The 57,671-nt window shown below is 49.5% G+C and carries 31 protein-coding genes (2 of these 31 only partly in view); 5 read left to right on the plus strand and 26 right to left on the minus strand.

The features are described from left to right. From ABH897_RS15050 to ABH897_RS15100, 11 genes are all read right to left on the minus strand, one after another. Nucleotides 1-21,696, minus strand: the 5' portion of a protein-coding gene (locus ABH897_RS15050; RefSeq protein ID WP_404592334.1) for a non-ribosomal peptide synthase/polyketide synthase. The gene continues 20,409 nt to the left of window position 1, outside the view; only the first 21,696 of its 42,105 coding nucleotides appear in the window; its start codon is at nucleotides 21,694-21,696; its stop codon lies beyond the left edge, outside the window. A 50-nt stretch (nucleotides 21,697-21,746) separates the two neighbouring features. After that, entirely contained in the window at nucleotides 21,747-23,612 is a 1,866-nt protein-coding gene (locus ABH897_RS15055; protein ID WP_283655874.1) for an ABC transporter ATP-binding protein, read from the minus strand. Next, complete coding sequence (locus ABH897_RS15060) at nucleotides 23,587-25,491, minus strand: ABC transporter ATP-binding protein (RefSeq protein WP_283655873.1); 1,905 nt, start codon at nucleotides 25,489-25,491, stop codon at nucleotides 23,587-23,589. Before ABH897_RS15060 ends, ABH897_RS15055 begins: the two co-directional genes overlap by 26 nt. Nucleotides 25,492-25,741: 250 nt before the next feature. Next, entirely contained in the window at nucleotides 25,742-26,566 is an 825-nt protein-coding gene (locus tag ABH897_RS15065; protein WP_283655872.1) for a thioesterase II family protein, read from the minus strand. Between the two features lie 808 nt (nucleotides 26,567-27,374). Then, on the minus strand, nucleotides 27,375-28,352 hold the full coding sequence (glpX, locus tag ABH897_RS15070; protein WP_044649521.1) for a class II fructose-bisphosphatase: 978 nt from the start codon (nucleotides 28,350-28,352) through the stop codon (nucleotides 27,375-27,377). Between the two features lie 143 nt (nucleotides 28,353-28,495). Beyond that, a complete protein-coding gene (locus tag ABH897_RS15075; RefSeq protein WP_283655871.1) occupies nucleotides 28,496-29,299 on the minus strand; it encodes a pyruvate, water dikinase regulatory protein in 804 nt (267 codons plus the stop codon). Nucleotides 29,300-29,312: 13 nt separating this feature from the next. Then, a complete protein-coding gene (locus tag ABH897_RS15080) occupies nucleotides 29,313-29,933 on the minus strand; it encodes a helix-turn-helix transcriptional regulator (RefSeq protein ID WP_014281403.1) in 621 nt (206 codons plus the stop codon). 236 nt (nucleotides 29,934-30,169) lie between these two features. After that, on the minus strand, nucleotides 30,170-31,381 hold the full coding sequence (locus ABH897_RS15085) for an ABC transporter permease (protein ID WP_404592336.1): 1,212 nt from the start codon (nucleotides 31,379-31,381) through the stop codon (nucleotides 30,170-30,172). Beyond that, the gene (locus ABH897_RS15090) at nucleotides 31,378-32,097 is read right to left on the minus strand and encodes an ABC transporter ATP-binding protein (protein ID WP_283655869.1); all 720 of its coding nucleotides are present in this window, start codon (nucleotides 32,095-32,097) and stop codon (nucleotides 31,378-31,380) included. The genes ABH897_RS15085 and ABH897_RS15090 overlap by 4 nt, the downstream gene beginning before the upstream one ends. Nucleotides 32,098-32,103: 6 nt before the next feature. Beyond that, nucleotides 32,104-33,561 (minus strand): efflux RND transporter periplasmic adaptor subunit, encoded by a 1,458-nt coding sequence (locus tag ABH897_RS15095; protein ID WP_283655868.1) that lies wholly within the window; start codon nucleotides 33,559-33,561, stop codon nucleotides 32,104-32,106. Between the two features lie 13 nt (nucleotides 33,562-33,574). Continuing rightward, a complete protein-coding gene (locus tag ABH897_RS15100) occupies nucleotides 33,575-34,750 on the minus strand; it encodes a TolC family protein (RefSeq protein WP_404519069.1) in 1,176 nt (391 codons plus the stop codon). 319 nt (nucleotides 34,751-35,069) lie between these two features. On the opposite strand from ABH897_RS15100, the gene ABH897_RS15105 reads away from it, so the two are divergent. Beyond that, nucleotides 35,070-35,258, plus strand: a complete 189-nt coding sequence (locus tag ABH897_RS15105; protein ID WP_283655866.1) for a hypothetical protein — start codon at nucleotides 35,070-35,072, stop codon at nucleotides 35,256-35,258. Between the two features lie 97 nt (nucleotides 35,259-35,355). On the opposite strand, the gene ABH897_RS15110 is transcribed toward ABH897_RS15105, so the two are convergent. The 3 genes from ABH897_RS15110 to ABH897_RS15120 form a co-directional block, all read right to left on the minus strand. Continuing rightward, nucleotides 35,356-35,682: an MGMT family protein gene (locus ABH897_RS15110; protein ID WP_283657868.1), complete on the minus strand. Its 327-nt coding sequence runs from the start codon at nucleotides 35,680-35,682 to the stop codon at nucleotides 35,356-35,358. Nucleotides 35,683-35,825: 143 nt separating this feature from the next. Further along, nucleotides 35,826-36,986, minus strand: a complete 1,161-nt coding sequence (locus tag ABH897_RS15115) for a rhamnogalacturonan acetylesterase (RefSeq protein WP_283655865.1) — start codon at nucleotides 36,984-36,986, stop codon at nucleotides 35,826-35,828. A 305-nt stretch (nucleotides 36,987-37,291) separates the two neighbouring features. Beyond that, nucleotides 37,292-37,714 carry a hypothetical protein gene (locus ABH897_RS15120; RefSeq protein ID WP_192512965.1) on the minus strand — a complete coding sequence of 141 codons (423 nt, stop codon included), beginning with the start codon at nucleotides 37,712-37,714 and terminating at the stop codon, nucleotides 37,292-37,294. Between the two features lie 169 nt (nucleotides 37,715-37,883). Here ABH897_RS15120 and ABH897_RS15125 point away from each other — a divergent pair, with 169 nt between their 5' ends. After that, a complete protein-coding gene (locus tag ABH897_RS15125; RefSeq protein ID WP_404592338.1) occupies nucleotides 37,884-38,291 on the plus strand; it encodes a CHRD domain-containing protein in 408 nt (135 codons plus the stop codon). A gap of 224 nt (nucleotides 38,292-38,515) precedes the next feature. Continuing rightward, complete coding sequence (locus tag ABH897_RS15130) at nucleotides 38,516-38,713, plus strand: hypothetical protein (protein ID WP_283655863.1); 198 nt, start codon at nucleotides 38,516-38,518, stop codon at nucleotides 38,711-38,713. Between the two features lie 82 nt (nucleotides 38,714-38,795). Here ABH897_RS15130 and ABH897_RS15135 read toward each other — a convergent pair whose 3' ends face one another. From ABH897_RS15135 to ABH897_RS15155, 5 genes are all read right to left on the minus strand, one after another. Next, nucleotides 38,796-40,226 (minus strand): glycoside hydrolase family 1 protein, encoded by a 1,431-nt coding sequence (locus ABH897_RS15135; protein ID WP_283655862.1) that lies wholly within the window; start codon nucleotides 40,224-40,226, stop codon nucleotides 38,796-38,798. A 19-nt stretch (nucleotides 40,227-40,245) separates the two neighbouring features. Continuing rightward, complete coding sequence (locus tag ABH897_RS15140) at nucleotides 40,246-42,135, minus strand: beta-glucoside-specific PTS transporter subunit IIABC (RefSeq protein ID WP_404592339.1); 1,890 nt, start codon at nucleotides 42,133-42,135, stop codon at nucleotides 40,246-40,248. Nucleotides 42,136-42,252: 117 nt separating this feature from the next. Then, nucleotides 42,253-43,095 carry a BglG family transcription antiterminator LicT gene (gene licT, locus ABH897_RS15145; RefSeq protein WP_404592341.1) on the minus strand — a complete coding sequence of 281 codons (843 nt, stop codon included), beginning with the start codon at nucleotides 43,093-43,095 and terminating at the stop codon, nucleotides 42,253-42,255. 258 nt (nucleotides 43,096-43,353) lie between these two features. Further along, nucleotides 43,354-44,208 carry a DMT family transporter gene (locus tag ABH897_RS15150; protein ID WP_404592342.1) on the minus strand — a complete coding sequence of 285 codons (855 nt, stop codon included), beginning with the start codon at nucleotides 44,206-44,208 and terminating at the stop codon, nucleotides 43,354-43,356. A gap of 17 nt (nucleotides 44,209-44,225) precedes the next feature. Further along, nucleotides 44,226-45,689 carry a glycoside hydrolase family 1 protein gene (locus tag ABH897_RS15155; RefSeq protein ID WP_283655858.1) on the minus strand — a complete coding sequence of 488 codons (1,464 nt, stop codon included), beginning with the start codon at nucleotides 45,687-45,689 and terminating at the stop codon, nucleotides 44,226-44,228. Between the two features lie 154 nt (nucleotides 45,690-45,843). Here ABH897_RS15155 and ABH897_RS15160 point away from each other — a divergent pair, with 154 nt between their 5' ends. Beyond that, complete coding sequence (locus ABH897_RS15160; RefSeq protein ID WP_404592344.1) at nucleotides 45,844-46,821, plus strand: LacI family DNA-binding transcriptional regulator; 978 nt, start codon at nucleotides 45,844-45,846, stop codon at nucleotides 46,819-46,821. A gap of 13 nt (nucleotides 46,822-46,834) precedes the next feature. Here ABH897_RS15160 and ABH897_RS15165 read toward each other — a convergent pair whose 3' ends face one another. From ABH897_RS15165 to ABH897_RS15195, 7 genes are all read right to left on the minus strand, one after another. Then, a complete protein-coding gene (locus ABH897_RS15165; protein WP_404592345.1) occupies nucleotides 46,835-47,590 on the minus strand; it encodes a LutC/YkgG family protein in 756 nt (251 codons plus the stop codon). Between the two features lies 1 nt (nucleotide 47,591). Continuing rightward, nucleotides 47,592-49,103: a LutB/LldF family L-lactate oxidation iron-sulfur protein gene (locus ABH897_RS15170; RefSeq protein ID WP_283655855.1), complete on the minus strand. Its 1,512-nt coding sequence runs from the start codon at nucleotides 49,101-49,103 to the stop codon at nucleotides 47,592-47,594. Further along, complete coding sequence (locus tag ABH897_RS15175) at nucleotides 49,100-49,828, minus strand: (Fe-S)-binding protein (RefSeq protein WP_014281384.1); 729 nt, start codon at nucleotides 49,826-49,828, stop codon at nucleotides 49,100-49,102. Before ABH897_RS15175 ends, ABH897_RS15170 begins: the two co-directional genes overlap by 4 nt. A gap of 522 nt (nucleotides 49,829-50,350) precedes the next feature. Further along, entirely contained in the window at nucleotides 50,351-51,109 is a 759-nt protein-coding gene (locus tag ABH897_RS15180) for a DeoR/GlpR family DNA-binding transcription regulator (protein WP_283655854.1), read from the minus strand. A 20-nt stretch (nucleotides 51,110-51,129) separates the two neighbouring features. Beyond that, the gene (gene rhaB / locus ABH897_RS15185; RefSeq protein WP_404592347.1) at nucleotides 51,130-52,605 is read right to left on the minus strand and encodes a rhamnulokinase; all 1,476 of its coding nucleotides are present in this window, start codon (nucleotides 52,603-52,605) and stop codon (nucleotides 51,130-51,132) included. Next, nucleotides 52,602-53,822, minus strand: coding sequence for an L-rhamnose isomerase (gene rhaI, locus ABH897_RS15190; RefSeq protein ID WP_404592348.1), 1,221 nt, complete (start codon nucleotides 53,820-53,822; stop codon nucleotides 52,602-52,604). The genes rhaB and rhaI overlap by 4 nt, the downstream gene beginning before the upstream one ends. Before the next feature lie 302 nt (nucleotides 53,823-54,124). Continuing rightward, complete coding sequence (locus tag ABH897_RS15195) at nucleotides 54,125-56,194, minus strand: bifunctional aldolase/short-chain dehydrogenase (RefSeq protein WP_404592350.1); 2,070 nt, start codon at nucleotides 56,192-56,194, stop codon at nucleotides 54,125-54,127. Between the two features lie 350 nt (nucleotides 56,195-56,544). Here ABH897_RS15195 and ABH897_RS15200 point away from each other — a divergent pair, with 350 nt between their 5' ends. Continuing rightward, nucleotides 56,545-57,671: the 5' portion of a glycoside-pentoside-hexuronide (GPH):cation symporter gene (locus ABH897_RS15200; RefSeq protein WP_404592352.1), read on the plus strand. Its footprint extends 277 nt past the window's final position; the window shows 1,127 of its 1,404 coding nt (coding positions 1-1,127); its start codon is at nucleotides 56,545-56,547; its stop codon lies off the right edge, out of view.

Here is a 57,671-nt window from a genome sequence, read left to right on the forward strand (position 1 = left end):
CTGATCGGCTGTACGGCTGACCTTGTGGACATGACCACTCAGCAGCGATACGGAAGGATATTGGAACAGATCCTTCATTTCCAGCTTGTAGCCAGCTTGCAGCAAACGGGAGGATACCTGGATCGCTTTGATCGAATCTCCACCCAGATCAAAGAAATTATCCAAAATCCCGACTCTCTTTGCCCCTAATACGGCCTGCCAAATGGAAACCAAAGTCTGCTCCAGCGCTGTACGCGGCTCTATATAATCCGCTCCGCTTTGCAGGCTGCCTTCCGGTGCCGGCAGTGCCTTGCGGTCGATCTTACCGTTCGGTGTTAGTGGCATCTGTTCCAACTGGATGAAATACGAAGGCACCATGTAATTTGGAAGCTCCTCGCCCAGTAAGCTGCGAAGCTCTCCTGCGTTCACGTCCCGTTCGGCAACATAGTACGCCACCAGTTGGTTTTGCCCCTGCTCGTCCGCCTGGGCCAGTACGATGACCTCTTGCACATCTTCCACTTTCAGCATTTGGGCCTCAACCTCGCCCAGCTCGATCCGGTAGCCCCGGATTTTCACCTGATGGTCGATCCGGCCTAAATATTCGATATTGCCATCCGGCATCCATCTCGCCAAGTCACCCGTACGATACATCCGTTCATAGCCCGCTTCGCCAGCCGCAAACGGATTCGGTACAAATTTCTCAGCCGTCAGCTCTGGACGATCCAGATAACCACGGGCCAGACCCGGACCGGACACGCACAGCTCACCCGCTACGCCTACCGGAGCCAAATGTCCATGCACATCCAACATGTATACCCGGTGATTCGGCACAGGGCGTCCGATGGAAATCAGTTGGCCTGCTCTCTCATCCTCGGATACTGGCCAGATCGACGTCGCTACCGAGTTTTCCGTTGGACCGTAGCCATTGTAGTACGCCACCTGGTCCTTCCACTTGTATACCAGCTCTGTTGATGATGCTGAACCGGCAGTGAACAGAATACGTAGGTTTGGCATCCGTTCCGGCTCCAGATATACCGCATAGGTCGGCGGTAAGGCTGCCACGGTAATGTGATGATCCGCCATATATTGCTCAAACCGCTCGTAGTTCAAAATCGTCTCTGACGTTGGCACATACAACGTGGCTCCGCAGAACAGCGCCTGGAAGATTTCCCAGCAAGCCGCATCAAACGAATAGCTGGCGAACAATAACGCATGATCCGACGTGCTGATCCGAAGTGTCTGATCAAAATACGTTTTCAGATTGCACAGCCCGTGATGCTCCAGCATAACGCCCTTCGGCTGCCCCGTCGTACCCGACGTATAAATCACATACGCCAGATCGTTTGGACCGGACAACGGCTCCAGATTGGAACCATCCTCGTGATACACCGTTTGATCTCCATCCAGCACCAGCACGTTGCCGTCAAAAGCTGCTTTGTCCACCAGATGGCTTTGCGTCAACAACAGCTCTGCCCCTGAGTCATCCAGCATGTAGCGGATACGCTCCTCTGGATACGTCGGATCAATTGGCACATATGCGCCCCCGGCTTTCAAAATCCCGAAGATGCCCACAATCATGTCTACCGAACGCTCAGTCATCAGACCCACTAGACGATCCTTCGTCACGCCTTGACTGCGCAAGGTACGAGCCAGACGATTCGCGCGTTCATTCAGCTCGCGATAGGTCAACTGCTCTCCTTCAAAGAACAACGCTGCCTGCTCCGGTGTCTGTGCTGTTTGTGTCTCGAACAAGCCATGGATCGTCTGCTCGCTTGGATACTCGGCGGCAGTATCTCCCCATACGCCCAGAATTTGCTCGTACTCCAGCTCGCTTAACATATCCAGCTCTTGCACCCGAATGTCTGGCTTCGCTGTCACTTGCTCCAGCAGCTGCACCAGATGACCTCGAATTTGTTCTACACTTTCACGTTCAAATGCCAGTGCATTATAACCAAAGCTCATGTGAATAGTGTTCCCCGGCAGCACCACCAGGTTAAAGTCATAGTTGGTCTGCTCGACAGACTCAACGCCTGTGATGCTGAAGCTGGACCCATCACCGTTACCTAATTGCTCAATTTGTTCGTCTACCGGATAGTTCTCAAAAATAAGAATATGATTAATCAAATCCTGCTTAAGCTCCGACAACCCCTGAATTTCATACAACGGGTACGTATCATAGGCATGGGAAGCAATCGATTGCTCCTGGGTTTGCTTCATCACGTCTGAGAATAAGCTATCCACATGACTGCTGATGCGTACAGGAATCGTATTGATAAACAAACCAATGATGTGCTCCACATTTGGAATTTCTGCCGGACGTCCAGATACCACGCTGCCAAACACCACATCATCTGTGCCATTATATTTTTGCAGCAAAATACCCCAAACGGTCTGCATCAACGTATTGATGGTTACCTGATAACGATTGGCTATTCGCTGAATGCTTGCCGTTAGATCTGCGCCCAAGTCAAAATCCAGACGCTTCGCCTGATATCCCGTTTTACCCTGGATTTTAGCCTGTGGCAAGCGGGACTGTTCCTCATACCCTTCCAGAACCTTGCTCCAGTAACCTGATGCGGCCTGACGATCCTGCTGCTCCAGCCATTCGATATATTGACTGTACGGCGTTACAGGTGCCAGCTCAGGCTGCTTATGGGCCAGTATCGCAAAATAGCTCGCAAATACTTCATTTGTCACCAGCGACAGGCACCAGCCGTCCATCACGATATGATGGAAACTCCATACAAAACGGTACGAATCCTCACCTGTGCGCAAAACAGCGACACGCATCAAAGCATCTTGCGCCAGATCAAAGCCCCTCTGCTTGTCTTTACGCGTAAATTCAAGGATGTACTCGTTTTGCTTCTCTTCCTCCACATCGCGCAGGTCCTCTACATATAGTTCACTGCGCTTATTGCGGTACACGACCTGAAGCGGTTCATCCTTCCAGCCACTGTAGAAGTTCGTGCGCAATGCCGTATGCCGCTGTACCAATACATCCAGGCTTGCCGCAAAAGCAGCGATATTAAAATGTCCTTGCAGATCAAAGGATGCCTGCTCAAAATAAGCTCCCGATTGCGAATCCATAAGATTGTAAAAGAGCATACCCTTCTGCATAGGCGTCAGTGCGTATACATTTTCCAGCACACCTGTACGTGAAGCCTGTTCCGCAATTTGTTCCAGCTCTCCAGTCGTCAGACCTTTGAAGGACACATCACTCGGAGTCAACTCCGGCTGTTCCTGAGCGACGCAATGCGTAATCACCTCTTGCAAAGCGGCTTGCACCAGTCCCGCCACATGCTCCAGCGTTTCTTTGCGATACTGCTTACGACTGTAAGCGATCGTCAATCGCAACATGCCTTCCGAGATCATCGCGTTCAAATCCAGCGTGTACAGTAACGGTGAATGTGTATCATCTGTCTCACCTGCACCGTGGGACGACAACGTGATTCCGCTGTTTTGCAGATCCTGATCGACCTGACCCAAATAGTTAAAGCTGATTTCCGGTTCTGCTGCAATTGCACGCGCTTCATCCGATGCGGACGCATGGGACAAGTAGCGCCACGTTCCATACGTCAGCCCTTTATGCGGAATCCGGCGCAGGCCTTCCTTCGTGTCTTTAATCCGCTCTGCCAGCGTCAGATTTGCACCCGTGTCCAGCAGCACCGGATACAAGCTCGTAAACCAGCCTACCGTACGTGTAATATCCACCTCTGGCAGGATCGCTTCCCGACCATGTCCCTCCAGATTCACCAGCACATGTCCTGCGCCTGTCCAGTTATGCATCGCCAATCCTAACGCGGTCAGCAGCAAATCATTGACCTCGGTGTTGTAGGCGCGATGTGCCTGCTTCAACAGCTGCTGGGTTTCAGCTTCGGTCCACTCCACCGTCAGCACTTCGCTGTCTGCATTCAAGGAGCCCTCATAGGCAAAATCCTTAGGCAGCGGCGCAGCATCAGCTTTGGCCTGCTCCAACTGCTGCCAGTAGACTTCATCCGATGCAGCTTCAGGACGGTTGGCGTAAGACGACAACTCCCGTGCCCATGTTTGGAAGGAATCCGTTTTATATGGCAAACGTACAGACTCACCCTTCAGCGCTTGCTCGTAGCCTGTAGAGAAATCTTCAAACAGAATCCGCCACGACACCCCGTCCATCACCAAATGGTGAATGGCTATGAGCAAATGATCGCCCTCTACTGTGCGGAACAATCCCAGTTGCACGAGAGGTCCTTCGGACAGATAAATGCTGCTTTGAATTTCAGTTGCCTTCGCTTCCAGCGCTTCCGCATAGGTTGCCTGTTCACGGTAATCCACCGTTTCCAGCGTATACAATGCGCCTTCATCTACACCGCGTGTCCAAGCCGTGTAACCGGATGAAACCTGACGGAAAACCGTACGCAACGCATCATGGTGCTTCACGATATGATCCATTGCCCGGCGAACCGCCGTCTCATCAAAGCCCTCGGCGCTATAGAGCATGACCGCCTGATTAAAGTACTGCGGACGCTCGCGCTCCTGTGCAAAGAACCAGTGCTGGATCGGAAGCAAAGCGGTTTCCCCACTCACTTCTCCTTGATCTGCAATACGGCTCACCTCTTGCATATGCGGTGCCAGTGTTGCGACTGTTGGATACTGGAACAAATACTTCATGTCCAGCTTGTAGCCTGCCTGGAACGAACGGGATGCGATTTGAATTGCCTTGATTGAATCGCCGCCCAGATCAAAGAAATTGTCCAAAATACCGACAGTTTGCACGCCCAGTACTGACTGCCAGACTGCCACGAGTGCCCGTTCCGGTGCGGTGCGCGGCTCTTCATAATCCGCCCCGCTTTGCAGACTACCTTCCGGTGCTGGCAGTGCCTTGCGGTCGATTTTGCCGTTCGGACTCAGCGGCATCTGCTCCAGCTGTACAAAGTACGATGGCACCATATAGCTTGGCAGCTCCCGGCCCAGCTCACTTCTCAGCTCGCTGGCTCCGAGCTCTTGCCCGGCAACGTAGTACGCCACCATTTGTTTTTGGCCTGTTTCATCTGCACGGGCCATGACGACCGCTTCGCGTACCGATTCCACCTTCAACAACTGTGATTCGACCTCGCCCAGCTCGATCCGGTACCCCCGGATTTTCACCTGATGGTCAATCCGGCCCAAATATTCGATGTTGCCGTCCGGCATCCATCTCGCCAAATCGCCCGTGCGGTACATCCGCTCATAGCCTGCTTCGCCATCCGCAAACGGATCGGCAACGAATTTCTCTGCCGTCAGCTCCGGACGGTTCAGATAGCCTCGTGCTACACCTACACCGCCGATGCACAGCTCCCCTGCTACCCCAATCGGCTGCAATTGCTCCGTGCCTTCCTTCACGATGTACAGACGGATGTTCTGAATCGGTTTTCCGATTGGAATAACGGCATATTCCTCCGTCGGCTCGCAATCAAAGTACGATACGTCCACCGTCGCTTCGGTTGGGCCATACAGGTTGATCAGCTTCGCTCCAGCGATTCCTGACACGAGCCGTTGGAACCGCGCCACATGTTGTGGCGGCAACGCTTCTCCGCTGGCAAATACATGGCGCAGCGTTCCCAGCTTCGCTTGCATTACTTCCTGCGGCTGCTGCTCCACATACTCCAGGAATGCATGCAGCATCGCAGGCACAAAGTGCATCGTGCTTACGCTATCACGGGCAATCGTGTCTACGATGTCCTCCGGATTCTTTTCCCCGCCAACCGACAACAGACTCACCTTCGAGCCGACCATCGACCACCAGAACAGTTCCCACACCGACACGTCGAACGTAAAGGCTGTTTTTTGCAGGATCGTACCCTCCGCACTCAAGCCGTAACGGTCATGCATCCACAAAATCCGGTTCAGCACGGAATGGTGTTCAACCATAACGCCCTTCGGTTTTCCAGTCGAGCCGGAGGTGTAGATGACATAGGCTACATGACGCGGACCAGCCAGTGGCTCCAGATTCGAGCCGTCTTCGTGGTACATGTCCTTGCCACCCTGCACCGGACGATCCAGCACCAGCACCTTGCCGTCGAAGCTCAGCGACGCTTGCTCGGCCAAATGCGATTGCGTCAGCACCAGCTTCGCTCCCGAGTCCTCCAGCATAAAGCGAATGCGGTCCGCCGGATATTCCGGGTCAATTGGTACATATGCGCCGCCTGCCTTGAGGATCGCATAGATGCCCACGATCATTTCCAGCGAGCGGTGTACCAGAATGCCCACCGGCTGATCTGGTTCAACGCCTTCCGCACGTAGGGTGCGTGCGAGACGATTGGCTCGTTCGTTCAGTTCACCGTAGGTCAACGTCTCTGCTCCAAACAGCACCGCCACCTGATCCGGTGTTCGTGCCGCCTGTTCCTCGAACAGCGCACTTAACGTCTGACCCTGCGGATAAGCTGCCGCCGTAGCTCCCCAAACCTGAACAATCTGCGCTTGTTCTTCCGGTGTTACCAATTCCAGCTCATTCACACGGATATGCGGATTGTTCACGATTTGCCCGATGACATGGTCGATATGACCTTGGATACGCTCCATAGCAAACCGGTTATACACAAGAGCATTGTATTCAAACAGGATGGAGATATCCTCGTCAGGCACGACAATCAGGTTAAAATCGTAGTTGGTTTGCTCTGCAAGTGCCACATTGGCAATAGAGAAGCCAGTCTGATCGCCTGTCTCGCTGGAACTGCCCACCTGCTTCATTTGCTGCCCGATCGGATAGTTTTCAAAGATCATAATATGATTAATCAGGTCTTGCTTTTGTTCAGTCAGCGCCTGCATGTCATACAACGGGAAGGTGTCATACGCACTGGAGGCCAAAGCCTGCTCCTGTGTCCGTTGCAATATTTCAGCAAACGTAGCATTCTGCTCACTGCTAATGCGAACCGGAATCGTATTGATGAACAGACCGATCATGTCCTCCACACCCGGAATGTCTGCCGGACGTCCAGATACAACACTACCAAACACGACATCCTGATTATTATTGTATTTTTGTAAAATAACGCCCCAAACGCTTTGCAGCAATGTATTAATCGTTACCTGCTGCTGCTTGGCAATGCGGTTTAACGCCGCGCTCCGTTCTTTACCTAGTACAAATGACAGCTTTTCCGAAACATAACCGGAATTTGAAGCCGTACCGCTTCCTTCTTTATCTTCAACCCGTGCCATTAGGGAAACCTGTGCATGCTCGCCAGGCAGCAAGGTCTGCTGCTCGAAGCCAGCCAAATAGTCGCTCCAATAGCGGGTCGCTTCCTGCGTATCCTGCCGTTCCAGCCATTCAATATACTCACTATACGGCTTGACAGGTGCGAGCTCTGGCTGTTTGTGCTTCAGCAGGGCAAAATATGCACCAAACACTTCGTCCGTCACTAGTGACAGGCACCAGCCGTCCATCACCATATGATGGAAGCTCCATACAAAGCGGTATGAGCTATCCCCCGTGCGGAAGACAGTTACGCGCATAAGCGCGTCCTTGCCTAAATCAAAGTTTTGCTCTTTATCCAGGGCCACAAATTCAGCTACAGCGTCTTCACGACCTCTGACATCCTCATAGCGGAAGCCCGGATTTTTATAACGATAGACGACCTGTAACGGTTGACCATACCAGCCGCTGTAGAAATTCGTCCGGAATATAGCATGTCGGCTAACCAGCAGCTTCAGGCTTTCCTCGAATACGGTCGGCTCAAAATGGCCCTCAAGATCAAAGGTCGCCTGTTCAAAATACACTCCTGATTCTGCGTTCATCAGACTATGGAACAGCATACCCTTCTGCATCGGCGTTAACGGATACACATTCTCCAATTCCCCAACCGTCTGTGTCTGCTCAACAATCGTGTCTAATTGCTCCAGCGTCAGACCCTTTAACAGTACATCGCTTGGAGTCAATTCTGACCGCTCCCGTATGACACAATGCTCGATCATTTCAAGCAAGTTGGCTTTCAGCAGGTCAGCCAGCATTTGGATGGTGTCCTTGCGGAAGGCCTTGCCGTTATACCGAATATCCAGCTCCAGTATGCCGTTCGTGACGATCCCGCCCACATCGAGCGCGTATTTCATCTTCGTCTGGTCACTAACAGCCAAACCAATTGGGTAAGGAGACATCCGAATATCGCTGTTTTGCAAATCCTGATCAAACTGTCCGAGATAGTTAAAGCTCACTTGCGGCTCGGCGTAGCCTCCATCTGTTTGACCCGTAGGCAAAGCGTCTTCTTGATGACCATTTGCCTGGCCAGCTTCACTCAGATGTCTCCAAATACCATAGCCAATTCCTTTATTCGGAATCTGACGCAGGCTCTCTTTGACCTGTTTGATGCGTCCCGACAAATCATGATCACGACCGATGTCCAGCAATACCGGATATTGACTCGTAAACCAGCCTACAGTACGTGAAATGTCCGTATCCGGCAAAATGTCCTCACGTCCGTGCCCCTCCAAATTGATCAGGCTGCGTTCATGACCCGTCCATGTGTACAGCATCATGCCCAATGCAGCCAGAAGCAGATCGTTCACTTCCGTGTTATATGCGCGGTGCGCCTGCTTCAATAGCCGTTCTGTCTCTTCTTCCGTAAGCTTGATGACCACTGTATCCGTGTCAGCCAAGGTAAATTGACCAGCCTGCGCTTGATCCTCAGGCAACCGTGCTTGATCCACCAAAGCGGATGTATTCAATTGCTCCCAGTAGGCGCGTTCACTTTCCATTGCCGGGCTATTCGCATAAGTGGACAGTCGTTCAGACCAGGAATGGAAGGAATCCGTTTTGTCAGGTAATTGGAGTGCTTCTCCATTTACTGCCTGTTCATAGGTTGTAGCCAAATCCTCAAACAAAATGCGCCACGATACCCCGTCCACCACCAAATGGTGAATCGCCATCAGCAAATGATCCCCATCTGCACAGTGGAACAAACCAGCTTTAAACAGCAGCCCTTCATGCAGTTGAATACTGCTTTGAATTTCACTGGCTTTCGCCTCAATCGCTGCGCTGAGCACGGCTTCATCCGTCAAATCCCTAAAGTCCAGCACGTCCAGGTGGTACAGCTCGCCTTCCTGCAATCCGCGGTTCCATGCTTCATAGCCTTGCTCTGTCTTGCTGAACACCATCCGTAGTGCATCGTGGTGCTCCGCCAGCTTGATGAGCGCCTGACGCAGAGCGGATTCGTCAAAGCCCTGCTCCCGGTGCAGCATAACCGCCTGATTAAAGTGATGCGCGTCCACCTGCTCCTGTTCCGCAAACCAGTATTGAATCGGCGTCAGCACCACTTTCCCTGTGACTTCGCCTTGCTCGGCCGTTCTCTTGCCCGCTAAACGCAGATGCGGAGCCAGCTCCTTCACGCTTGGATATCTGAACAAGTCCTTCATGTTCAGCTTATAGCCTGCCTGGAACGCACGGGATACGATTTGAATCGCCTTGATCGAATCGCCGCCCAGATCAAAGAAATTGTCCAAAATACCGACGGTTTGCACGCCCAGGACGGACTGCCAGACTGCTACAAGTACCCGTTCCGGCGCGGTGCGCGGCTCTACATAATCCGCTCCGCTTTGCAGGCTGCCTTCTGGTGCCGGCAGTGCCTTGCGGTCGATTTTACCGTTCGGTGTCAGTGGCATCTGCTCCAACTGAATGAAGTATGAAGGCACCATATAGCTTGGCAGCTCCCGCCCCAGTTCACTTCTCAGCTCGCTGGATTCGAGTTCTTGCTCCGCAATATAGTATGCCACCAGTTGGTATTGGCCTGTTTCGTCCGCACGAGCCATGACTATGGCTTCTCGTACCGACTCCACCTTCAGCAATTGCGATTCGACCTCGCCCAGCTCAATCCGGTACCCCCGGATTTTCACCTGATGGTCAATCCGGCCCAAGTATTCGATGTTGCCGTCCGGCATCCATCTCGCCAAATCGCCCGTGCGGTACATCCGATCATAGCCTGCTTTCCCGTCTGTAAACGGATTAATCACAAATTTCTCGGCCGTCAGTTCTTCACGATTCCAATACCCACGCGCCAAGCCTTCTCCTGCAATACATAACTCGCCCGGCACACCGATTGGCTGCAATCCATCATTCGCATTCAGGATATACATTTCCGTATTCGCGATAGGACGTCCAATATTAATTTGATTGGCATGAGTCAGTTCCTGTACTGTCGACCACACCGTCGTTTCTGTAGGACCGTACATGTTATAAATGCGAAGACCGTTTATTTCTTGCAGTGCTGCCAGCAGCTTGGACGGAAGTGCTTCACCCCCGACCATTATTTCCTTCACACTTTGCAGCGCATGGGAGCCTGCTTCATGACCCAGCAGCATTTGCACCCGGGATGGTGTCATTTGCAACATATCAACATGATGATGAACGATCAACTCACCCAGCGCCTGAGGATCAACCTGATGCTGGCTGTCGCCAAGCACCACCGTCATTCCACCCAACAGTGGCAGGATGGTTTCCAATACGAAAATATCGAATGAAATTGTCGTGAGTGACAAAATGGTTTTGCCTGCTTCAAAGTCGATTATTTCGCGCATCCCTGTAATAAAGTTGAGTACCGAGCCATGCTGGAGCATAACTCCTTTCGGATTTCCAGTCGATCCAGAGGTATAAATGACGTAAGCCAAATGCTCTGGGCGGGCAATCGTCTCCAGATTGCCGCTCTCTCCCTGATACAATTCTGTATCCTCAAGGAAGATTGTATTGGCGTTGCAATGGTGCTCTTCCACTAGATCACGACTGGTCAGAAGCACTGTGGCCTTACTGTCTTCCAGCATGTATTCAATACGAGATGACGGAAATTCGGGATCAATCGGCACATAAGCACCGCCTGCTTTTAGAACAGCAAGGAGCCCTGCGATCATTTCCACTGAGCGCTCCACCATCAGGCCAACCAGCTTGTCGGGTCCTACTCCCTGCGCTTGAAGCATTCGTGCCAAGGAGTTGGCCCGTTCATTCAGCTCCCGATAAGTCAGACTCTGATTTTCAAACACCAATGCCACTTGATCCGGCGTACGCTCCACCTGCTCCTCAAACAGCTCATGGATTGTCTGATTGTGTGGATATACCGCAGCGGTGTCATTAAACGCTTCTGTAATCTGTTGTTTTTCCACCGCTGTGACTAATTCCAGCTCTTCAACGCGAACGTTCGGATGGAGTGAAATTTGCTCCAGCAGACGGACAAAATGTCCATGCAGACGCTCAATGCCTATTTGATCAAAGCAGAGTGCGTTATACATAAAACGAATCTTCATACCTTCTCCCGGCATAACGGCTACGTTCAGATCATAGTTGGTTTCCTCTGTAGTCACTACGTTCGAAATCGTAAATTTATCGTGACCACCACTTCCCAACTGCTCTACCTGCTGCTCTACCGGATAATTTTCAAATATCATAATATGGTTGATCAAATCCTGCTTCTGTCCGGTCAGCGCCTGAATCTCATACAACGGAAATGCGTCGTAGCTATTAGAGGCCAGCGCCTGCCGCTGTGTTCGTTTCATCAGTTCGACAAAGGCCTCACCCTTTTCAGACAGAATGCGCACTGGAATCGTATTTATGAACAACCCAATCATGCGCTCCACACCCATGATATCGGCTGGACGGCCGGATACAACACTACCGAATACAACATCCGGACTGTTGTTGTATTTTTGCAGCAGCACGCCCCATACCGTCTGAATCAATGTATTGATGGTCACCTGATTTTGCTTCGCCACCCGTTTGATCTGAGCGACCAGTTCCGGTTGGAATTCGCATTCCAGTTCTCCGCCGACATATTCCCCGGCTTGTGCGGATTTAGGCTGTGTTTTTTGCTGCGGAAGCATAATTTGCTGCTCATAGTCTGCCAGATACCCGCTCCAGTATTGCAGGGCCGCTTCACGATCCTGACGCTCCAGCCATTCAATAAAACGACTGAATGGCGTGACCTGCTCAAGCACCGGCTCCTGACCCGCACGAAATGCCTGATAGCTGCCAAATACCTCCTGTATCATAAAGGACAAGCACCAGCCATCCATCAAAATGTGATGGAAGCTCCAAACAAAGTGGTACGTTTCATCCCCCGTTTGCAAAATGGAAATACGATTGAGTGCATCCTCTGCCAGACGGAATCCTTTGGCTTTATCTGCAAGCACAAAAGCCTCAACCCGAGCTTCACGCTCCTCTTTTTCCAGTCCGCGCAAGTCTTCGTAGTACAATGCTCCGCTGCGGTTGCGGAAGACAACCTGTACAGGCTCATCCTTCCATAAATTGATAAAGTTCGTCCGTAGGGCCTCATGACGTTGTACAAGCAGATCCAGGCTTTTGCCGAAGGTGACCACATCAAAACGTCCGTTCAGCTCAAAGGTGGCCTGCTCAAAATAAGCCGCCGAATCCTCGTCCATCATGCTGAAGAAGAGCATCCCCTTTTGCATTGGCGTTAAGGCATACACATTTTCCAGTTCACCCATATCTCGCGTATCTTCCACCAGTTGCTCCAGCTCGTCCAGCATTACGTTATCTAGCAGGACATCACTTGGTGTCAATACCGTTCTTTCCTGGGCGACGCAATGGCTGATCACCTCACGCAAGCCCGAAGCCAGCAGCTCTCCAAGCCGGGCAATCGTCTCATGACGGAATTGCGTTGTGCCGTAGCGAATAGTAAAGATCAGCTCGCCGTCCTCGATCACTCCATTGATATCGAGCGCAAAATCCATAGCCGCGTTTGTGCTGACAGGCACACCCATAGAATAAGAGGAAGGCTCCAGATCGTTGCCTTTATAATCCTGATCAAACTGGCCCAGATAGTTAAAGTTGATTTCTGGGGTCAACTGGAGCTGTACGCCTGCTCGCGCGAAAGCCTCCGTATTTGACAGGTATCGCAAAATACCATAGCCAATGCCTTTTTGCGGAATATGGTGCAGCCCTTCCTTCACCTGTTTGATCAAACGGGCGATATTTCCACCTTGTCCCATGCTTCCATCCAGTACAACCGGGAATTGGCTCGTAAACCAGCCAACCGTGCGCGTAATATCCACATCAGATAAAATGGATTCCCGTCCATGACCCTCCAGGTTGACCAGCACGCGTTCAGAACCGGACCAGTCATATACGGCTTTACCGAGTGCAGCCAGCAACAGGTCATTCATTTCCGTGCTATACGCGCGGTGAGCCTGCTTGAGCAACAAATCGGTTTCCCGCTTCGTCCAGCGGACGGTGACAACCTCACTGTCTCCAAGCAAGGCATGATCGTTGTCATAATCCTTTGGCAACGGCTTCGCCAGACTTGCTTCTGCTTGTTCAATATGCTGCCAGTAAGCAAGCTCCCGCTCCATCGTCGCACTGTTCGCATAGGCTGACTGGTGCTCGGCCCATGTCTGGAACGAATCTGTTTTAAGCGGCAATCGAATAGCTTTGCCCGTTTTACCTGCAACAGCCTGCTCATAAGCGGCTGCCAAATCCTCCAGCAGAATGCGCCACGATACACCGTCCACAACCAAATGGTGAATGACGATTAACAAATGATCGCCCTGAGCGCATTGGAACAAACCAAGCTTCACAAGCGGTCCCTCGCTCAAATGAATGCCAGCTTGAATTTCATTCGCCTTGGCTTCCACAGCTGTGGATTCGTCTTCAATCCCACTGAAATCTACAATTTCCAGTGTATATAGCTCGCCTTCCTCCACACTGCGGTTCCAGGCTACGTAACCATGCTCCGTCTCGCGGAATACAGTACGCAATGCGTCATGATGCTGGACCATGCGTTCCATTGTATGGCGCAGCGCATCTACGTCAAAGCGCCCAGCTCGATACAGCATCATCGCCTGGTTGCTGTGGTGCAGGTCAACCGGCTGCTGCTCAAAGAACCACCGTTGAATTGGTGTCAACTCTACCTCACCGACTACCTCTTCCTGACTGGCGATTTTGCCATCTGTGCGAAGCAAAGGACTAAGGGACGCTACCGTCGGATTGCTGAACAGGTCTTTCATGTCCAGTCGATAGCCTGCTTGCAGCAATCGGGACGATACCTGCAAGGCCTTGATCGAATCGCCGCCCAGCTCGAAGAAGTTATCCTGCGTGCCTACCGTTTCCACGCCCAGTACCCCGGCCCATACCGAAGCCAATACTTGCTCTACCGTTGTACGCGGTGCCACATAGGCTGCACCTGTATGGATGCTGCCTTCCGGCTCTGGCAAGGCCTTGCGGTCGATTTTGCCGTTGCTCGTCAGCGGTATCGTCTCCAGACGCATCAAGCGTGCTGGCACCATGTGCGCTGGCAGCCCTGCTTCCAGCTGGGCCTGTACCTCCTCGATCCGCAGCTCCGCTTCTCCTGTGATATAGCCGCACAAATACTTGTGCCCACGCTCGTCTGTCCGGTCGATCACGACCGCTTGACGCACACCCGGCACCCGCTGGATCGCCGTTTCGATCTCGCCCAGCTCGATCCGGTAGCCCCGGATTTTGACTTGATAGTCCATCCGGCCGATAAAGTCCACATTCCCGTCCGGCATCCACCGCGCCAGGTCTCCGGTGCGATACAATCGTTCACCCGGCACGTACGGATTCGCCACGAATTTCTCGGCCGTCAGGTCGGCACGGTTCAGGTATCCACGTGCTACCCCGGCCCCGCCAATGCATAGCTCGCCCAGTACGCCGACAGGCACCGGATTCAGCTGACTGTCCACGATATAAAAGCGTGCATTCAGCCACGCCTGACCAATCGGCACACTGCCGCTGCTCGGCAGCTTCGATAGCTCTTCGTCATAGAAGCTGGAGTCAATCGCCGCTTCCGTTACGCCGTAGCTGTTAATAATCCGAGTATCTGCGCCAAATCGTTCTTGCAGCACCCGGTAATCCGTCACGCTGCAGCTATCCGAGCTGGTGATTAGCAGTTCCAGACTGCTCATGTCCAGTCCCTGTTCATACACATGCTGCATGAACGGTACGATCAGGGCTGGTGTCGATTCGAACACCGTAACCTGATAATTGCGAATCCAGCTATACAGACGGCTTGGATCAATCCGGTCATCTTTCGGGCAAATGACCATTGTTCCGCCGTTATAGATCGCCCGTGCGATATCCCCGACGAATACGTCGAAGGAGAAGCTCGCCAATTGCAGCAGCCGTACCGGGAACTGGTTCAGACGGTAATCCCGGCGATACGCCGCAGCCGTATTCACCAAGCTGCGATGCTCGATCATGACTCCCTTCGGACGTCCCGTTGTACCGGAGGTGTAGATCACATACGCCAGGTCCTGCGGCTCGTTGATATGCTCGATATCCGCGATATCCCCGGTGTACAGCGACTCATCGTCCAACGCCAGTACGGTCTGCAAACGCAGTCCTGTTGCTGGTTCGGACGTTGCTTTGTTTTCATCCAGCCATACCTGCGCACGCTCCTGCAAGCCTGTTTGGGTCAACAGTACCGTAGCACCGCTGTCCTCCAGCATGAAACGAATACGTTCTGACGGATAGTCTGCATCCAGTGGCACATATGCGCCTCCAGCCTTCCACACCGCCAGTACGCCGACCAGCATGTCTACCGAGCGTTCGCTCAAGATGCCGACAATCGACTCGCGTCCAATGCCTTCATTTCGCAGTCTGCGAGCCAGCTGGTTCGCACGCTCGTTCAGCTCGCGGTACGTAAGCTGATTCTCCTCGTACACAACCGCCACGTGATCCGGCACAAACTGCGCCTGTTCTTCCACATAGGCGTGGAACAACCATTCGACTTCCTTCGCATCACTCCACGCATACACGCCAACTGAACCAAAACCGTCGATGATCTTCGCTTTTTCCTCAGCAGTCACCAGCTGAAGCTCATCTACCAGCGCATTCGGTCTGTTAATCGCTTCCTCTACGATATGCAGCAAATGCTCGCGGATTTGCTCCATAGCTGCGCGTTCAAACACCAGCGCGTTGTATTCCAAATGAACACCGATTTCTTCACCCGGCACAATGGTAATGTTGAAATCATAGTTCGTTTGCTCCGACACGGAAGCATTCGCAATGGTAAAGCCGTTCGTTTCATGGCTACCCATTTGCTCCATGCTCTGTTCCACCGGATAGTTTTCAAACACCATAATATGGTTTACCAAATCCTGCTTCTGCTCTGTCAGGGCCTGAATTTCATACAACGGATAGGTTTCATAGGCACGGGAAGCAAGCGCCTGCTCCTGTGTCTGCTTCATCAGCCCAGCGAACGTAACATCTTCCCCGCTGTGAATCCGTACAGGAACCGTATTAATGAACAAACCGATCATTTTATCGATGCCCGGAATATCCGCTGATCTACCGGATACAACACTACCAAATACAACATCCCGACTATTGTTATATCGTTGCAGCACAACACCCCATGCCGCTTGCAGCAGCGTATTGACCGTCACCTGCTGCTGCTTGACCAGCTTGTTCATCCGCTCCGTCACTTCACGGCTCAGTGTAAACGAAAGCTTGTCAGCCTCATACCCCTTGGCGCGACCGTCCAGCTGCTTCGCTTGCGGCAACACCGTCTGTTGTTCAAAGCCGGCAAAATAGTCACTCCAGAACCGTTCTGCTTCCGCGTTGTCCTGCCGTTCCAGCCATTCAATATATTCGCTATATGGCGTTACCGGGGCAAGCTCTGGCTTTCGGTTTTCGAGCAATGCAAAATACGTATTGAAGGCTTCCCCGACAACCAGGAACAAGCACCAGCCGTCCATCAAAATATGGTGGAAGCTCCACACAAAGCGGTAAGACTCCTCGCCCGTACGTAATATAGAAACTCTCATCAGCTCGCCTGAGCTGAAATGAAACCCTTCCGCTTTGTCTCGCTCAGCAAAATCAGCAATGTACGCGTCCAGTTCTCCTTGCTCCATCGAACGCACGTCTTCAAAACGGAATCCGGCAGCTTTATGACGATACACCACCTGTAAAGGCTGCTCATTCCAGCCGCTATAAAAATTCGTTCTGAAAATTTGATGGCGATTCACCAGCAGATTCAGGCTTTCGGAAAAAGCATCCACTTGAAAGCTGCCCTGCAGATCAAATGTTGCCTGCTCAAAATACGCCCCGGATTGCGGCTCCATCAAGCCGTGGAACAGGATTCCCTTTTGCATCGGCGTTAGCGAATAAACATTTTCCAGCTCTCCCGCAGCAGCGGTTTGCTCTACAATGTGCTCCAGTTCTCCAGCCGTTAGTCCTTGGAAGGACAGATCGCTTGGTGTCAGCTCTGGCAGCTCTTTGTCCACGCAATGAGCTAATACCTGGCGCAAGCATTCCTGAAGCAAATCAGCTAGCCTTTTGATTGATTTTTTCATGAACGTTTTGCTGCTGTAGCTGATCGTCAGCTCCAGCGCACCATCCGTGATCATGCAGTTGATATCAAGGGAATACCGCTTGGTCAACGTGTCACTAATGGAAGCCCCGAGGGAATAAGGAGACATACGGAATGCATTATTTTTCAAATCCTGATCGAATTGTCCGAGATAGTTAAAGCTAATTTCCGGCTCAACAACAAAAGCTGATTCCCCTTCTTCAGTAGCAGAAAGATATCTCAAAATACCGTATCCAATTCCTTTATGCGGCAAACGGCGCAGCCCTTCCTTGACGTCCTTGACACGTCGTCCCACATTCCGATCCTCGCCCATATCCAGAATAACTGGGAATTGGCTGGTAAACCAACCGACCGTACGTGTAATATCCACGTCTGGCAATATAGCTTCCCGTCCGTGACCCTCCAGATTCACAAGCACCTGACTGATGCCTGCCCACTCGTGAACCGCGGTTCCCAGAGCCGTCAGCAATAGATCATTCGCTTCCGTATTATAGGCACGATGTGCCTGCTTCAAAAATTGCTCTGTTTCTTCGACTGTCCACGCTACCGTGAGTGTGCGGTCATCACGGAGATGAGGCTTGGCCTCGGATTTGCGAGTGTAATCCCTGGGCAAAGCTGCTTGAGTAGCCCCAGCTTGCTCCAGCTCTTGCCAGTACGCACGTTCCTTCTGCAATGCTGTGCTGTTCGCATAAGCTGACAGCTGATCAGCCCACAGGCGGAAGGAATCCGTCTTATTTGGCAAACGGACAGACTCGCCCTGTAAAGCCTGCTCATATCCAGTTGCCAAATCCTCCAGCAAAATACGCCAAGACACACCATCCACCACAAAATGGTGGATCGCCACTAGCAAATGATCTCCATCAGGGCAACGGAACAGACCCAGCTTTACCAGAGGGCCTTCATCCAGGCGGATGCTGCCTTGAATTTCGCTGGCTTTTGCTTCCAGCTCATGTGCAAAATCAGGTTCGTTCGTAAAATCAACCACTTCGAGGATGAAGAGCTCACCTTCTTGTACGCCACGGTTCCATGCTTCGTACTCGCCATCTGCATTCTGGCGGAATACGATACGCAGGGCATCATGATGCTCAACCATGCGTTGCAGTGCCTGACGAAGCGCCGTTTCGTCCATACGATCCTCACGGTGCAGCATCAACGCCTGATTATAGTGTTCTGGCTTGGCTGGCTGCTGCTCAATAAACCAATGCTGAATCGGCGTCAACGCTACCGCACCCGTGACTTCCCCTTGGTCTGAGACGCGGCTCACCTGCTGCACCCGTCCATTCAGCTCAGCAATGGTCGGATATTGGAACAGTTCCCTCATTTCCAGTTTATAGCCGTTTTGCAGTAATCTTGAAGACACCTGAATGGCCTTGATCGAGTCGCCTCCCAGATGGAAAAAGTTATCCAGTACACCGATATGCTCGATGCCTAGTACAGATTGCCATACCGATACCAACGTCCGTTCCACATCGGTTCGCGCTGCTACATAATCCTCGCCAGAATCCACACTTCCCTCCGGCTGTGGCAACGCCCGGCGATCCACCTTGCCGTTGGGTGTCAGTGGCAATTGCTCCAGCTGCACAAAATACGACGGCACCATGTAGCCCGGCAGTTCCTGGCTCAAAGCGCTGCGCAACTCACTTGCCGTTACATCCTCATGGGTCACCACATAAGCGCAGAGCTGCTTTTGCCCCTGCTCATCCTCACGTGCAATCACCACCGCTTCTCGCACCGCTTCCAGCTTCAACAGCTGTGCTTCCACCTCGCCCAGCTCGATCCGATAGCCCCGGACTTTCACCTGGGCGTCGATCCGCCCCTTGTATTCCAGCGTCCCGTCCGCATTCCAGCGCACCAGGTCGCCTGTGCGATAGCAGCGTTCTCCGCTGCGGTATGGGCTGTCGATGAACTTTTCTGCCGTCAGGTCCGGGCGATTCCGGTATCCACGTGCCACCCCATCGCCGCCGACGATCAGCTCTCCCCATGCCCCGACAGGCTGGAGCCGCATCGAACGGTCTACGACATACGCCGTGGAGTTGTGAATCGGACGACCAATCGGTACGGATTCTGATTGCACGCTGGTAATGGCATGCGTCGTGGAGAAGGTTGTATTTTCCGTCGGGCCATAGCCGTTTACAATCCGCAGGGAAGGATGAGCCTCCAGCACCCGGTTAATATGCGGGACGGACAGCACATCACCGCCGACCAGCAGCTCCCGTACCCCCTCAAACAGTTCCAGGTCCTGCTGGGACAGCTGGTTAAAGAGCGGCGCTGTCAGCCACATCGTGGTAATGCCATGGCTGCGAACAGCTTCCTTGAGCTTCGGCGCGTCCAAAATGACATCCTGACTCACCAGCACCAGCTGTCCACCATTCAATAGCGCACCCCAAATTTCGAAGGTGGACGCGTCGAAGACAACAGCCCCGGTCTGCAAAATGCGCGTATCAGTATCCAGTTGCGCATAGTTTGTATTTTTCACCAGACGTACGACATTGCGGTGCTCTACCATAACCCCTTTGGGTTGCCCAGTAGTTCCCGAAGTGTACATCAAATAGGCGAGTCGATCCCCGAATTTACCCGTTTGTGAAATCTCATTTTTCAGATTTGTATAATGGGTATAATTCGCATGATTAACCTCGTTTTGCTCCGATTGTACAGTATTTAAGCCTTGGTCAGCCTCTGCTCCGTATACAGTAGCATCGCTCAGATCCAGCACAATCCCGCTGTAGTCTTCTGGCTGCTGCTCCGCATGCTGCACCAGCAGCAGCTTCGCACCTGAATCCTCCAGCAGGTAGCGTACACGCTCTGCCGGATAATCCGGGTCAATTGGCACATATGCGCCGCCCGCCTTAAGGATTGCCAGCATACCGACGATCATATCTGTGGAACGCTCAGCGACGATGCCTACCGTTCGCTCAACAGTAACACCGTAACCGCGCAGCGTGTGAGCCAGTCGGTTGGCCTGTTCATTCAGCTGCCCATAGGTTAGACGACGGTTTCCAAACACAACGGCAGTCTGATCCTGCATATGCTCTGCCTGTTGCTCGAACAGTTCATGAATCCCTGCATCATGTGGATATGGCACTGCTGTAGCATTGAATACATCCACAATTTGCGTCCGCTCCTCGTCACTAATCAGTGACAGCTCCTGTATACACTTCTGCGGACCCTTCACCATATGCTCAGCCACACTCAGGAATTGTCGGATAATTCGGGCAATCTCCTGTTCGCTGAACAGATCGGTACGATAATCCAAATGCATTATAAACTTATCGTCATCCAGCATTTCTACCATATGAATATCAAAGTCATTCACCGTATCTCCACAGAAATCGGTATCCACCTGCTGAACGGCTTCATCAAAACGGGAAAAGCTCAGCGTACGATACTGAATTGAAACACCAAAGAGGCGCTGAATATCCAGACTGCTTTGCTGTTCACGCAAATCCTGAATAATTTTGTTGTACGGGTAACGCTGATGCCGCAAAATGGACGACTGCTCCTTGCCCACACCTTGCAGGAAGGTCAGCAGCTCGGATTCCGGCTCAACCAGCAGACGCGTAGCCACGGTGCTGACGAACATGCCAACTGTATCCTTCTCCTTCTTCGACGTACGGTTAGCGTACAGGGTACCTACGGTTAAATCCTGTTCCCCTGTCACTTTATGTAAATAAATATACAGGGCGGCCAGGAAGAACGTAAAAATACTGATTTTATGCTCCTCGCAAAAAACCGTGACACCACGATACAATTCAGGCTCCAGTGTATAGCTCTCCCGGCGTGCAGCTGTGCTCAGCGTTAGCGGATTGTATGATTTCAAACCTGTCGTCTCTGGCAAATCGGCAAACTTTTCCGTCCAATATGCCTTGTCCTTCTGGTAACGGTCAGATTGCTCATAGCTTTGCTCCACCTGAATGAAATCCAGATATGGATTCGCTTTGGTCGGTGTAGCCTGACCTGTACCATGGACAATATCCATGTAATGCGTCGTAATTTCATTAATAGCCTGATTCATGGATACACCATCTGAAATAATATGGTGCATTGTGAAATTGTACCAGGTTTCTTCTGCCCCCAGCTGCAAAATTACCAATTGGTAGAGCTGTGAATCCAGCAATAAAAAGGGCTGGGAATTAAGACGGTTTACCAGTTGCTCGGCTTCCTCCAGGCTAACCTGGAGCGTTTCTATGCTTTGTTCAGCAAATGGCTCTACATATTGATACGGAATACCATCCTGAGCAGTGATTTTAATGCGAAAGGAATCATTTTGTGCAATCACCTGATTCATCGCCTGCTGCAATGCATCTATGCGAACAGTTCCCTTGATTTTAACAGTTGTAATAAGCGTGGACGTGTTGCGATTGGGATACAAAAGCTCCGTATACCAAATACGTTGCTGTGGCTGGCTTAATGCAAACAATTGAATATCGTGCTGAGTCATATGTTTCTCTCCTCGCAAAATAGATATTGTTAAAAAGTACCCTCGCATATTTATGCGGTTTGTTCCTCGGGATGCTTTCGAAACTGAAGCTCATACAGCTTCGCGTAATGACCGTCCTTGGCAAGGAGCTGGTCATGGGTACCCTGTTCCTTCAGCTCGCCATCGGCAAGAACACAGATTGTATCCGCCCGCTCAATCGTAGACAATCGGTGGGCAATGACTAATGTCGTACGATCCTTCATCAGCTCATTTAAGCCCTGCTGGACTTCATATTCCGATTCTGAATCCAGCGCCGAGGTCGCTTCATCCAGCAGCAAAATCGGTGCATTTTTGAGCAAAGCGCGGGCAATCGCGAGCCGCTGTCTTTGACCACCGGACAAATTGGCTCCGCGTTCACCGACAATGGTGTCGTAGCCCTCTGGCAGCTCGGCTATAAAGCCGCTCGCATAGGCTGTTTTGGCCGCAGCCTCAACTTCCTCATCCGTGGCATCCGGTGAGCCAAAGCGGATATTATCCGCTACTGTACCGTGGAACAACGTAGCCTCCTGTGGTACATAGGCCATCAAATCCCTGACCTCATCTAACCGAAGCTCTCCTGCCGAGCGACCACGGACCCGCAGCACACCCTCATCCGGTGGATAAAAGCCTAGCAATAGCTTCATGACTGTGCTTTTTCCACCACCACTTGGGCCGACGAGCGCGGTGACCTGCCCTTCCGGCACGATCAGGTTCAGCCTTCGCAGCGTTGGACGGTCCGGTTGATAACCGAAGGTGATGTCATGCAGCTCCAGCGCAGCCGAAACTTGTTCCATGGCGTGGCCTGAGCTCGCAGTTTCGACATCACTATGAGATCCCTCAGGCTCACGAGCTGATAAAGCTGCCGCCTCCGGACCGATCAGCCCAGCCTGCGGTCCCTCCTGTTTCAACGCTGGAAAATGCTCCTCTTCCTTCGACTCATCCAGAATTTCGCGGATACGTGCCAAGCCAGCCAAGGAGTTTTGCAATAGCGATACAGCCGCCCCCAGCTGCAAGAACACCGCGGAAATGCCGCCTTGCAGTTGCACAATCTGTCCCAGGACTCCCAGCTCCATCTGCTTCTGTGAAACCAGAATCAGTCCGGTGACAAGCACACCACCCAGCGTAATAAATTCAATTACAAAATTATACATATCCTGCAAGCCCATATGACGTCCCTGCTGGATGCTAATGCTGTTTATGTCCTCGCTTGTATCGTTACAAAGTCCGCCTACCTTGGTCCGCAATCCAAACAGCTTCACTGTCTGCAAACCAGAAAGCAGATCACTCAATCGTTCTGTGAATCCGCTCATCCGTCCCTGTAATTCCTCACTCGTCTGTCGCATCTTCTTCGCGAAATGAGAATTTACCCAAGCTGAAGCCAGTCCAAGTAAAACCGCCATAACCCCAAACCGCCAATCCAGCGCCAGCATAATGACCAGCGAACCAAAGAAAAGCGAAACTTCAAGTATAATCGAGCGAATATGAACGGTGTAAGCCTGCTCCAACGTCTTTACATCGTTCGTCATGCGGGATACAAGATCACCAGAATGGCGTTTTTCGACCTTTTCATAGGATAGCTTGACGATATGCCCGAATAGTCTCACCCTTACATTGGCAATCGCCAGTTTCACACACCGCTTGTACATGTAGCTGCACAGCGGAGCAATAAGACTTAGTGCCAAAAATGTACCGCTGACCAAATAAATCGCTTGGTAAAGCCCCTCCACTTTCCCATCAACCGCAAAATTCAGCAAATAATGCACCACAAAGGAAAGTAAAATCGTGACGCTCGCATTGGTCAGACTGTTGCCAATCAACCCGATAAAATACCATTTTCGGTGCGGCTTCATCAGGGACATCAACTGCTTAAACTCATAAAACCCCTGCTTGAAGGTCACGTTTCTCACTCCTTTCCTCTGTTATCGGATTGCCGTTTTCCATCGTATGCGGTTCTTCTTCGAAATTTTGCAAATACAGCTTTCGATATTCACCGTTGCGACCCAGTAATTCCTCATGCGTGCCCGATTCCACCACGCTCCCCTGATCAAGCACAATAATCCGGTTCGCCTGACGCACGGTTGACAGTCGATGAGCAATCACCAATACCGTCCGATTATGCATTGCCGCATTCATCGCGATCTGTACCTGAGCCTCCGACTGGCTATCGAGCGCTGAAGTTGGCTCATCCAGTAGAAGCAGCGGAGCATTTTTCAACAATGCTCTTGCGATGGAAATACGCTGCTTTTGTCCACCAGACAATCCGCCTCCCCGCTCGCTCAAAAGGGTTTCATAGCCCTCGGGAAGCTGAACAATAAAATCATGTGCATGCGCCGCTTTCGCCGCCTCGACAATTTCTTCACGGGTCGCCTCCAGACGTCCATATCCGATATTTTCTGCAATCGTGGCCGGAAAAAGCGACGGCTCCTGAGATACCATCGAAATATGGCTGCGCAGGCTTGTTAAATTCCAATCTGTCAAACTCTTTCCAAATAGTTGAACAGTTCCAGCATGCTCACCCGGTTCATTAAATCCGCAAAGCAGCTTAAAAATCGTGCTTTTGCCGCCACCGCTGCCGCCGACAATCGCTACCGTTTCTCCTTGTCCTACCTGGAAGCTGATATCCCTGAGCACGGTGTTCCCTTCATCGTAGCCAAAGGTCAAATGGTCAAGCCTGACCACAGCAGCGTCATCGTCGCCTTCTGCTCTGTCTGGCTCGCTTTTACTAGCATTACTGGCTTGGTCGGCTTTCCTGTCTGCATCGTCCTCAAAATGCAGGCCCTCACCCCCTCGATTCTCATCGACTGAGGTGATTTCACCACCTTGACGTTCATCCCGCCAATCCAATACCTCAAACAAATGCTTGGCCGCTCCCCCCGCTTCCTTCATTTGCGTGATGATCATCGGCAGCATGGAAACAGGCTGCAATATGAACGAAATCAGATATAAAAATAGAACGATGCCTCCAGCATTCAGCTCTCCTTGTTGAATCAGGTATCCTCCGTACGCAATCACCAAAATAATTGGTGTTGCCAGCATCATCACACCTACCGGAGTAATAGACGCATAGCGCTTTTCCAGCCCCAAGCCGCGTCTGACGACCTCCTCCATCATCACCATATACTTCTTCAACAGCACAGCCTGCATATTGAATGCCTTGACGATAGGAATTCCTCCAATTGCATCCTGTCCGACCGCGTTCAAATGAGCCATTTTCTCCTGAAGCTGCTCGGAATATTTTTCAATCGGCCTGCTCATCAGTGTTGTTATGATCATACCTACAGGCAAAAGCGCAAGACTGGCCAAGACCAGCTTCCAGCTTGTCATTAAAAGCAACACTAGTGATGCCGTAAACACAAGCGGTAAATAAAACAGATTGGCAAACTGCTCAATAAAAAAATTCTGTAGCATCGCCGTATTGTTCGTAAGCCGGGATACCAAATCTCCAGTAAACTTCCTCTCCACTCTGGAAACTGGTAAATCGCAAAACTTATGTACGAGGTCGCCTCTCAAATCGCGCAGTGCGCTAACGCTAAATCGCGCCGAAGCGTACCTCATCACAAACTTACAGGGCATTCCAACTAGCGTCATACCAACAACTAAATAGATCATGTTCTGGGTGGAGGAGAAGGTCCCCGCAACCATTTGCTCGATGGCCTTACCCAAAATAATGTCTATGGCTGCCAAACATAAGGAGGCGATCACCGTTATGAAAACCCATAGATTGTACGGTCTTACATAACGCGCGAGTCTTCGAAAAGCAGAATTTGATCGAAACAAGGACATCCCTCTTTTTCGTTGCTCACACTTTCGCAGTGCGAACTTTTTTAGTGAGGATTTTGCAAAATCCTGAAGTTGCAATGGACATGGTGAGATAAACTCTGGCTCTGGATGTATGAGTATTTACATGGAATGAAATCATTCTTGAATTATGCTGGGCATTGCATCATGGTGGTGGGTTGATTGTCGAGTGGTTGCCGAGATGTTAATCATGTTTGTGTATCGTGGTGTATCATGATGTGTGGGACTTTTAACTCTGCCTGAATCGTGGTTGTAGGGTATTGGTGCTGTAAGATGTATGAGCTGCAGCAGCGTGGTTCAGGGCTGAAGATGCGGACAAAATATTCACGACTGTGCTTATAACTTCTTGCTCTTGTTCATGAATGAAAAAGTGATTTCCTTCGAACATTCGCACATCAATGGGCGATGTGGTGTGCTGCTGCCAGGCATGAAGTGAATCAGTGCTCACCTCATGATCCTTCATGCCGCCCAAAATAGTCATCGGACAGGCCAAGGGGCCTCCCTGCTGATAAACATACGTTTCGCACACCTTAAAATCCGCGCGCAGACGAGGCATAATAATTTGCATTAAATCTGCATTTTGCAGTACTTCTTCGGGTGTTCCCTGCATCAAACGAAGCTCTTCGGTGAAAGGTTGATCTGCTAAATCATGGAGTTGTTTTTTTGAATACGGACGATGTGGTGCGGATTTACCGGATACGATGATATGGACAGGCAGTTTTCCGGTTTTGCTATACAATTGCCGTGCTGTTTCAAAAGCAATCAATGCTCCCATACTGTGTCCAAAGAAAGCAAACGGCTTATGTACGTATGGAGCCATAGCAGGAAGCAGCGAGTGCACGATGTCCTGAATGGTATCCATTGGGGCTTCTGTGGAACGGCTTTCACGTCCTGGAAGCTGTACAGGCAACACAGTAATATCAGGCGCAAGTCTAGACTTCCAGGAACTGAATATGGAAGCACCGCCACCAGCATAAGGGAAGCAAAATAGCTGGAGCTTCTCAGCCGGATGAACCGCGGTTCTCGCAAACCAAGATTGTGACCGAGTCGTCATATGAATTCCTCCATCCTCTACACAGTTCAGAATTTTACATTAAATCCTTATATCTCTTTTTTTCTTCCAACACTTTCTAACTATTTTTAAATATACAAACTTTAAAACCGCTTGACATGGGACAAAAGATCTAAATTGATAGAGTTCATAAAAATAAAACAAAATCCATATTATGCTATCTATTCCCAGTCTTTAAAAGCAACAATTTCACTTTATGCATTAATTTCCTGCTGATCATGATCTATTAATTGGATTCAAAACGAGTTTTCAGATTTTCATGAATTTTGTAAAATCAAATTATTATGATTTGCAATAAAGCTAGAAAGCTTTGTACTACAACAATTTTACCTTTACATGCCATTAACATAAATGTAACAAATTCGTCCTGATATCATCCGACAATTTCCGCCTTTTTCCGCAACAGCCTTCGACCTCCTATTTTATGGAATCAAATTTCATCAAGCTCAGATCAACCAAAATTAATAACTCTTTAATTTTTTAATAGATCATGCCATTTTGTAGTTCTATAGAACCAATTTTCGCAGATTTTTTTTCGACTCTCTGTCAAAAAATTTTAGTTCAGATTGAATTTTTCTCCCCTAGAGCTAAGAATTTTCTTTTCAAACCTTTATAGAAACGTTTTTATCTTCCTTCAAAAGTGTCAATTTTCAGGAATTTATATCTTTGGTTCTGGCCCTTCTGCAATCGACAAACGAACCTGAAACACCAAACAGCAAGTCTCTATGTGGTAAGAGACTTGCTGTTTTCAAGCTTATTATGACTTGGTCTTTGATGTAGCTGTGAAGACTTAAGAGGATGCGGCTGCAGCGAGCGTACCGGAAGCGTCTGTTGTGTGGTGAATACTACGCACGAAGCGAATCGTTTTTGTTTCCGAGTGCATCACGACCGAATGGGTTTCCGCTCTATGACCAGGGAGAGAACGAACCCCCTGCAACCACTCGCCAGGTGTCACACCCGTAGCCACAAACATCACGCCTTGGCGTCCGACCATATCATCCATTGACAATAAAGCCCCCGGATCAGCAATGCCCATACGTTTGCACCGTTCGATCTCTTCTTCACCATGAGGCAACAGACGACCTTGAATCTCTCCACCCATGCATTTCAGCGCCGCAGCAGCCAACACACCTTCAGGCGCTCCACCGGAGCCGATATGCAGATCAACACCGCTATCCAGGCATGTTTCAATTGCACCCATTACGTCTCCATGCCCAAGCAGCTTGATCCGAACGCCGCTCTCCCGCAGAAGCTTGATAATTCCGGCGTGACGTGTACGATCCAGAATGGACACGGTAAGTTCGGACAAGGATTTACCCAGTATCCGTGCGGCCTTTGACAGGGTAGCCGGAATCGGATCATCCAGCGATAGCTTTCCAGCCAGTGCCGGGCCTACGGCCATTTTTTGCATATACATATCCGGAGCATGGAGCAGACCTCCGCGGGGGGCAGCAGCAATGACCGATAGGGCGTTGTTCAATCCGTTCGCCACCGTTTCGGTTCCCTCCAGCGGGTCGACGGCGATGTCTATGGCCGGCCCTCTGCGATTGCCTACTCTTTCCCCGATATACAGCATGGGAGCCTCATCCATTTCTCCTTCGCCAATGACGACCGTACCGTCCATAGATACCGCGTTAAAATGAGTCCGGATGGCTACCGTAGCCGCCTCGTCCGCGCTGTTCTTATCTCCACGTCCTGTCCATTGCGCTGATTGCAGCGCTGCCGCCTCTGTAACCCGAACGAATTCCAATGCCAGTTGACTCTCCATACCTTCCCTCCACCTCTCCTATATATAATTGTTATCCTATGGCAAATCATTATTTTTAGAGCAGCTATGCTGCCTTTTTTATCTATTTATCTATAACACTCCTGTATCCTACAGCAACTATTATCTATTGAGCAGCTACGCTTCTATAACATCCTGATAATCAAACCCGCTGTTTCTTCAATCGCTTTATCGGTGACATCAATGATCGGGCAACCTAACTTCGTAAACAGGGATTGCGCATACGCAATCTCTTCCTCCACCCGCTTCGATGTAGCATATTGCACATTGTTAGGCAGTCCCATCACCTTGAGTCGCTCACTACGTATTTTTAGCAGCAACTCCGGCTGGATCGTTAACCCAAACACCCGACCATGCTGTACATCCTGCAACTGTGCAGGCGGTGTCAGCTCCGGTACAACGGGAATGTTGACTGTTTTATAACCTTTATGCGCCAGAAACATCGACAAAGGAGTTTTGGAAATACGAGATACGCCTAGCAGTACAATATCTGCTTTGAGAATGGCGCTCACATCTTTGCCATCATCATATTGAACCGCAAAATCCATGGCTTCCACACGACGAAAATAATTATCGTCCATCCGATGCAGCAAGCCGGGTTTTTCCTTGGGATCATCATGGAACGTGTCAGCAAACGCCTGCATCATCGGGCCCATGATATCGACAGCCCGCACATTCAGCCGGACAGCCTCCTCTTTCATCGCTTCTCTCAATTCCGGCTGTACCAGCGTATAGGCTACAAAACCTTTACGCTCAGCCACCTCTTCCATCACCCGGCTCAGTTCGTCTTCATCTCTTACATTCATAAATCTCTTGATCTCTGTGTCCGGTAGCTCAAATTGGCGCATGGTCGCCTGAACGACGGCTTCCGCCGTCTCGCCAATCGAGTCTGAACAGATCGCTATAAAATGACTGCGCGCCTGAACCATTCGATTCCTCCCATTAATCCTCTGCTACCATATCGAGCAACATTTTGATAATATTTGTTTTCGTAATGCGTCCCACGACTTTCCAGTGTTCCCCTGGTTTGTCGGAGTTGGAAGGGACGACGACAGGCAGACTGTCGATTTGACGGGCAATGATTTTGCGCGCTGCCTCCAATACAGTGTCTTCCGGGGAAACGGTGACGACATTTGCCTGACGAGTCATGACGAGACTGACAGGGATGGTCGCCGCATTCGGATTGCCTAACGTAACCTTGAGCAGATCCTTGCGGGAAGCTACTCCTGCCAGATTCCCCTCCTCATCGGTAACGATCAGGTTACTCACGTTCTCCAGAAAAAGAGCAACCACAGCTTCCTGAATCGTTGTTGTTTCACGTACGATGACTGGAACCCCGTGAAGATCGCCGACCTTCATTTGCATGAGCCGGAATTTTTCCTCCCGGTTCGGCGTGCCCCGTTTTCCGACAAAATAACCAACCTTGGGCTTCGCATCTATATAATTCAGAATGCCCAGCTTGGATAGGTCAGTCCGAATGGTCGCCTTGCTGAGATTGAGCATTTCCGCAATCTGATCACCGGTAATCGGGGCATGCTTTTGTACGATGTTTAAAATTTCCACTTGTCTTGCCGTAAGGTCGATGATGAACGCCCCTCCTTTTTTTTCCTTGCTATCTGATATTGAATATAATACGTCATATATAATTATAAATCAACCTATAAAAGCATATAAAACATCACATATATAAAATTAAAGCGGTTATTGATGGTTTTTTATCGTTTAAAGCACTTATACCACACCAAAAAAGCGGATACTTCACACCCTGCTCTTTCGAGTAAGACGAAGTATCCGCTCCTTTATTCGTATCTTAAAGCATCGATCGGACGCAGCTTGGACGCCTTTCGCGCCGGGTACACTCCAAACAGTACACCAACCCCCATGCAGCAAAGAAAAGAGTACAGCACCGGTTCCATCGTATACACAATCGGCATATGGACAAATTTCTCCAGCAGCTTCGCGCCCCCAAGACCCGCCATAACGCCAACCAGTCCGCCCATCAGACTAAGAAAAATAGCCTCGGCCAGAAATTGCAGCATAATGTCACTGCGCTGCGCACCAATCGCCTTGCGAATCCCGATCTCCCTCGTCCGTTCCGTGACGGATACCAGCATAATATTCATGATGCCAATGCCCCCAACACCGAGCGCAATCGCAGCAACGCCGAGCAACAGCATATTCATAACCTTGTCTACACCTGAGACCGTTTTTAGGATCTCCGTCTGGGTCATGATCTGAAAATCATCGCCCTCTGATGGCTTCAGCTCATGCCGGGCACGCAGCACCTGTCGGATTTCAGCACTCGCCTGGTCAATCTTCTCCTCCGTTGTTGCAGAAGCATTCACCTGCTGAATGCTCATATTCCCCAGCCGTTCCATCCCTGTTGTAATCGGCACATATACCTGCTGCCCGCTGTTACTCATATTGGAATTGGAATTCGTCAGTACCCCGACCACCTTAAAAGGAAGCTGCTTGATCATGATCGTTTCCCCCACCGCCTTGGAGGCATCCGGACCAAAAATATTACGGGCTGCATCGCTCCCTAGTACCACGACATTCAGTCTCTTTTCCACTTCATAGTGGGTAAAAGACCTGCCCTGAGCGAGTGACAGCTTTCTCACATGGATGAAAGCCAGCGAAGTCCCCTCAATCTGCCCGCTGACCTTATTGCGGCTCCACGTAATATCCGCATTGGTCATGGCACTTGGAGCTACCTCGGCTACGGCTTTTTGCTGCTCTAGCGCAGCGATATCCTCCAGAGATATTCCTTTCGTCTGATTGAACGACATGGAGCTGGACCCATCATATGGGGCATAAGGATAAATCATGAGCAAATTATTCCCCATACTGTTAATCTGCGACGTAATCGTGGCCGTAGAGCCTTTACCAATGGCAACAATCGCGATTACAGCAGCCACTCCAATAATAATACCCAGCATGGTCAGCAAGGATCGCAGCATATTGGTTCGCAAACTGTTGAGCGATACCCGGATAATTTCCCGAAATTTCATGCCTTCACTTCCTCTGCCGCCATTCTTCGGTTCCCAACAGGCTGATCCTCTTCAATCCGTCCATCGCGAAAATGAATCAGACGCTTGGCGTATTCCGCAATTTCCTGATCATGCGTAACGAGCACAACCGTTTTACCCTGATCGTTCAGGCGTTGGAAAATCTCCATAATTTCAACGCTCGTTTTGGAGTCCAGTGCGCCTGTCGGCTCATCCGCCAAGAGAATCACCGGATTGTTCACAAGTGCGCGCGCTATGGATACCCGTTGCTGCTGACCGCCTGACAGCTCATTCGGCTTGTTGTTCATCCGATCGCCCAGCCCCACACTGGTCAGCGCCTCAATGGCCCGCAAGCGCCGCTCCTTGGCTGGTACGCCTGCATAAATCATCGGCAGCTCTACGTTCTCCAAAGCTGTGGCCCGCGGAAGCAAATGGAATTTTTGAAATACAAATCCGATTTTCTGATTACGGATAATAGCCAGCTCATCCTCACGAGCTTCCAGTATGGAATAACCGTCCAAATAAAATTGTCCCGAGGTAGGCAGATCCAGACAGCCGATGACATTCATCATCGTGGACTTGCCTGATCCAGACGGGCCCATGATTGCCACAAAATCACCGTCAGCAATGTTGAGTTGCACATCACGCAGGGCATGAATTTCCTGATCCCCAACCTGGTACACCTTTTTCATATCCTCAATTTGAATGACATGTCTCATCCCCGTTTAAAAGCCTCCTTGCATGCCACCCATATTGGAAGGGTCTGGCGGTGCTTCAGGAGCAGGCATAACAATCGTATCGCCCTCCTTCACACCTGACTTGAGTTCAACCCGATCTGGCGTGTAAAATCCGAGCTCTACGGGCTTGAACGTGCGCGCCCCTGGATTTGCCGGATTGGAAGCAAGATAGACGCCGTCCTGTCCGCCTTCGGATCTCAGCGCAATCGCTGGCACAAACAGCACATTTTTGTGTACTCCCAAAATAACAGACACATTCATAATCATACCGGTTTTCAGCTTGCCTTTCGGGTCATGAACGGACAGCTCCATCAGATAGGTCGTCATGCCTTCATCTGTGGATGCTTCCGGTGAGACGAATTGCACCTTGCCCGGGAACGACTCACCCGGGTAAGCATTGGTGGATAACACTGCTGAAAGTCCTTTTTTCACCTTTACAATATCGTTCTGACTGATTTTTGCGCTAATCTTGAGATTGTTGGAGTCCGAGTTATTCATGACGATAAAAGGTGCCGTTGGACTGGTTCCGACATCCCCATTCACCTTTAAAATGACTCCATCCCACGGTGCCGTGACCTGAAGCTTGTTCAGGTCATTTTTTTTCTGCTCCAGCTCGGTGGCCAGCCTTCTAACCTCAATCCGTGCGGATTGGATATTGGAGGCATCGGCTGGAACCTCCGTTTTGCGAAGCTCAGCCATAGCCGATCGATAGCCGATTTCAGCCTCTGCGATAGCATGACGCTTTTGCGACATGATTTTGCGGAATTGTAAATCCAGACCGTCATAATCTGTCTGCGCCTTATCCAGCGCTTGCTCTGCCTGCTCCATTTCACTGTTGGACACCGCTCCGGCATCATGTAAAAACTTTTGATCTTCATATGCCTTTCGCGCCTGCTCCAACTGCTTTTTGGAAGCCTTCTTCTGACTTTCCGCTTCTTCCAGCTCAAATGATTCCTGCGCTGTATCGACAGCCATTTTAGCCCGAAGCACGTTCGTCTTCTGAATTTCAATATCCTCCACCTTCGGCCCCTTCTCCAATTCAGCCAGCTTGGATTTGGATATTTCCAAATTATCGGATGCGCTCTGGATTTGCATCTTAATTTCAGAACTGTCCAGAAGAGCCAGGACTTGTCCTTTTTTCACCTTGTCTCCGGCCTTTACGTTTAGCGCCGCCAGCTTATTTTCGCCTGCACTTGTGAAATTCAGCTTTACTTCCTTGGAAGCCTGCACGGTACCAGACGTATCCAGCTTCTCGCTCACATCCCCGCGTTCCACTTTAAGCGTCTCGTCCTGAACCAATGGTACAGCCTGCTCTTTGGGAAGCTTCAAATATACTGCTGTTCCACCCCCGCCTATTACCAGCAGCACAACCATGGTCCAGATCCACTTTTTTCTCCGTTTTCTTCGTAACTTTAATAAGGCGTCGTTTAAAACCGTTTCTGCCAACTTCGTTTCCTCCCTATGTGCTCCATGGCTTGCTCAACGTGTATTCATTCTGGCTCAGCTCAATCGCCAGCTCTTCCATTTGCCGTTCAATCTGGTTCACCTTCAACTGGCTATTTTTCAGCTCCAGCTCGATAATTAAGCCTCTGGCCCACTTTTTGCGGGACAGCTCCAGCCCCTCTTTTGCCGTGCGCAGACTTTCTTCCAGCTGAACGTATTTTTTTTGGTTTTCCTTGACCGTGGCATATAAATTGCGGAGCGATTCGGCAAAATCCTTTTCTCCCTTGTCCAGCTCCTCCTTGGCTGTATCCACGTCCATTTTGGCTAGATCGTAAGCACCTGCACCGCTGTTAAAATCGAAATATCTCACATTGAGTTCCGAAGTCTTGATGCTATCCTCCAGCTTCCACAAGTTCGGATTCATATCCATCAGCTGTTGTATATGTATTTCGATATCCAGCTTCTTCGGTTCCTTGTACACTGGTCGATCCACCATTTCATAGGCTGTTCCATTAGGCTGGCCCATCAGAAAATTCAGAGCGTCACGCGATTTTTGCAGCGCAATTTTCCCCTGCTCGATCGTCTGCTCCGCCTGGCTTCTGGCCTGTGTACTCTCGTTTTTCGCATACTCAGACAGCTTGCCGCGCGCAAATTTGGCGAGTGCAATCTTTTCCTCCGCTTGAGCAATTTCAAGCGCTTCCAGATCATTTTTCACCTGATTCTCTGCCACGAATACGCTTTGGTAGCTTTTCATCACATTAAAATAAATCTGATCCTTGGCGAACTGCGCCTGCTTTTTGCTGGCTAGATAGGATAACGTCGAAGAGTTATAATTTCTCCAGGATGACTCATCACCAACATATTCACCATCTATAAAATCGACGAATGCATTGCCCAGATCCTTTTCAGCATTTTTCAGTTCCATTCTTCGACGCTCCACGTCCCGCTCGGCAGTACGCGTGTTGTAGCTATTCGTTTGTGCCCATTCCGCTGCCTGCTTGAGCGTTAATGGAGGTAAAGCCTGACCCGTTATGGAGGCGGTCTTCGATGTAACCGCAGCAGACGAGGTTCCTGATATACTTGCTGACGTATTTCCTGTTGTGCTTCCTGCTGCACTGTCAGCCTGAACGGTGGAAATCAAGCCTGACGACATCGTCAATACGAGCAGCGTCGCAGCCGCTTTATACTTCATAGGTGAATCTCTCCCCTTTCGGTGTAATCTTTCGAATTATTTCCATAGATTTCGACATAAATTTCCACAGTCTATCCGCCACCTAATTGTACTTTCAGGTGAATGGTGGTACAAGGTGTTAAACCAATACATTTTTGTAACCTTTATTTCAACATTGTCAATACAAGCTGTTCTCTTGCAAATCAGATATAAAACGAATCTGTTTTTACCTGAAATTTACCTAAATTTCAGCTAATTTTAAGGAAACCAACAGTATCTATTAAGGTTAGGAGCATATACTAGAGAAAGAATAACAGCCGCTCACTGGGAGGGTTAATAGATGATAAAAGAATCTCGCATGACAACTACGAACGAACCGTCTGATTTGTGGATGACCCGATTTTTACGTGAATCCGAACAGCAAAAGAAGCAACTGATCCGGGAAGCCCGGAAAAATAACGATTTACCGCTTATAAACAGTATTTCTTTCCACCTTGCCCAACGGAATCAGCAACATCTGATCAGCTAGGGATGATTTTAATAGAGATGTATCTCACTTCTAACCTAAAAAGCCGATCAACGTCGCTTGCATGCGTACGTGATCGGCATTTTTAGGTTGTTTCTATCTATTCGTCTTCTATCATTGCTTGAGAATCATGCAAGTATTTTTCCAGTGAAATTCGTCCGTTCTCCATAAACTGTATACCTTCCGCTTCCAAAAGCAGCCTTTGTAAAGAAGCTCCTTCATCGTCCTGTAGCGCGATTTCCCCCAATCGATTTACAACCCTGTGCCAGGGCAAGCGATGCTTGCTGCTAAGCGTATGCAAAATACGCACCACCTGACGCGCCCCTCTCGGACTCCCTGCTTCCGCTGCAATTTGTCCGTAGGTCATGATTTTTCCCTCAGGGATGAGCTGGATTATTTTTAATACACGAGCTGTAAAAGGCTGCATGTTATCGTCGGATCTCCTTTCCCCTAGCCGTAAACTGTGGTCTTCACGTCTCAATACAATGCTGACACCAGACAACAAAACCATTCCGGCTCTCGTGCTGTTTTTCTATCATTATAGCACCCACAGTCTTCAGTTGGCGAAGGCTAGAATCCGCTTAGACCCTGCCTTTTTAAATCCTTTGCTACTAGACGTGCCAGTTCCTTTGCTCCCGCATAATTCGGATGCAGCGTGTCACCGTTCATATACAGGGCAAGTGTGGCTTGTGGGCCAATGGAAGTAAAATAAGCTGAGCTAAGGACGTTCAGATCGACCAAAGGCGTTTGTTCCTCTTGAGCCAGCGCTAAAATAGAGCCTCTATACCATCTATTTTCAGCGGTGTGTACATGATTCGCGTTAAAATCAGTGGCTCGCCCCTGCGGTGTTGAAAGGATTACGATTGCCCCTTTGGCCTTGACCTGCCGGATCATATCCCGCATCCAGTCCTTAAACTCCGCTTCGCTTTCGTTATGCTTCGGGTTGGTGTCATTAATGCCCAACTGGAGAATGAAATAATCCCCTGGCTTAATGTATTTGATGATAGCCTCTAGCTGACCGTCCTGATGGAAGCCCCTTGCAATTTGCCCCCCTGAGGCCATGTTACGGATCTGGAATGTATTGGTGTTTACGAATTGCGGCAATAGCTGACCCCATCCGGCCTGCACGCTGCTATCCAGTGGATAGTAATTGCAGACAGTAGAATCGCCGCCGATGTAAATCGTCCGATTCGTAACGGGGTTATTAGACAATCGCCTGATTTCCAATGCACTTATTGCAAAAGAGGTTCCCTCTTTACCTTCTGTAATCAGCAAATTCAATTGTCCGTCCGTCACGGGAATTTGAAAACGGTCCTTTGCTCCGTCCCCCGTCATATTGATGACCTGATACACTCCCTCGGCGGCAACGCTCGCTCGGGTCGTATTCCCTAACGTGACCGACACCTCATATACCCCTGGGGCAAGATCCACATCAAATGTATTCTCGCTTTTCGTACCGGTAGTCAGAAACCGTACCGCATCACTAGCGACGCCAGTACCCGTTGCTCCCACATTACGTACGTTCTCGGGTGTACGAAATCCGTAACCGCGCGTCGCATCGTATCGCAGGGATGCACTCACCCCGGTATAGCCTGATTCCACTGGACCCGCGCCAAAATCAAATTTGTAATCACCAGCCGCTCCATACGCAGGTGTTGTCCCATTCAAGCCCGGCGTACTACATAATAAAGCGACCAAAAGCATACTGGTCATTCCTTTCATCCACTTCATATCATCATTCCTCCTTCAAAATGTAGAATACCCTAAGGACGTTTCGATTTTTTTGTAAGCGCATACAATAATTTCGTTCCTTTACCTCATGGATACAGGTTTGTACCCATTTGATTCCTATGCAGGCGAAGGCCTGCTTATTCATCTGATCACTCCCTTTCAAATCAATCGCACTCTTAAACATTATAGAATAAATGGGTATATTATGTAAATATCCCAATGTGAATAAGCCCCGCACATATTCACCTGCAGGGCCTTCGTACAAAAGGAACCTTTTTGAAATTCAATTCATTTATATCCTTACATCAATCTCCAACCAAAATACCGTCGAAGCTCTCTGGACCTACCCGTATCGTACCCAGCAGGTTTGAAGAAACAAAAGCGGTGTACACCAACTGTGGCGTAATCGGCGGGTTAAAGTCATCTGCCGAGAACGCGATGACCTGAGGAGCCGTTATACTCAGGCTAAACGTAGACGTTGCCGAGTAAACAAGTGGATCGGTTGGCAAGGTACCTCTTACAATAGTGATCGTAATTCCTACTAAAGCCAGTGGCAGTTGAACCGACAGAGTACCTTTAAGCAGAACCCGCGGCGTGCCTGTAATTCCCAGTGTGTTTAATCCGATCTGCCCAAACAATTGCGGCGTATTCAAAACGGTGATCGGAATGGCAATAGAGTTTGCAAATGAGGCATTTTGAGATGTTCTTCCATCTATAAATGTTCCCATGTTTTTTCCCCCTTTCTCTACCAGATACTCATAGTCTATGAAAAGATGACTTATATGCTTGGACTAAATAACTTGCTAAACACACAACTTTCTCTTTATAGGCGAATGTACAGCCCTTTCCCTGGCCCCATGAATACACTAAACCAACAATGGGAAAAGGAGCGATGTAATGTCTACGTTTAAAGCCACTTTAAGGGGGAGTCATGAAGTACCTCCTGTCAGAACAAATGCCACGGGAAATGCGGAGTTTCATTACCATAAGGAACGTCGGCAATTAAAATTCGAGCTTATCCTGCGCAACATTTCGCGAGTAACCAGAGCGGATATTCATCTGGGACGCAAGGGTGAAAATGGTCCGGTCGTAGCTGTCCTGTTCGGCCCTTCCAAATTCGGAATCACGGTCAAAAGAGGCGTTGTCAGCGGTGTGCTGCGTGCATGTGACCTCGTCGGTCCACTCAGAGGCAGAACCATTTATGACTTAGTTTGCCAGCTCAGAGAAGGCAATGCTTATGTTAATGTTCATACCGTCCGGCATCCAGATGGAGCCATTCGCGGACAGACCAGACGTTGCAAGTAACCACCGTATGAAGAAAATTAAATATGAAAAAGAACTTTCATAGCCACCTTGAAGTGCTTACATGCACCTTTCATGTGGATTGAAAGTTCTTTTTTCTATTCCCCATCAATTCTTAATAAAAGTTAAGAAGTTCATAAGCGTTTCTTAAGTCCTTGCCTTCCGGGTTGTTAAGAACTTTATTTTTTAATAGAGAGACAGTTCACACCCCAAAGGAAATGAAGCTTATGAAGCCCCTTATAAGCCCGACATCCAAAGAAAGAATTCCCGAGTTGCAGTTGGTTAGAGCCATGGCGATTCTAGCCGTCATCATGGTACATGCCACCTCTTACATTACCGAACTGCACGATGGCAGTATTTCGGTTAGAAGCAGCCGCAGACAGACGGATTTTGAAACTCGCTTCCCTCTCTATCATTCTCGCTAGTCCATATACAAACGAACCAGCCATAGATCGTATCTTTGGCCGGTTCGTTCCTGACTTTTATGGAATTAAGGATTGTATCCCTTTATTTTTGGGAATCGAACAATGCTTCCCCGTTGGATTCGATAATCTTTTGGTACCAGTAGAAGCTGTTCTTTTTTCTTCTTTCCAGCGTACCTGAACCATCGTTGTTTTTGTCCACATAGATGAAGCCGTATCTTTTTTTCATCTCTCCTGTTCCCGCGCTGACAATGTCGATTGGGCCCCACCAGGTATAGCCAAGCACTTCGCAGCCATCTTCAATAGCTTCATGGAGCTGGATCAGATGTTTGTTCAGATAGTCTACTCGCTCGGGATCATGAATTGAACCGTCTTCCAGAATTTCATCATGACTGCCGTAGCCGTTCTCTACAACAAATAGAGGCTTCTGGTAACGGTCGTACATTTCATTACACACATAGCGAAAGCCTTTCGGGTCAATCGGCCATCCCCATGGCGTTTTTTCCAAATAGGGATTGTCGAGTCCCATAATTCCCCCTGTATTGCCCAGAATGGGCATACCTGCTTTATGCGTCGTACTTCGATAATAGCTAAAGCCCAAATAATCAGCCGTATGCTCTCGCAGTAATTGTTCATCTCCGGGCTCCATTTGAATCACGATGTTATGCTCTTTCCAGATCCGTTTGGCATAGCTTGGATAATAGCCTCTAAGGAGTACATCGGAATAAAATAAAGATCTTCTTCTCAGCTCATAGGCGTCAAACACATCGTCCGGATTGCAGGTATTCGGATAGATCGGACTCAGGGATAACATAGCGCCCATCATCGCACCCGGGATAATTTCATGACACAGTTTAGTAGCCAGAGCGCTGGCAACAAAAACATGGTGACTGGCCTGATAAATCGTCGGAAGCTTGTGCTCATCGTCTTGGACAACAATGCCTCCTGCCGCCAAAGGAATCGTGTGAAAATGGTTGATCTCGTTGAAGTTCATCCAATATTTCACTTTGTTTTTATAACGTTTGAAGACAACTTCCGCATACTTTACGTAGAATCCAATCAGCTCGCGGCTTTTCCAGCCTTCGTATTTGCGAATCAGATTCAGGGGCAGCTCAAAGTGAGAAATAGTGATGACCGGCTCAATTCCATACTTCAATAGTTCATCAAACAGATCATCGTAAAATTGCAGCCCTTTTTCATTCGGCTCGGCATCATCCCCATTCGGGAAAATTCGGGACCATGCAATGGAAGTCCGAAAGCATTTCATGCCCATCTCCGCAAACAGGGCGATATCTTCTTTGTAACGATGGTAAAAATCAATCGCTTCATGGCTGGCATAATACTTGTTCTCATCAATCGTATCATCAAACGTTCCGCCTACAATTCCTCCCCGGAATGCATCACTGATCGCTGGTCCTTTACCGTCCTCGTTCCATGCCCCTTCGGCCTGATTCGCCGCTATAGCACCACCCCACAGAAAATTCTCAGGAAAACTTTTGGCTATTTGTTCTGTCATGACTTATTTCCTCCTTTATTTAATGTATTGTGAGCAAAACACTTTGCAAATCTACAGATTTTTGCTGTGTTTGGGTGACCTTTTGGTAAGCAGTACTGTTGGTAACAATAATCGGAGTGGTCAGGTCATAACCGGCTGCCTGGATTTTCGGAATATCAAATTCAAGCAGTAAATCACCCCGTTCAATCCGTTGCCCTTGCTCCACATGCTTTGTGAAATAATTGCCTTTCAGCTTAACCGTATCGAGTCCCACATGAATTAACAAGTCCAGATGGTTGTCGGAGGTGATGGCTACCGCATGGCCGGTTCGGAATACGAGCGAGACAACCCCGGACACTGGTGAATATACCTTTCCTTCACTCGGTAGAATGGCTATTCCTTGACCCATCGCTTCTGTAGAGAATGCCGGATCAGGTACTTCACTTAACGGAACAATTACGCCATTTATAGGAGCATAGACACTCTCGATGACTACGGTTTGTCCAGATTCAGTCTGTAAGGCAGGCTCGGATTTTTCTGATTCCGTTTTTCCTGTCTCCGCAACCGTTGCCCCGTTACCTTCATTGAAGCCCAGAATATAAGTTAATACAGTAGTAACCACGAATGAAATGGTGATGCTGATTAAATAAAAAGCAATGGTATTTGTAAAGAACGCCGGAATAGTCGTTATGGCCGGGAACACATAAGCAAGCACGGTCGTCTGGAAATGCCCAGCAATGGCTCCTCCGATCGTTCCCCCGATGACGGCGGCAATCATCGGTCTTTTCAGCTTCACGGACAACCCATAAACGATAGGCTCTGTAATACCAGCGAACAGTGAAGGGAAAATAGATGACAGCGCGTAAGCTTTCAGCTTTTTGTCCTTGGCTTTCAGAAAGACCCCAAGAGCGACACCGGATTGGGCGAAGGTCGCGGAAGCCATCATGGGTCGGATCGTATCAAACCCTTTGAGGGAAAGATTGTTGATCATCGCAGGGGCAATCCCCCAGTGTAAACCAAACATCACCAGGAAGGTCCAGCCGCCACCCAGAATGGCCCCGGTCAACAGGCCGCTTTGCGTACTCAAAAATTCAATACCATCCGCAATACCTTTACCGGTGTACACTCCCAGCGGACCGATCACAATGGCGGTAAGCGGAACCATAATTAATAAGGAAACGAGCGGGACCATAAATAATTCAATGCTTTTCGGAACTACCCGCTTCAGAAATCGTTCCAGGTATGAATACAGCCAAATGGCTAAAATCGCTGGAATAATGGATGTCGTATAACTCATCAGGACAACGGGAATATGGGTAAAGGAAGCAATATCCCCCGTGTTTTCCATCAGCTTGGTGAAGTTAGGCTCCAGCAAAGCGGCCATAATTGCGGCAGATACGATAGGCTGGGTCTTGAACGTTCTAGAAGCTGAAAACGCTAACATCAGTGGCAGGAAGAAAAACACGCCGTTACCTGCGGCAGCAAGGATAGCATAGGTACTGGAGGCACTGTCCAGCCACTCTAACTGTGTAAGAATAACCAGGATAGCTTTCAGCATCCCTGCACCAGCCAAAGCAGGTACAATCGGCTGGAAGATAGAGCTCATGACGGTAAAAGCACGACTGATGAAATTACCTTCTTTTGAATGATCCTCTTTCTCATTGTTGCCGCTCTTTACCTGAAGGTTGTAATTTCCCGCAATCGCATCATAGACCTCGCTAACATGATTGCCGACGACCACCTGATATTGGCCCCCGCTCTCTATCACGGAAATGACCCCGTCGGAATTTTCCAAAGCCTGTTTGTTGGCCTTTTGCTTGTCCTTGAGTGTGAATCTCAGACGGGTCATACAATGGTACAGATCACGGATATTTTCCTCTCCGCCTACATTTGTTACAATGAATTTCGCTAATTCATCATGTTTGCTCATAACGCCTGCCTCCAATGCTCTCTGGTTGATATAAAAAAAACCTGAGTAATCACCGATACCAAAATGCAATTTAGTATCGAAATCACTCAGGTAATGCCCACGAATGGTAACACCCTGTTAGTTTTCAGTTCTGTTGACCAATCTGGAAATGTGAATCATAAGATACATCATTTCATCATTGGTTAATTTCTGCTCAAACTGCTTATTCACATACACCCCTATTTTTTGTACACATCTGTGCTCTTCTGGAAATTTGATTTTCAGGTCTTCGAACAAATTCATGTACTGCGGGTCTGCCGATTCATGGGCAAAAAGCCGCTGGGCAAAAAATTTAAGATGAGTTACAAATCGGTTGTAATTCCATGAATCTTCATCAATCTCGACATTGAAGTGGTATTTTACAATATCCATAATATCCTTGATGACTTTTGACGTTTTTAGCGTCAGGTCAAGCTTCTGGTTATCCAGGCGAGCGTTGACGAAATGCAGAGCAATAAACCCGGCTTCATTCTCATCGAACGTGATGTTGATCCTGTTACGGATCATCTCCAGCGCATGTTTTCCGATCGCAAATTCTTCGCGATAAAACCGCTTAATTTCCCATAGAAACCGATTTTCAATCGGGGTTCCCCGTTCGTGCCGTTCGATGGCGAATGAAATATGGTCGATCAGGGCTAGGTAAATATAGTCACTAATGTCTCCAGCCAATCTCGGTCTGGCATACTCCACGATTTCATCCGCGATTTCAATACATTCCATCTTCACATCTTTCAGCAAATCCGCCAGCTTCGCGGATAGATCCTGAGTTTTGACTACAAACAGCTTCGTGATTTTCCGCTCATCGATGGTATCTCCCGGCTTCAGGTTGAATGCGATTCCATTCCCTGTCGCAATGACCTCTTGGGCGTCCTCTTCCTCTGCTAATACGACATTGTTGTTAAGCGCTTTCTTCAAAATCATGCGACCACCTGCTTTTATTTACTGGAAGGCCATTTTTTAAAGAGAATCTGTTAAAAAATGTGAATACACTAAAAAACCTGAACAGAACACCGCTTAATAGACGTTATCGCCCACTTACCGGAACTCCATTCAGGTTATGCCTAAAATAGTAACACCCTGAAATTATAAAATTCATTTTTGTAACCGTTTTCTTGACTTTATTATAATAGAGTTTCTTTTTCACTGTCAACCCTTTATTAAAAAAAGCCTTTCATTCGCTTACTGCGGCTTCGGAGTCCCTGAACGATTCACAATCCAGATGCCCGCCAGTACTAAAAAAATGCCAAACAGGGTAGCCGCTTTGAGCTCCTCGTGAAGAAAGATCCAGCCGGATACAACACCAATGATAGGAACCAGCAACAGCGTAACAGAAGCTTTACTTGCTTCCATTCTGGTGAGAATATGGGTCCACAGCAGGAATGCCAGAGCCGACGCCACAATACCGGAAAATAAAATATAAAAGATCGACGCAGCGCTAAAATGCGGCTCCCATCGCTCAAACAACAGGGAATACAATAGCAGTCCGAGTGCACCGAACGCCATCTGCCAGGTCGTAAACTGGGTTTTATCGCAATGCTGGAGCTTGAGCTTGATAATCAGGTTGGAAAGTGCCCAAGCAATCGCTGAACTCACCCCAAGCAGCATAGCCCACAAATTGCCGCCCAAATGAATGTCCATAGCAAATAACAGGCCCATCATCCCTGTAGCAATCCCAATCGTCCTGCGTGTATTGAGCCGCTCACCCGGAATAAGAAAATGGGCCATCATGGATAAAAACAGCGGCATGCTGTACGTAAGCACGGAAGTTAAGCCAGCATTAATATAGTTCAGGGATATCTGAATAGCAATATTAAAATAGGTAGTCTGGAGAATTCCGCAGATGATATACCATTTCATCGTGTGCCTGTCAGGATTGGGGACCCGTTTCCAAATGAGAATTCCGAACAGGAGCAGCGTGCCGGTGAGAAACCGAAAAGCGGCAAATTGTACAGGTTCAAAGGCTCCGTTTCCCAATTTCATAATGACAAAATTAAAGCCCCAGATCAGGCATAAGAGCAGGCTCGAGCCTTTCATGCATCATACGCCTCCGTTTAGAGCACTTCTCCGCCCGATTCAATCACTTTTTTATACCAGTCAAAGCTTTTTTTCTTGTAGCGGTTCAGTGTTCCGTTGCCCAGATCATCCTGATCGACGTAGACAAAGCCGTATCTCTTGGATGCCTGTGAAGTTGAAGCACTGATCATGTCGATTGGGCCCCAGGCGGTATAGCCAAACAGATCTACTCCATCCTCAATCGCTTCCCTCATTTGCTCGATATGTTTTTTCAGATAATCGATACGGTAATCATCGTTAATCGTACCGTCAGGACTCATTTGATCTGTCGCGCCCACGCCGTTTTCCGAGATGAACAGTGGCTTCTGGTAGCGGTCATACAGGTTGTTCAGCGCATAACGTAATCCTTTAGGATCAATTTGCCAGCCCCATTCGGACTGCTCCAGATAAGGATTTTTCACGCCGCCAATTAGATTTCCGCTTGCTTTGGCATGCTGGTCGGCAGTGGCGCTGGCATTGTTGGACATATAGTAGCTCAGGGATACGAAGTCCACGAGATTATCGCGCAGGATTTCATCATCGCCGGGTTCTTTATGCAGGACAACGCCTTTTTCCTTGAACATGCGTGCGGTATAGGACGGATAATACCCTCTGGCTTGTACATCACTGAAAAAGAAGGATACTCGTTCTTCCTTTTGGCATTCAAGCACATCATCCGGATTGCAGGTATTCGGATAAAGCAACAGATAGCTGATCATGCACCCAATCTGGGAGTTTGGTATAATCTCATGACAGGCTTTGACTGCCAGCGCGCTGGCTATAAACTGGTGATGGGCAGATTGATACTTGTCCTGCTCTAGATTCGGGTGATTTTCTTCAATGATCCCGGCGCTAACAAACGGATGGTGTTTGACACAGTTCATTTCGTTAAACGTAATCCAGTATTTCACTTTATTCTTGTAGCGGGTAAATACGGTCTCGGCAAAACGGACGAAAAATTCAATCAGTTTCCGGTTTTTCCAGCCACCATACTCGGTGACAAGGTACAGAGGCATGTCGTAATGGGTAAGTGAGATGACGGGTTCAATTCCTTTGGCCAGCAGGGCATCAAAAACCTTGTCATAGAATTGTAGCCCTTTCTCATTGGGTTCTGTCTCGTCGCCATTCGGGAAAATACGTGTCCAGGAAATGGAAGTTCGGAAGCATTTAAAACCCATCTCGGCCAGCAGATTAATATCTTCTTCATAACGGTGGTAGAAATCATTTCCCCGACGTTTGGGATAATTTTTGGTGCTGTTTGGGTCCAATGCTTCATTGACTTGGGCATGGGTCATCATATGCCACTGATCCAGCCAATGCTTTTTGTCGAGTGTTGGATCAAAGGTAAATACATCAGAAATCGAGAGCCCCCTTCCATCTACGTTGTAAGCCCCTTCAATCTGCATGGCAGCGGCTGCCCCGCCCCATAGAAAGTCCTTGGGAAAACCTTTTGCCTGTTCCATGTTGCATTCCTCCAAGTAGGTTATAATTTGTGAAGAAGTATGCGGAACCCATGTCCCTCAAATGCATTCCGGATTGCTGCATACGCTTTATGCTTTCATGCTACAATCTGGGATGCATTCCAGGTCAAGAACTAAATTTTTGGAGTTGAAAGTCATGCATAATATAAAAAGAATTGCTGAAATTGCGGAGGTATCGACAAGTACCGTGTCTCGGGTGCTTAATCATCATCCTTATGTCAGTGAAGCTACGCGCACCAGGGTGATGGAAGTCATTCGGGAACTGGATTATATTCCGAATATTAATGCGGTGCAGTTGAAAGTAGGCCGTACCAAGGTTATCGGGATCATGACCCCAACGATTAATAATTATTACATGCAAATCATCAAGGGAGTATCCAATGCGGGTAAAGAGCAGGATTATCAAGTTCTCATCTACCAGACGGAGGAAAAGCGGGATTTGGAGAGCGCGGCGTTAGAGCTATTGAGGCAGAAAAAAGTGGACGGACTCGTCATTTTACGGCGTATGCTGGACTGGTCTGCTGTGAGGCGTTATACCCAATATGGGCCGATTGTGACCTGTGAGCCATTAAAAAATAAAGAGATTTCATCCATTTATCTCGATCATTATGAAGGATTTCGGATTGGATTAGAGCATTTGGCCGAGCTGGGATTTGAAAAAATCGCCTGCACCGTAGGCAGAAAAAACAGCGTAAACAGCCAAAGAAGACTCCAGGCCTATTATGACCTGCTCGCGGCAAGGAAGCTGCCAGTGAATGAGGAATGGTTGCTCAGCGGTATCCATACGGTACAGGACGGAATGCGGGCGTTCGCCAAGCTGGAGTCATTAAGAGAACGTCCCCATGCCATCATGACAACCAATGATTTTGTGGCATGCGGTATTATCTCAGCCGCCCGCAGTAAGGGCTGGAATGTTCCAGAGGATTTGGCAGTGGTCGGCTTTGAAGCCGACGAAAGTCAGGTAGCCGACGCCATGGGACTGACCAATATTACGAACCCGTTGCAGCGAATCGGACAGGAAATGTTCCGTACATTATATCAGCAATTGAACGGGCAGCCTTTGGAGCCAGCCTCCCTTGCTTTTGAATTGAAGGTTCGCCAGTCTACCTGCTAACTCACCCTATTAACTAGCCTATTAACAACGTATAAACGATTCCGGGTCCGTGTACACCGATGGTCAGATCATTTTCAATATCCGACGAGCGGCTGGGTCCGGTAATAAAATGAATCCCTGCGGGCAGTTGCTCACGTCCTACTTCGTCAAAGCGGCCTAAAATCTCGCCCAGCCGCGTCCGCAGACGCTCCAGTGGAAGGAGAATGATCAGCACGGTTGGCAGCAGACTGACCGCGCGGCCCTTCTCCGGTGAGGACAGCACCGCCACCGATCCGGTGTAGGCGGCGGCCTCATCGGCAATGACGATGCCGATATCCGCCTCGGCGGCGCGGGCCTTCCAGTCCTCGACTGGTTCGGTGTTCCACACCGATAGACGGACTTCCGGCAGCGCCGCTTCCAGCTGGAGCGCATCCAAGTCCGGCTCATTCTGCCGGACGATATAGGCCGCTCCCAGCTCACGCGCCTTGCGCGCGATCCAGTCTGCCGTCTGCTCCAGATCCGGCAGACGCACGACATGCCCGCCAACACTTGTAAAGTTGGCGGTGAACTCTTCGATGCGCTGCTCCGCGCTCCATTCGAATTCGTGCCAAAATGCAGGTGCGCCGCGAAACGGCTGCACGGGCCGCTCCGTCTGTCGCGGACGCTTGAGCTTCGTTGCAATGCTATCCATAAAGCGCACCTGCTTGGCGCGGGATTCGCCTTCCATTTGATGGAGCCACGCTTCATGGGCCGCCTTTGCTTGCGCAGAAGGTCTATTCTGTTCACTCATGCTACCTGCCTCCTTTACTTCTATCTTCCAAAATCGTCTCCATTCGGCTGCGAACGTCAGGCTGCATCACGTTACGTTCCTGCTCCAGCTCATGTTCGAGGGTGTTCCATTGCTGACGGAAGGATTTTTTCGCCAGAGAGGGAGCCACGCGATACGTATTCCAGCCCTTTAGCGGGCCGAGCTTCAGCGTAATTTCTCCCTTACGGACGACCATCTTCTGGGCAATTTGCCCAAGTCGAATCGCCGCTGCGAATCGTTTCGAGCTGGAAACAACGGTCGCAAACCCTTTCATTCCTGCTGCTTCCAGCTTATCTCCTTGTCCAGCCTCAACTTTGCGTCTGCGCAAATAGACCAGCATGTCATGCAACGGTATTTTGACCGGACAGGCTTCATAGCACGCACCACACAGACTGGACGCACTTGCAATATCGTTCCATTCTTCGATGTTGCCATGCAAAGCAGGCGTAAGTACCGCACCGATAGGTCCGCTATAGGTCCCGCCATACGCATGTCCGCCAATGTGGCGATAAACCGGGCAGGCGTTCAGACACGCCCCGCAACGAATGCAATTCAGCAACTCCTGAAACTCGGGATTGCCTAGCTGTAGCGAGCGTCCGTTATCTACGATGATGATGTGCATTTCCTCCGGTCCATCGGCATCCTGACTGCGCCGCGGGCCTGAAATACCGGACATATACATCGTCAGCTTCTGACCGGTAGCGGAGCGTGGCAGCAATGTAGCCATTACCTCCAGATCCGTCCATGATGGAATAATCCGTTCCATACCCATCAGCGTAATTTGCGTTTTGGGCAAAGTGGATACCATCCGCGCATTGCCTTCATTTTCGAACAGTACCATGGAACCCGTCTCTGCGATGGCAAAATTACAGCCAGTCATTCCGATATCTGCCTCCAGAAACTTTTCACGCAATTTTTTACGGACAAAACCAGCCAAAATCGTCGTATCCGCAGACAGTTCCTCCCCCGCTTCTTTGGACAGCAGTTCGGCAATCTGATAGCGGTTTTTGTGAATCGCCGGAATGACGATATGAGATGGAGCCTCGCCTGCAAGCTGAATAATATACTCACCAAGATCGCTTTCAATCGTCTCGATATCGACGCCCTCCAGCGCCTGATTCAAGTGCAGTTCCTCCGACACCATCGACTTGGATTTAACAACAGACCGGGCCTGATTGTGGGCAGCAATATCCAGCGTAATCCGTACAGCATCTGCGGCTGTATCGGCAAAATGAATATGCACCCCGTTGGCTCGGGCATTGTTCACAAACAGGTTCAGATAATAGTCCAGATGGGCAATGGTATGCAGCCGAATTTGACGGCCCCGCTCACGCCATTCCTCCCAATTTCCGTGCTGCTCTGAAGCCGCCAGCTTGCCGTTGCGCAAACGCTCCGTCGTGAAACGGACCGCATTCCGCAGAAAATCGTCGTTCAGGGCCAGCTCGGCGCGTTTTTTGACCTTTTGGCTCATCGAATGTGAATGTACAGCGGTCATGCGTGCTTCACCCCTTCATACAGCAGCTCGGCCAGATGCATAACCCGCACCGGCTCTTCCCGATACCGGAGATTTCCCGCAATGTTCATCAGGCAGGCCATATCCAGTCCAACCAGCACCTCGGCCTCCGTCTCCCTGATATGATCCACCTTTTCCGTCACCATGGCTCCCGAAATATCCGACATTTTTACCGCAAAAGTACCACCAAAGCCACAGCAATCCTCTGCAAAAGGAAGCGGCACCAGCTGCAAGCCCTTTACGCTGCCAAGTAGCTGCATCGGCTCCTCCTTCACGCCCAACAAACGGGTACCGTGGCAAGACGGATGGTAGGTTACCGTATGCGGAAAAGACGCGCCCACATCGGTCACGCCAAGCACCTGTACCATAAATTGCGTAAATTCATATGTCTTTTGCTCCAATCGCCGCGCTGAGTCCAGCCATTCCGGCTCATCCTTGAACAACTCCGGGTAATGATGAATCATATAAGTGCAGGAACCGGAGGGCGATACGACAAAGTCGCTGTCGTCAAACGCTTTCAAAATCGTTTTCGCCGCTGCCCTCGTTTCATCCCAGTAGCCGCTGTTATAGGACGGCTGGCCACAGCATGTCTGCACCTTTGGAAAATTTAGCTCGACACCATATCTGGCAAGCAAGCGTGCCATCGCTTCCCCCACCTTGGGATAAATCGCATCACTCAGGCAGGTAATAAATAAAGATACCTTCATACGAGACACCCCTTCCGTCCATGGAATAGCTATTACTTTATAACTGAAAAGTTCCCTTTAGTGCCACTGCGCAGTCGGATGGTGCTTCCCATCGCAATCGCTTCTCTTGTACAGCACCATTCCGCCTACTCCGTTTTTATATGAATTTTTCGAGTTCAGCTTATATGAAAAGTAAACGCTTTCTAATTATCTTAAATGTTGTACCTTTTCCTGTTGAGCTCTTAGTTAGTCTGACGTCACTATGTTTGAACCGTTACCTACTCACTACAAAAAAAATCCACTTATGGAGGATACTAGCGAAGCGGTTCATTTGAACCTGGAGAAGCGTCAGCGTTCGCCTAAAAGCTTTCCAAAGGAAAGCTCTCATCATAAGCATAAGCTTGCAGTGGGATTCTCACCTATACATGTTTTACATCATCAAAGAATCCCACTGCAACAGCGATCGTAAGATCAAATGAAACGCGGAGCGCCCTCCCCCTCAGCACTTTTAAAATTCTATTCTCATTTCGGAAACTACCCGCTTTATACAACCGTAACCGAAATCGACAGTTCTGCTAATTGACTGCGAATCGGATTCGGCAAACGCGAGTCGGTAATAATCTCGGACACCTGCGACAGCTTCACGACATGCGTGAATGCCTGCTGCCCAAATTTGCTTGCATCTGCCAGTAAAATCACACGATCTGCAATGCTGACCATTTTCTGCTTTAAACGGGCTTGCAGCTCATTCGATTCACTAATGCCCCGATCCAGATGGACCCCCTGGCTGGAGAAAAACAATTTATCCACATAATACGATTCCAACGAGCGCTCCGCCAGCGGACCAGCGAATGACAATGAGCGCTGTAGCAACTGTCCTCCGGTGGAAATGACCTCGATTTTTTCCTTACCCGCCAGCTCTGTTGCTACACGGATCGAATTCGTCAATATCGTCAACGGAATATCCGGCAGAATCGACGCCATATACCAAGCCGTTGTACTAGCATCCAGCAAAATACGATCATGCGGCTGAATCTGCTTTACCGCTTCCTCGGCAATCCGGCGCTTTTCCTCTGCGTTCATAATTTCCCGTACCGCATAGGGCGTTTCGGGCTGCTCGTTTTTGACGCTGACTGCTCCACCATGTGAACGGCGTAGCCGTCCCGCCTGCTCCAAACGGTCCAGATCACGGCGGATCGTTTCCTCCGTTACTTTGCACAGCTCACTCAACTCCGACACACGGATGCTTCCTTTTTCATTGACGAGCTGTACGATCATCTCATATCTTTCTGCAACCAGCATGGCAATCTCACTCCACATCTTTAATGTACAAAAAGTCCCGCCACACGCCGGAATCGTCCGTAGGCATCCTCCCACGCTTCCGACTCGGCAGGTTCATATACCTCTACGGAAATAGAATCCGCGATGACCCGGCGTGCTTCCCATATATCGGCGAACTTTCCCTGTGCCATCCATTGTACCGCAAGATTGCCGATTGCGCTTGCTTCTGCGGGTCCAGCCCACACGGGTTTTTGAATCGAATTAGCCGTCCATTGGCACAACAGCCGATTTTGAATTCCCCCACCGACCATATGCAGCCCGTTAAACCGTTGTCCTGACACCCGTTCCGTAAGCTCCAAAACGTAACGGTACTTCAACGCCAGACTTTCCAAAATACAGCGTGTGACCTCCCCCGGTGTCTCCGGCAAAGGCTGCCCGGTATTACGGCAATATTGGCGTATGCGTGTTCTCATATCTCCGGCATGCAGAAACAGTTCATCGTCCGGGTCGATCCATGAAGCAAACGCCGGAGCCTGCTCCGCCATGTGTACCAGCTCGGGGAAAGAATAGGAAGTTCCTTGACGCTCCCACTCTCTGCGTGCCTCCTGTAAAATCCACAAGCCCATAATATTTTTAAGCAACCTGTAGGTTCGGCCCACTCCGCCTTCATTCGTAAAATTAAATCGAAGCGTATCCTCGTTGATCACAGGCTGCGGGGTTTCCGTTCCCATCAGAGACCACGTTCCGCAGCTTAAATACGCAAATGATCGTTCCAGCGTAGGCACCGCAGCTACAGCCGATCCTGTATCATGTTCCGCTACCGCAATAACAGGAATCGCTCCGATGCCCAGATCAGTCATGACCGAGGAACGGATCGTACCTGCGGCACTTCCCGGCTCCAGTACCTTTCCAAACCAGGAATGGGGAATATCGATACTAGACAATAACTCATGATCCCATGCCTGCTGCAACGGATTATATAACTGCGTGCTAGTCGCATTGGAAAATTCATTGTGCATTTCACCCGTTAGAAAATACCGCAGCAAATCAGGGATCATCAAGAAATGCTTTGCCTGCTCCAGCAGCGGCGATTTTGCTTTTCGCATAGCAGCCAACTGAAACATCGTATTAAAGGTCAAAAACTGAATCCCTGTGCGCTGAAAAATAAACTCCTTGCCCAGCTGACCCTGTACTTCCTCCATCACCCCGTGGGTATGCCAATCCCGATAATGATAAGGGTTACCCAGCAATTCTCCGGCTTCTCCAATCAGTCCAAAATCGACCGACCAGGAATCAATCGCCAGACTGGACGGGTTCACTCCCATGTGCTTAGCTTTGAGCAGTCCTTGCTGAACCTCGTGATACAGACGCAAAATATCCCAGTGCAGACGCTCCCCGACCTTGACCGGATCATTCGAAAAGCGATGGATTTCCTCCACCTCTATACGTGAATCCGTCAATCGACCGAGCAGAACCCTGCCGCTGCTTGCCCCCAGATCATATGCGAGGATGCTCACCAGCTTGCACCACCCTTGCCTCTTTGCAAAATCTGCGTGCCATAATCAGACGCTAAATAGGCTTTCATCGGATCAGCGGGTAGCCCTTGCTCCTCACGTATTGCCTTGAGCAATGGTGCAACGTCGAACTCAAACGCTTTGCGCACAGCATCCTCCGCACCCAGCACATCCTGACGGCTCGCCGCTTCCTCCACCTCTGCATGATTGATCAGCAGCGCCTTCGCATATTGTGTCTGCACATTCAGCACTGATCGAATCATCGCCGGGATTTTTTGTTCAATATTGTGCGACTGGTCGATCAAATAAGCGATTTTGTCCACCGTATGTCGGATATCCGTATCCACATCCTGAGCTGCATTTAAAATTTGATAAAAAATCAAGAACAGCTCATACGGATTTGCGGAGCCCACGATGAGATCATCATCCGCATATTTGTAGCTATTAAAATGAAAGCCGCCCAGTCGCTTCTCATCAATTAAAAACGCGACAATATGCTCCACGTTAGCTCCTGGCAGATGATGCCCTGTATCCACAAGCACCTGTGCCTGCGGTCCCAACTTGGTCGCGTAATTGTACGCCATGCCCCAGTCGGCAATATCCGTATGATAAAAGGCTGGCTCGAACGCCTTGTATTCAATCAGCATGCGCATGTCAAGCGTGAGCGCCTTATACATTTCGCTGAGTGCTTCCAGCATCCAATTTTTCCGCTTGCGGATGTCTCCCTGACCCGGATAGTTTGTTCCGTCTGCAAACCACAGGCTAAAATCGTTGGAACCTGTTTCCTTCGCAATGTCCACACATTCCAGCAAGTGGTTTGTTGCCTTGCGGCGGATTGCCGGGTCTACATTGGTGACGCTGCCGAGCATGTAATCTTCATCCTGAAACAGATTCGGATTAACCGCCCCAAGCCGCAGTCCGAGGCTTTCGGCATGACTGCGGAGCTTGCCGTAATTATCCACCTTATCCCACGGGATATGAATGGCGACTGATGGACACAATCCGGTTACTGCATGAACCTGTGCGGCATCCTCCAGCTTTTCGAACGGATCACGCGGCACGCCTGTTTTTTGAAAAACTTTAAACCGTGTACCTGAGTCGCCATAGCCCCATGATGGGGTTTCTATGCTAAGCGCTTTCAGCTTTGTCTTTACTTGTTCCAGGTCAATGCCCCTTTGTTGCTGCTGTTCCTCGAATAAGGCGTACGCTTTATCGCTCATCGTGGTTCCTCCTTGGAAAAAGAAGTGAGTTATGGTGGTGGGAGGCCGCTTCGCGTGCGGATTGTTCTTCCGATCGCTGTTATCCCCGGATTTTTTTATTTTATAGAACATATAAAGGTAAAAATCCGGGGATAAAGGCGAACGCTACGCTTCTTCAGAACAATTCCGCCCGCTCCGCTGCTGCCTACCCATAAAGTCACTTCTCTTTTTATGTTTTGGGTGTGCATTTTCGGAAAAACACAAAATGCGAAACGTAAATAAGTTATTATTACTTATTTACGTTTTTAATACTCTCCCATTTTCTAGCGTGTAAAGGCAGCGGGTACGCCGCCGTCGATAGTGAGCATGCAGCCTGTCGTTTTTTCCGCCTTGGATGAGGCGAAAAAGGCAATGCCCTCGGCGATATCCTGCGGGTAAATGTTTACCAGTAGCGTCGTCCGCTTGCGATAGTGTTCTTCCAGTTGGTCTGGCTCGATGCCGTAGGCGGCGGCGCGTTCGTTGCGCCAGTTGGAGTTCCAGATGGCGGAGCCTTGCAGAATCGCGTCCGGCAAAATCGTGTTTACCCGAATGCCGTATTCGCCGCCTTCTGCGGCAATACAACGGGCGAGATGCGCTTCCAGCGCCTTGACCGAGCTGTAGGCCGTTACATTTTTACCTGCATAGACGGAGTTTTTCGAGCCGACGAACACCATGCTGCCGCCAAGTGTCTGCTCCTTCATCAGCTTGAACGCTTCCCGTGCTACCAAAAAATAACCTGTGCCCAGCACGTTTATGTTCAAATTCCATTCCTTTAATGATGTTTCGTCGAATGGACTGGAGGTGGCCAGCCCCGCATTGTTGACGATGATATCCACACCACCGTAGGTTAGCGCGGTTTCCGCATAGGCATCCTGAATCTGGTCCTCCTGCGTCACATCCATTTTAACTGCAATAGCGCGGTTTTCTCCGTAGTGGTCATTCAGCTCGGAGGCCACCTTTTGCGCGCCTTCCAGATTCAGGTCGGCCAGCACGACATGTGCTCCTTCATCCACCAAACGGCGTGCGGTTGCACTGCCGATTCCGCCTGCACCGCCTGTAATGAGCGCGATTTTGCGTGAAAATTCCGCTTCTGCCGGAGCGAGTGACAGCTTATACAACTCCAAGGGCCAGTATTCCACGTTATACGATTCGTTTTCACTGAGCGAAACAAACTGTCCTAACGCCGTCGCACCCCGCATCACCGCGATAGCACGATGATACAAAGCGCCACTCACCTGTGCGTTGCTCCAGCTTTTGCCTGTGTTAATCATGCCGATGCCCGGGATTAAAATCACACGTGGCGCGGCCTCAAACATAACGTCTCCTTCATGCCGATTGCGTTCAAAATAAGCTTGGTATTGCTCCTTATAGGCTGCGATACCCTCTACGAGCTTTATTTTTAAACTCTCGACATCCTCCACGTCCGGTGTCCAGTCTACAAAAAACGGCACCACCTTGGTATGAACCAAATGATCCGGGCACGCTGCCCCGACCTGTGACAATACAGCAGAATCCTGACCATTTACAAACTCCAGCACGTCCTCTGCATCATCAAAGGTAAGGATCATCTGCTTCTCATCACTGACCGCTCCCCGAACGGATGGCATGACGCTAGACGCAATACTGCGGCGTTCCTCAGGAGTAAGCGCTTTATATTTTACGCCTCCAAACGACTGTTTTTCCTCTTGACGAGCTTTAATATAGCTTTCTGCTTCTTGAATGATTTCGATGGTTTTCGCATAGGCTGCCTCGGAAGTTTCTCCCCATGTAACCAGACCGTGCTTTTCCATCAATACCAATTCTGCTTGCGGATGATCGAGTACACCTTGAGCAATCATCTTGGACAGCTTAAAACCAGGACGAATATAAGGTACCCATACAAAACGGTCACCGAAAATCTCTTTCGCAATGTCCTTGCCGTTATGCGCACAGCACAAGCTGATAATGGCGTCCGGGTGGGTATGATCCACATGTCTAAAAGGTAAAAAAGCGTGCAATAGTGTCTCAATCGAAGCACGCGGATGCTTGGCATCTATCATACAATTCGCCAGATACGCGACCATATCCTCGTCAGACATATCTTCCCTTTCGAACAAGGGACGGATATCCTCCATACGAAGCCCTGTAAAGTTATGCGCTTTCATCGTAGCAAGATCGGAACCGCTGCCCTTGACGTACATTACTTCTACTTCACGCCCGCGAAAATCCTGTATCGTCGTTTTGGCCGAAGTATTGCCGCCTCCCCAGTTACACACGCTCCTGTCTGTGCCGATAAGGTTAGAACGATATACGAGCTGTTCCAGCGTGTTTTTTTGCTCAGATGCTTGTGAAGAATTCCACAGACTTTGTACCATAGGAAAAAGACCTCCAAGTTCAGTTTTAGTTTTGAACTACTTTATTACAGTGGTTATTCTTGGTTTATGGAGACTATAACACTTTTGTTTTCATTTGAAAATAAGAAATACAAAAATAATCAAAAATAAATTTTAATTTTGAATAACCTGTAAAACGGATACATTGATCTATAAAACGATAATTGCCATGCGGAAAAGAAAGCGCTTTAATAAATGTGAGTTTGGAAGGTAATACGGAGCCGCCTCATTCAACTTACAACAAAGCACAGCCTCTTCAAGGAAGCTGAATTACTGATTTTATCCTCTGATCTTGCCGTATTGGCAACATAGGGGTCTACGGAGGGATGAGTATGGTTACAAAGGCAGGCATTTGGAAACAGCGTCTCGGTTACGGAGTTGCCGATTTTGCGTGTAACTTGATTTGGCAAATGATCACTCTCTATTTAATGTTTTTCTATACGGATGTCATGGGGCTACAGGTACTTGCGGTCAGTGCGTTGCTGTTAGTTACACGCATTGTAGATGGTGTAGCAGATGCCATTATGGGAATTATTATCGACAAAACCCGTACACGCTGGGGAAAATCACGGCCTTATTTTCTGTTTGGAGCTATTCCGTTCGGTATCTTGGGTATTCTTACCTTTTACGTGCCGGATATCGGCCCTGTCGGTAAACTGATTTACGCGTATTTCACCTATATGGGCTTATCGCTGACGTATACGATGGTCAATATCCCGATGGCTTCCATTTTGCCGAGTCTGACTCGGGATGGACAGGAGCGCACCGTGCTGGCGACGACCCGTATTATCTTTTCTTTCATTGGAGCTACGGCGGTTAGTGTATTGACGATGCCGCTGGTCCGTATGCTAGGTAACAGATCACAGGCGCACGGATTCTTTTGGACGATGGTCATTTTCTCGGTTGTGGGTATGATGTTGTTTTTTGTAACCTTCAAAAATGTAGAAGAAAAAGTAAAGCTCCGGCAGGAAAAAGTGACGGTTGCCCAAACCTTTTCTGCGCTTAAAGGGAATACGCCCTGGTACATCTTCGAAGCCAACATTATCTTTATGTTCGGAGGCATGTTTTTTCATCAAGGCAGTCTGATTTATTATTTCACGTATTATGTGAACCGCCCGGATCTGATCGGCCTGGTCGCAGGAATTGTTTCCCTTATTCCGATCATCGGTACCTTTGTCACCCCAATGCTTGCCCGGCGTATGTGCAAACGTAATTTGTTCCAGATTGCAAGCGCTGTTACTGTTACAGGTATGCTGATCATGCTTATTTCCGGCACCAACATCTTCGGTTTAATCGTCGGTGCTATCATTTCTGTCCTAGGGAACGGCGTTCGGACAGCAATTTACTTCTCCATGCAAGCCGACCCGGTTGATTACGGGGAATGGAAATCCGGCATTAGCGTAGCGGGCTTTATTTCTTCACTGAATGGTTTTATCGGAAAGGTAGCTATGGCTCTGGC

Origin of the sequence: Paenibacillus sp. RC73 (genome assembly GCF_044908085.1) — a bacterium.
Taxonomy (GTDB): domain Bacteria; phylum Bacillota; class Bacilli; order Paenibacillales; family Paenibacillaceae; genus Paenibacillus; species Paenibacillus terrae_A.

Bases quoted from the DNA above. Each gene is read 5' to 3' on its own strand.
- ABH897_RS15075 (WP_283655871.1), bottom strand. From the start codon at position 29,299: ATGGTTCAGGCGCGCAGTCATTTTATAGCGATCTGTTCAGACTCGATT.
- ABH897_RS15140 (WP_404592339.1), bottom strand. From the start codon at position 42,135: ATGAGCAAACATGATGAATTAGCGAAATTCATTGTAACAAATGTAGGC.
- ABH897_RS15160 (WP_404592344.1), top strand. From the start codon at position 45,844: ATGCATAATATAAAAAGAATTGCTGAAATTGCGGAGGTATCGACAAGT.
- ABH897_RS15195 (WP_404592350.1), bottom strand. From the start codon at position 56,194: ATGGTACAAAGTCTGTGGAATTCTTCACAAGCATCTGAGCAAAAAAAC.
- ABH897_RS15120 (WP_192512965.1), bottom strand. From the start codon at position 37,714: ATGGGAACATTTATAGATGGAAGAACATCTCAAAATGCCTCATTTGCA.
- glpX (WP_044649521.1), bottom strand. From the start codon at position 28,352: ATGGAGAGTCAACTGGCATTGGAATTCGTTCGGGTTACAGAGGCGGCA.
- ABH897_RS15085 (WP_404592336.1), bottom strand. From the start codon at position 31,381: ATGAAATTTCGGGAAATTATCCGGGTATCGCTCAACAGTTTGCGAACC.
- ABH897_RS15170 (WP_283655855.1), bottom strand. From the start codon at position 49,103: ATGACCGCTGTACATTCACATTCGATGAGCCAAAAGGTCAAAAAACGC.
- ABH897_RS15130 (WP_283655863.1), top strand. From the start codon at position 38,516: ATGAAGCCCCTTATAAGCCCGACATCCAAAGAAAGAATTCCCGAGTTG.
- ABH897_RS15155 (WP_283655858.1), bottom strand. From the start codon at position 45,689: ATGGAACAGGCAAAAGGTTTTCCCAAGGACTTTCTATGGGGCGGGGCA.
- ABH897_RS15115 (WP_283655865.1), bottom strand. From the start codon at position 36,986: ATGAAGTGGATGAAAGGAATGACCAGTATGCTTTTGGTCGCTTTATTA.
- ABH897_RS15175 (WP_014281384.1), bottom strand. From the start codon at position 49,828: ATGAAGGTATCTTTATTTATTACCTGCCTGAGTGATGCGATTTATCCC.
- ABH897_RS15105 (WP_283655866.1), top strand. From the start codon at position 35,070: ATGATAAAAGAATCTCGCATGACAACTACGAACGAACCGTCTGATTTG.
- ABH897_RS15090 (WP_283655869.1), bottom strand. From the start codon at position 32,097: ATGAGACATGTCATTCAAATTGAGGATATGAAAAAGGTGTACCAGGTT.
- ABH897_RS15180 (WP_283655854.1), bottom strand. From the start codon at position 51,109: ATGCTGGTTGCAGAAAGATATGAGATGATCGTACAGCTCGTCAATGAA.
- ABH897_RS15135 (WP_283655862.1), bottom strand. From the start codon at position 40,226: ATGACAGAACAAATAGCCAAAAGTTTTCCTGAGAATTTTCTGTGGGGT.
- ABH897_RS15065 (WP_283655872.1), bottom strand. From the start codon at position 26,566: ATGACGACTCGGTCACAATCTTGGTTTGCGAGAACCGCGGTTCATCCG.
- licT (WP_404592341.1), bottom strand. From the start codon at position 43,095: ATGATTTTGAAGAAAGCGCTTAACAACAATGTCGTATTAGCAGAGGAA.
- ABH897_RS15100 (WP_404519069.1), bottom strand. From the start codon at position 34,750: ATGAAGTATAAAGCGGCTGCGACGCTGCTCGTATTGACGATGTCGTCA.
- rhaI (WP_404592348.1), bottom strand. From the start codon at position 53,822: ATGAGCGATAAAGCGTACGCCTTATTCGAGGAACAGCAGCAACAAAGG.
- ABH897_RS15165 (WP_404592345.1), bottom strand. From the start codon at position 47,590: ATGAGTGAACAGAATAGACCTTCTGCGCAAGCAAAGGCGGCCCATGAA.
- ABH897_RS15125 (WP_404592338.1), top strand. From the start codon at position 37,884: ATGTCTACGTTTAAAGCCACTTTAAGGGGGAGTCATGAAGTACCTCCT.
- ABH897_RS15110 (WP_283657868.1), bottom strand. From the start codon at position 35,682: ATGCAGCCTTTTACAGCTCGTGTATTAAAAATAATCCAGCTCATCCCT.
- ABH897_RS15150 (WP_404592342.1), bottom strand. From the start codon at position 44,208: ATGAAAGGCTCGAGCCTGCTCTTATGCCTGATCTGGGGCTTTAATTTT.